This window comes from Synechococcus sp. PCC 6716 (assembly GCF_022570815.1).
Lineage (GTDB): Bacteria > Cyanobacteriota > Cyanobacteriia > Thermosynechococcales > Thermosynechococcaceae > Thermosynechococcus > Thermosynechococcus lividus.
Genome location: NZ_JAKLTU010000032.1, coordinates 1 through 57,671, shown reverse-complemented (window position 1 = coordinate 57,671; position 57,671 = coordinate 1). Strand labels below are relative to the sequence as shown.

General features: G+C 53.6%; 56 protein-coding genes (1 of these 56 running past the window's edge). 18 read left to right on the top strand and 38 right to left on the bottom strand.

The genetic code is table 11. The features are described from left to right. Positions 1-1,111: the 3' portion of a PQQ-binding-like beta-propeller repeat protein gene (locus L5220_RS11890; protein ID WP_499573795.1), read on the top strand. It extends 464 nt beyond the left edge of the window; 1,111 of the gene's 1,575 nt are visible here — the last part of the coding sequence; its start codon lies beyond the left edge, outside the window; the stop codon is at positions 1,109-1,111. Here L5220_RS11890 and ppc read toward each other — a convergent pair. The 20 genes from ppc to L5220_RS11790 all read right to left on the bottom strand — a co-directional run bounded on the left by ppc (position 1,108) and on the right by L5220_RS11790 (position 22,217). Beyond that, positions 1,108-4,143 (bottom strand): phosphoenolpyruvate carboxylase, encoded by a 3,036-nt coding sequence (gene ppc, locus L5220_RS11885; RefSeq protein WP_448527858.1) that lies wholly within the window; start codon positions 4,141-4,143, stop codon positions 1,108-1,110. The two genes, L5220_RS11890 and ppc, sit on opposite strands and share 4 nt — an antisense overlap. Positions 4,144-4,243: 100 nt before the next feature. Continuing rightward, the gene (locus L5220_RS11880) at positions 4,244-5,719 is read right to left on the bottom strand and encodes a DUF3352 domain-containing protein (RefSeq protein ID WP_499573792.1); all 1,476 of its coding nucleotides are present in this window, start codon (positions 5,717-5,719) and stop codon (positions 4,244-4,246) included. A gap of 46 nt (positions 5,720-5,765) precedes the next feature. Next, a complete protein-coding gene (locus L5220_RS11875) occupies positions 5,766-6,770 on the bottom strand; it encodes a phosphoribulokinase (protein ID WP_448515353.1) in 1,005 nt (334 codons plus the stop codon). Between the two features lie 155 nt (positions 6,771-6,925). Beyond that, entirely contained in the window at positions 6,926-7,171 is a 246-nt protein-coding gene (locus L5220_RS11870) for a type II toxin-antitoxin system HicB family antitoxin (RefSeq protein ID WP_448527860.1), read from the bottom strand. Continuing rightward, on the bottom strand, positions 7,158-8,588 hold the full coding sequence (gene hemG, locus L5220_RS11865) for a protoporphyrinogen oxidase (RefSeq protein ID WP_499573789.1): 1,431 nt from the start codon (positions 8,586-8,588) through the stop codon (positions 7,158-7,160). The genes L5220_RS11870 and hemG overlap by 14 nt, the downstream gene beginning before the upstream one ends. A gap of 36 nt (positions 8,589-8,624) precedes the next feature. Further along, entirely contained in the window at positions 8,625-8,828 is a 204-nt protein-coding gene (locus L5220_RS11860) for a DUF2811 domain-containing protein (RefSeq protein WP_499573787.1), read from the bottom strand. Positions 8,829-9,383: 555 nt separating this feature from the next. Beyond that, entirely contained in the window at positions 9,384-10,595 is a 1,212-nt protein-coding gene (locus L5220_RS11855) for an ABC transporter substrate-binding protein (protein ID WP_499573785.1), read from the bottom strand. After that, entirely contained in the window at positions 10,596-11,114 is a 519-nt protein-coding gene (gene ilvN, locus L5220_RS11850; RefSeq protein WP_099799812.1) for an acetolactate synthase small subunit, read from the bottom strand. Between the two features lie 96 nt (positions 11,115-11,210). Further along, positions 11,211-11,318, bottom strand: coding sequence for a hypothetical protein (locus tag L5220_RS11845; protein WP_499573828.1), 108 nt, complete (start codon positions 11,316-11,318; stop codon positions 11,211-11,213). Between the two features lie 137 nt (positions 11,319-11,455). Beyond that, positions 11,456-12,223 carry an SDR family NAD(P)-dependent oxidoreductase gene (locus tag L5220_RS11840; protein ID WP_499573783.1) on the bottom strand — a complete coding sequence of 256 codons (768 nt, stop codon included), beginning with the start codon at positions 12,221-12,223 and terminating at the stop codon, positions 11,456-11,458. A gap of 12 nt (positions 12,224-12,235) precedes the next feature. Continuing rightward, entirely contained in the window at positions 12,236-13,777 is a 1,542-nt protein-coding gene (locus tag L5220_RS11835) for a right-handed parallel beta-helix repeat-containing protein (protein ID WP_499573781.1), read from the bottom strand. Continuing rightward, on the bottom strand, positions 13,777-13,971 hold the full coding sequence (locus L5220_RS11830) for a DUF1049 domain-containing protein (RefSeq protein ID WP_448513755.1): 195 nt from the start codon (positions 13,969-13,971) through the stop codon (positions 13,777-13,779). The genes L5220_RS11835 and L5220_RS11830 overlap by 1 nt, the downstream gene beginning before the upstream one ends. A 3-nt stretch (positions 13,972-13,974) precedes the next feature. Then, positions 13,975-14,196, bottom strand: a complete 222-nt coding sequence (locus L5220_RS11825; RefSeq protein ID WP_499573779.1) for a hypothetical protein — start codon at positions 14,194-14,196, stop codon at positions 13,975-13,977. 259 nt (positions 14,197-14,455) lie between these two features. Further along, positions 14,456-15,538 carry a photosystem II q(b) protein gene (psbA, locus tag L5220_RS11820; protein WP_099798269.1) on the bottom strand — a complete coding sequence of 361 codons (1,083 nt, stop codon included), beginning with the start codon at positions 15,536-15,538 and terminating at the stop codon, positions 14,456-14,458. Between the two features lie 187 nt (positions 15,539-15,725). After that, the gene (locus L5220_RS11815; RefSeq protein ID WP_499573776.1) at positions 15,726-16,994 is read right to left on the bottom strand and encodes a chloride channel protein; all 1,269 of its coding nucleotides are present in this window, start codon (positions 16,992-16,994) and stop codon (positions 15,726-15,728) included. A gap of 12 nt (positions 16,995-17,006) precedes the next feature. Next, the gene (locus tag L5220_RS11810) at positions 17,007-18,548 is read right to left on the bottom strand and encodes a GldG family protein (RefSeq protein WP_499573774.1); all 1,542 of its coding nucleotides are present in this window, start codon (positions 18,546-18,548) and stop codon (positions 17,007-17,009) included. A 12-nt stretch (positions 18,549-18,560) separates the two neighbouring features. Next, a complete protein-coding gene (locus tag L5220_RS11805) occupies positions 18,561-19,388 on the bottom strand; it encodes an ABC transporter permease (protein ID WP_499573772.1) in 828 nt (275 codons plus the stop codon). Next, entirely contained in the window at positions 19,381-20,373 is a 993-nt protein-coding gene (locus L5220_RS11800) for an ABC transporter ATP-binding protein (RefSeq protein WP_499573770.1), read from the bottom strand. The genes L5220_RS11805 and L5220_RS11800 overlap by 8 nt, the downstream gene beginning before the upstream one ends. A gap of 93 nt (positions 20,374-20,466) precedes the next feature. Continuing rightward, positions 20,467-21,711 carry a site-2 protease family protein gene (locus L5220_RS11795; RefSeq protein WP_499573768.1) on the bottom strand — a complete coding sequence of 415 codons (1,245 nt, stop codon included), beginning with the start codon at positions 21,709-21,711 and terminating at the stop codon, positions 20,467-20,469. Between the two features lie 14 nt (positions 21,712-21,725). Further along, positions 21,726-22,217: a universal stress protein gene (locus L5220_RS11790; RefSeq protein WP_448513763.1), complete on the bottom strand. Its 492-nt coding sequence runs from the start codon at positions 22,215-22,217 to the stop codon at positions 21,726-21,728. A gap of 231 nt (positions 22,218-22,448) precedes the next feature. On the opposite strand from L5220_RS11790, the gene L5220_RS11785 reads away from it, so the two are divergent. Together L5220_RS11785 and L5220_RS11780 are read left to right on the top strand one after the other, a co-directional pair. Continuing rightward, the gene (locus L5220_RS11785; protein ID WP_099798275.1) at positions 22,449-22,850 is read left to right on the top strand and encodes a DUF3110 domain-containing protein; all 402 of its coding nucleotides are present in this window, start codon (positions 22,449-22,451) and stop codon (positions 22,848-22,850) included. A 6-nt stretch (positions 22,851-22,856) separates the two neighbouring features. After that, on the top strand, positions 22,857-23,933 hold the full coding sequence (locus tag L5220_RS11780) for a glycosyltransferase family 2 protein (RefSeq protein WP_499573766.1): 1,077 nt from the start codon (positions 22,857-22,859) through the stop codon (positions 23,931-23,933). Between the two features lie 4 nt (positions 23,934-23,937). Here L5220_RS11780 and L5220_RS11775 read toward each other — a convergent pair whose 3' ends face one another. The 3 genes from L5220_RS11775 to folD all read right to left on the bottom strand — a co-directional run bounded on the left by L5220_RS11775 (position 23,938) and on the right by folD (position 26,336). Next, positions 23,938-24,384, bottom strand: a complete 447-nt coding sequence (locus L5220_RS11775; protein ID WP_198406217.1) for a divergent PAP2 family protein — start codon at positions 24,382-24,384, stop codon at positions 23,938-23,940. Positions 24,385-24,475: 91 nt separating this feature from the next. Next, entirely contained in the window at positions 24,476-25,402 is a 927-nt protein-coding gene (gene crtE, locus L5220_RS11770; protein ID WP_448513765.1) for a geranylgeranyl diphosphate synthase CrtE, read from the bottom strand. 10 nt (positions 25,403-25,412) lie between these two features. Further along, positions 25,413-26,336: a bifunctional methylenetetrahydrofolate dehydrogenase/methenyltetrahydrofolate cyclohydrolase FolD gene (gene folD, locus L5220_RS11765; protein ID WP_499498387.1), complete on the bottom strand. Its 924-nt coding sequence runs from the start codon at positions 26,334-26,336 to the stop codon at positions 25,413-25,415. Positions 26,337-26,565: 229 nt separating this feature from the next. On the opposite strand from folD, the gene L5220_RS11760 reads away from it, so the two are divergent. The 4 genes from L5220_RS11760 to L5220_RS11745 are packed head-to-tail and all read left to right on the top strand — an operon-like array spanning position 26,566 to position 31,325. After that, entirely contained in the window at positions 26,566-26,964 is a 399-nt protein-coding gene (locus L5220_RS11760) for a DUF3119 family protein (protein ID WP_448527238.1), read from the top strand. Beyond that, positions 26,957-27,928: a DUF3086 domain-containing protein gene (locus L5220_RS11755; RefSeq protein ID WP_499573765.1), complete on the top strand. Its 972-nt coding sequence runs from the start codon at positions 26,957-26,959 to the stop codon at positions 27,926-27,928. The genes L5220_RS11760 and L5220_RS11755 overlap by 8 nt, the downstream gene beginning before the upstream one ends. Positions 27,929-27,937: 9 nt before the next feature. After that, positions 27,938-28,594: a glycerol-3-phosphate 1-O-acyltransferase PlsY gene (plsY, locus tag L5220_RS11750; protein WP_099798280.1), complete on the top strand. Its 657-nt coding sequence runs from the start codon at positions 27,938-27,940 to the stop codon at positions 28,592-28,594. Next, on the top strand, positions 28,566-31,325 hold the full coding sequence (locus L5220_RS11745; protein WP_499573764.1) for an AAA family ATPase: 2,760 nt from the start codon (positions 28,566-28,568) through the stop codon (positions 31,323-31,325). The genes plsY and L5220_RS11745 overlap by 29 nt, the downstream gene beginning before the upstream one ends. On the opposite strand, the gene L5220_RS11740 is transcribed toward L5220_RS11745, so the two are convergent. Then, the gene (locus L5220_RS11740) at positions 31,322-31,459 is read right to left on the bottom strand and encodes a hypothetical protein (protein WP_198406142.1); all 138 of its coding nucleotides are present in this window, start codon (positions 31,457-31,459) and stop codon (positions 31,322-31,324) included. The genes L5220_RS11745 and L5220_RS11740 overlap by 4 nt on opposite strands. 378 nt (positions 31,460-31,837) lie before the next feature. Between L5220_RS11740 and L5220_RS11735 the strand changes: the two genes are divergently transcribed. Next, the gene (locus tag L5220_RS11735) at positions 31,838-32,587 is read left to right on the top strand and encodes an FHA domain-containing protein (protein WP_499573761.1); all 750 of its coding nucleotides are present in this window, start codon (positions 31,838-31,840) and stop codon (positions 32,585-32,587) included. 26 nt (positions 32,588-32,613) lie between these two features. Here the strand turns inward: L5220_RS11735 and L5220_RS11730 are convergent, their stop codons facing one another. From L5220_RS11730 to L5220_RS11700, 7 genes are all read right to left on the bottom strand, one after another. Further along, positions 32,614-33,306 (bottom strand): ABC transporter ATP-binding protein, encoded by a 693-nt coding sequence (locus L5220_RS11730; RefSeq protein WP_499498393.1) that lies wholly within the window; start codon positions 33,304-33,306, stop codon positions 32,614-32,616. Between the two features lie 36 nt (positions 33,307-33,342). Beyond that, positions 33,343-34,533, bottom strand: a complete 1,191-nt coding sequence (locus L5220_RS11725; protein ID WP_099798282.1) for a TRC40/GET3/ArsA family transport-energizing ATPase — start codon at positions 34,531-34,533, stop codon at positions 33,343-33,345. Between the two features lie 75 nt (positions 34,534-34,608). Continuing rightward, positions 34,609-35,190, bottom strand: a complete 582-nt coding sequence (rsmD, locus tag L5220_RS11720; protein ID WP_499573758.1) for a 16S rRNA (guanine(966)-N(2))-methyltransferase RsmD — start codon at positions 35,188-35,190, stop codon at positions 34,609-34,611. A gap of 172 nt (positions 35,191-35,362) precedes the next feature. Further along, a complete protein-coding gene (gene ftnA / locus L5220_RS11715; protein WP_499573754.1) occupies positions 35,363-35,881 on the bottom strand; it encodes a non-heme ferritin in 519 nt (172 codons plus the stop codon). Next, positions 35,838-36,095, bottom strand: a complete 258-nt coding sequence (locus tag L5220_RS11710; RefSeq protein WP_448513772.1) for a FeoC-like transcriptional regulator — start codon at positions 36,093-36,095, stop codon at positions 35,838-35,840. The genes ftnA and L5220_RS11710 overlap by 44 nt, the downstream gene beginning before the upstream one ends. A gap of 22 nt (positions 36,096-36,117) precedes the next feature. Further along, the gene (feoB, locus tag L5220_RS11705; RefSeq protein WP_499573753.1) at positions 36,118-38,424 is read right to left on the bottom strand and encodes a Fe(2+) transporter permease subunit FeoB; all 2,307 of its coding nucleotides are present in this window, start codon (positions 38,422-38,424) and stop codon (positions 36,118-36,120) included. A gap of 15 nt (positions 38,425-38,439) precedes the next feature. Beyond that, on the bottom strand, positions 38,440-38,910 hold the full coding sequence (locus L5220_RS11700; RefSeq protein ID WP_448513774.1) for a FeoA family protein: 471 nt from the start codon (positions 38,908-38,910) through the stop codon (positions 38,440-38,442). A 221-nt stretch (positions 38,911-39,131) separates the two neighbouring features. On the opposite strand from L5220_RS11700, the gene cofG reads away from it, so the two are divergent. After that, positions 39,132-40,109, top strand: coding sequence for a 7,8-didemethyl-8-hydroxy-5-deazariboflavin synthase subunit CofG (cofG, locus tag L5220_RS11695; protein ID WP_499573750.1), 978 nt, complete (start codon positions 39,132-39,134; stop codon positions 40,107-40,109). Here the strand turns inward: cofG and L5220_RS11690 are convergent. Continuing rightward, complete coding sequence (locus L5220_RS11690; protein WP_499573748.1) at positions 40,093-41,769, bottom strand: mechanosensitive ion channel family protein; 1,677 nt, start codon at positions 41,767-41,769, stop codon at positions 40,093-40,095. The two genes, cofG and L5220_RS11690, sit on opposite strands and share 17 nt — an antisense overlap. 99 nt (positions 41,770-41,868) lie before the next feature. Here L5220_RS11690 and ahcY point away from each other — a divergent pair, with 99 nt between their 5' ends. The 4 genes from ahcY (at position 41,869) to L5220_RS11670 (ending at position 45,622) form a co-directional block, all read left to right on the top strand. Beyond that, the gene (ahcY, locus tag L5220_RS11685) at positions 41,869-43,158 is read left to right on the top strand and encodes an adenosylhomocysteinase (RefSeq protein WP_499573746.1); all 1,290 of its coding nucleotides are present in this window, start codon (positions 41,869-41,871) and stop codon (positions 43,156-43,158) included. A 117-nt stretch (positions 43,159-43,275) separates the two neighbouring features. Next, positions 43,276-43,836 (top strand): glutathione S-transferase family protein, encoded by a 561-nt coding sequence (locus L5220_RS11680; RefSeq protein ID WP_499573745.1) that lies wholly within the window; start codon positions 43,276-43,278, stop codon positions 43,834-43,836. Then, positions 43,833-44,291, top strand: coding sequence for a DUF3531 family protein (locus L5220_RS11675; RefSeq protein ID WP_099798290.1), 459 nt, complete (start codon positions 43,833-43,835; stop codon positions 44,289-44,291). The genes L5220_RS11680 and L5220_RS11675 overlap by 4 nt, the downstream gene beginning before the upstream one ends. Continuing rightward, on the top strand, positions 44,282-45,622 hold the full coding sequence (locus L5220_RS11670) for a 16S rRNA (cytosine(967)-C(5))-methyltransferase (protein ID WP_499573744.1): 1,341 nt from the start codon (positions 44,282-44,284) through the stop codon (positions 45,620-45,622). Before L5220_RS11675 ends, L5220_RS11670 begins: the two co-directional genes overlap by 10 nt. Here L5220_RS11670 and L5220_RS11665 read toward each other — a convergent pair. The 3 genes from L5220_RS11665 to lysS all read right to left on the bottom strand — a co-directional run bounded on the left by L5220_RS11665 (position 45,582) and on the right by lysS (position 48,263). Beyond that, on the bottom strand, positions 45,582-46,418 hold the full coding sequence (locus L5220_RS11665) for a CPBP family intramembrane glutamic endopeptidase (RefSeq protein WP_499573742.1): 837 nt from the start codon (positions 46,416-46,418) through the stop codon (positions 45,582-45,584). The two genes, L5220_RS11670 and L5220_RS11665, sit on opposite strands and share 41 nt — an antisense overlap. Then, positions 46,402-46,683 (bottom strand): ATP-dependent Clp protease adapter ClpS, encoded by a 282-nt coding sequence (gene clpS, locus L5220_RS11660; RefSeq protein ID WP_099798293.1) that lies wholly within the window; start codon positions 46,681-46,683, stop codon positions 46,402-46,404. Before clpS ends, L5220_RS11665 begins: the two co-directional genes overlap by 17 nt. A gap of 77 nt (positions 46,684-46,760) precedes the next feature. Continuing rightward, positions 46,761-48,263, bottom strand: coding sequence for a lysine--tRNA ligase (gene lysS / locus L5220_RS11655; protein WP_499573740.1), 1,503 nt, complete (start codon positions 48,261-48,263; stop codon positions 46,761-46,763). A 133-nt stretch (positions 48,264-48,396) separates the two neighbouring features. Here lysS and ppk1 point away from each other — a divergent pair, with 133 nt between their 5' ends. Beyond that, a complete protein-coding gene (ppk1, locus tag L5220_RS11650) occupies positions 48,397-50,607 on the top strand; it encodes a polyphosphate kinase 1 (RefSeq protein WP_499573737.1) in 2,211 nt (736 codons plus the stop codon). On the opposite strand, the gene L5220_RS11645 is transcribed toward ppk1, so the two are convergent. Further along, complete coding sequence (locus L5220_RS11645; RefSeq protein ID WP_499573735.1) at positions 50,604-52,430, bottom strand: ABC transporter ATP-binding protein; 1,827 nt, start codon at positions 52,428-52,430, stop codon at positions 50,604-50,606. The genes ppk1 and L5220_RS11645 overlap by 4 nt on opposite strands. Before the next feature lie 124 nt (positions 52,431-52,554). On the opposite strand from L5220_RS11645, the gene L5220_RS11640 reads away from it, so the two are divergent. Both L5220_RS11640 and L5220_RS11635 read left to right on the top strand, forming a co-directional pair. Further along, on the top strand, positions 52,555-54,087 hold the full coding sequence (locus L5220_RS11640) for a peptide ligase PGM1-related protein (RefSeq protein WP_499573731.1): 1,533 nt from the start codon (positions 52,555-52,557) through the stop codon (positions 54,085-54,087). Beyond that, positions 54,084-54,476 (top strand): ssr2422 family thylakoid membrane protein, encoded by a 393-nt coding sequence (locus L5220_RS11635; RefSeq protein WP_448514318.1) that lies wholly within the window; start codon positions 54,084-54,086, stop codon positions 54,474-54,476. Before L5220_RS11640 ends, L5220_RS11635 begins: the two co-directional genes overlap by 4 nt. A 42-nt stretch (positions 54,477-54,518) precedes the next feature. Here the strand turns inward: L5220_RS11635 and rlmD are convergent, their stop codons facing one another. Continuing rightward, the gene (gene rlmD, locus L5220_RS11630) at positions 54,519-55,868 is read right to left on the bottom strand and encodes a 23S rRNA (uracil(1939)-C(5))-methyltransferase RlmD (RefSeq protein WP_499573729.1); all 1,350 of its coding nucleotides are present in this window, start codon (positions 55,866-55,868) and stop codon (positions 54,519-54,521) included. Positions 55,869-56,067: 199 nt separating this feature from the next. Between rlmD and L5220_RS11625 the strand changes: the two genes are divergently transcribed. Both L5220_RS11625 and L5220_RS11620 read left to right on the top strand, forming a co-directional pair. After that, complete coding sequence (locus L5220_RS11625) at positions 56,068-56,592, top strand: alpha/beta hydrolase (protein WP_499573727.1); 525 nt, start codon at positions 56,068-56,070, stop codon at positions 56,590-56,592. A gap of 306 nt (positions 56,593-56,898) precedes the next feature. After that, the gene (locus tag L5220_RS11620; protein WP_499573725.1) at positions 56,899-57,093 is read left to right on the top strand and encodes a hypothetical protein; all 195 of its coding nucleotides are present in this window, start codon (positions 56,899-56,901) and stop codon (positions 57,091-57,093) included. Here L5220_RS11620 and L5220_RS11615 read toward each other — a convergent pair. Beyond that, positions 57,090-57,671, bottom strand: a 582-nt coding sequence (locus L5220_RS11615) for an ISL3 family transposase (RefSeq protein ID WP_499573723.1), incomplete at its 5' end; no start/stop codon positions are given. The genes L5220_RS11620 and L5220_RS11615 overlap by 4 nt on opposite strands.

The window sequence follows — 57,671 nt, the reverse complement described above, 5'->3', positions numbered from 1 at the left end:
CGCCCCCCCGGAGGATCAAATTGTGATTTTGCAGGGCAGTCGGTTGGGGGTTCACCGCAGCCCCACCAGTCCGGTTGTACCGAGTCTGCGGGCGATTTCCTTTCGGACGGGCAAGTCCCTGTGGCAGATGAATATTCCCCTCACCGCTAGTTACAGCCGCGATCACGATGGTACCCCTCTTTATTTGGGGGATCGCCACGCGGTGTTTACCGCTGCTGAGAATGGTATGGGCTATGTTCTGGATGGACGGGTGGCGGCAACGCGGCAGGTGCAGGGGCTAACCCAGCCCACCATTCTGGCTCAGGTGCAACTGTACCAGCGCGACGATGTGGCTCGCCAAGGGGGAAACTTAGTCACCGAGTCCTCAGCAGCCCGCTGGCAGGATCACGTTTACGTGACCGCTGGGTCGGGTCGCGTCTATGGCATTGACCTAAAGACGCGGCAAATTGATTGGGAGTATTTCGTCGGCACCGACATGGATGGCTCCCCCGTCATTGATCGGCAGGGAAACCTCTACTGCACTGTAGAAAAGGAATATAATGCTGGTTTTGGTGGTGTGCTTAAACTGCGTCCCCATCAACCGCAGCCTGTGGTGTGGTTTTTACCGACCGCGAATGCTCGCGTTGCGTCGTGGTTGGGGGGCATCATTGGCTCGGTGGCACTCAATGATGCCTATAATCCAGGAGGCGATCGCCCCCGCCTGTTTGCTACCTTGGCGTTGGATGGCTATCTGTACATTGGTTCCCAAACTCAGATAGTCGCTAACAAAACCGTGGCTGGCTCGCGCCTAGAGGCTCAGTACCCCACCCCATTGGTMCCCATCCGCCATAAACTGGTACCGTCCATTTCAACCCCTATTTTCACCGAGGGCGATCGCCTGATTGCAGCAGGCTATGGGGGGATTTACCTCTTTCAGTTGCATTTCCGTCCCCAGTCTGCGGCCACCTCCACTAGCCTTCTCAACGATCACGGAGAGCCGTTTCAGTTGGAATTAGAGCAACTAGCAGTGTTTGGTCGCCACATCTCCTTTGAGGCCACTCCCATTGTGTGGGAGGGCAAGGTGTATATTGCTGCTCGCGATGGCTACCTGTATTGCTTGGCAGGGGCTTAGCCGGTATTGCGCATCCCAGCGGCCACACCATTGATGGTCAGCAATGCCCCCCGCAGCAGTTCCCCCCGACCGTAGCGGGAGCGCAAAATTGCCCCGGAGGTGGTTTGGCTGTTGTGCTGGCGCAGGCGTTTTAGTAACGACACCTGCAAGAACCCCAACGGCACAATGGTGCGATTGCGTAACTGCACAGAGCGCTGCAAGGCTGGGTCGCCATCTAGTAATCGCTCGTGCCCAGTAATTGTCAAAATCAGTTCACTAGTGAGTCGGTACTCCTCAGCAATTTGATCGTAAAGGCGGAAGAACGACTGGCGATTTTGGGGGGCACTCAGTTCTTGGACGTAGTAGCGGCCAATTTCTAGATCGACTTTGGCAAGGGTCATCTCCACCTTCGAGATCACCATCCGGAAAAAAGGCCACTTGTAGTAGAAATAGCGCAGCAACGAGAGGTGCTCAGCAGGTTTCTCGTCTAAAAACTCCTTGAGGGCAGTGCCAACCCCATACCAAGCAGGCAGCAAGAAGCGCGTTTGCGTCCAGCTAAATACCCACGGAATAGCCCGCAGACTCTCTAGGGTTTTTTTGCCCCCTCGGCGAGTTGGTCGCGAGCTAATTTGCAGTTGGCTAATTTCTTGGATCGGGGTCACTTCGTTAAAAAACTCAATGAACTCTGGCTGCTCGTAGATGAGATGGCGATAGCACTGGCGCGATCGCATGGCCAACTCCTCCATGATTTCATGCCATGGCTGAATTTCGTCAATGCTACTGCGGAGTAAGCTGGCTTGAATAACCGCTGTTGCGACCGTTTCTAGGTTAAAGAGCGCCAATTCCGGCAGGGAATACTTCGAGGCCAGCACTTCTCCCTGCTCGGTAATTTTAATGCGGCCATTAATCGTTTGTTCGGGTTGCGCCAAAATCGCTGCGTAGGCAGGTCCGCCGCCCCGTCCGACGGAGCCACCCCGTCCGTGGAAAATCCGCAGTTGAAATCCAAAGGCTTCGGCAATTTTTTGCAACCGCTGCTGTGCTTTATAAATTTCCCAATTACTACTTAAAAAGCCCGAATCCTTATTGCTGTCGGAATAGCCCAGCATGACTTCCTGTAGGAAGGGGGTGGTGTGGCTGGCCAAATAATTGTGGCAGAAGGGCAAGGAAAACAACTGCGTCAAGACCGCTGGGGCGCGTCTTAAGTCCTCTACGGTTTCAAAGAGGGGAATCGCTTGTACCGTACTGGCACCCGTCACCGGATCAAACAGCCCTGCTTCCTTAGCAAAGAGCAGCACCTCTAGCAGATCGCTGACATCGTGGCTCATACTAATAATGTAGGTGTGGCACAAATCAGTACCAAATTCCTGTTGCAGTTGCCGCACCATACGAAAGGTTTCAATGATTTCATTGGTGCGATCGCTAAAGGGGAGTTCGCCCGGGATGAGGGGGCGGCGGGTAGATAGCTCACTCAGGAGCCAGCGGGTTCGCTCAGTTTCCGATAGCTCATTGTAGGGACAGGGCAGCACACCTAAGTAGGCGGTGATTTCGTTGAGGGCATCGGCATGGCACGTGCTTTCCTGACGAATGTCTAAGGCTGCCAAATTAAACCCAAACACCTCTACTTGGCAGATAAGGTCGTCCAGTTCCCGACAGGTCAGTCCCGTTTCTTTGAGGTTGCGTTGAATCAGGGTTAGCTCTGCTAAAAATTCATGGCCGTGGGCATAGTACTGACCACTGTTGAGGGACTCGGCATCTGGGCGGCGAATGCAGTAGGTTTGGAGGTTACGGTTGCGATCGCGCGTGTTTTGCAGCCGTTTGAGGACGTAGGTGAGTTTGAGACGGTAGGGTTCTTGGCGATAGCGCACCGCATACTGATCGTAAACACTGGGGAGTTGCCGTTGATCTTGTTCAAGGGAGTCTAGCAAGTCCGGTAGTACATCACACCAGTGCAGTGACAGGCTAAGCAGGTTAATCAGCCGCTCAACAGATTTTAGGTACTCTTCCAGAACTAAGTTGCGCTGATAGCAAGCGGTTTGCCATGTGACTTCCGGTTTAACGGAGGGGTTACCGTCGCGATCGCCCCCGACCCACGAACCAAAACGGCAGAAGTTGTAGCGGGGGGGAGTGAGATAGGGAAAGCTCTCTTTGAGGGATTGCTGGAGGCGGCGATACAACTGGGGAATCGCTGCAAAAATCACCTCTTTGAAATAGTGAAGCGTATATTCCACTTCATCAAGCACTTCCGGCTTGAACTGGTGCAGCTCATCGGTGCGCCACCACAGGCGGATTTCCTCCATCAGTTGGGCGCGTAGGGTGTGAGCCGTCCAATCGGTGAGGTGGGGCGAGGCTCCCTCAACGGTATCCATTTGCTCCAGCAGCCGTGCCACCCGCCGCTGCTTATCACGGATGGTCTGGCGCACAATTTCCGTTGGATGCGCCGTAAAAACAAGCTTAATGTCAAGCTGATCCAGTAGTTTTTGAATATACTTAGGGGGCACATTCAGGGTGCGCAGGCGAGGAAACAGCCACGAAAAGGAGCCGTGCTGCTGCGTGGCGGGGGTAGCTTCGTACAAACTATGCTCTAGGCGCTCGCTTGGCCCGCTGCGAATATCCGTCGCATTGGCCGCATTATGGGCTAAGGGAAAGCCCTCGCCACTCACGCCGGAGATGGGTTCACTCATGACGCTGCGCCGCCGCAACCCCTCTTGCAGCACTCGCTCACGGTTGTACTGCTGTTCGTAATGCTGCTCAAGAATATTGATGATTTGAAAGTAAAGGTTAAAGGCACGCGCTGCACGGATGGATTGGCTCAGTTCCAATGACTCAATCACTTTGAGTAATTCGCCTTCCGGTGGATGCAGAGCATGGCCTTCCGGCGATGACAAGGCACCCAAGCGCCGCAACAGATCCACAAGCTCTTGCCCCGATTCGGCAGCAAGGACATCCACCAAGACCTCTTCAACTAGCCGCAAGCGATCGCGTAACGTTTGTGCTGCTAAACTTTCACTTTCTACGGAGCGATCGCGATTGGTTACATCGAGGACTGATGCCATAATTACCCCAGTCAGCAAACATAATACTCCCTACTTTAACCAATACTGGGGGCAAGGGGCTACAGCAACTAGCCTCCCCAGACTTAACGTTTCGTTAATATCAATTGGTGGTAACAATTATTTCACTGCGCTGGAGGCGATCGCTAGCACCATAGTTCACCCATGTAATGCTTTGCAGCCGCCCTAGCCAACCAGCCGTTAGACCATTCAGGTAGGCCAACAGGGGCACCCGCTCCGCTAGGTAAGGGTAGAGATCTGACCATTGGGCATAGGCTAGGCCAACAATAGCACGCCGTTGGCGGGTCAGTTCGTCGTTCAGCCATGGTGCCCGTTGCTTGGCAGGCATCAGGTAGGGGAGTGCCGAAGCAAGGGTTAGGGTGTCGTTGTCTTGCTGATAGACCGCTGCTACCTCTGCGGCTAAACCTTCGCTGGTGTCGGCAGCAAGGGCAAGCTTGACCCATGCAGTCACTGCTTGCTTATCCAGCACTAGGCGATTCACGTCATAGCCAGCGGAGCGCGCTTGCTCATCCAGTTTTTTCAATAGTGCAGCGGTTTCAGGGGTTTGGCGGGTTTGCCACCACCATTGCCAACCCGCTGGTTGCCGCCACAGTGCAAGGGTGTAGCGATCTGTGGCCAAGGGGAAAATTATCTCTTCTAGATCTACCCCCAGCGTGAAATCCCGCAGCAGTTCAGGGACAATAGGGGTACCCTTAGGGGTCGTGGCCACACTGAATGTCTCTAGGTTGGCCAGCAGGTCACGGTAGGTGGTGGGCAACTGCCGTCCGGCTAAGACCAATGTGGGGCGATCGCCAAGGGTGCGCAGGTCATCCAAGGACAATGGTACGGAAGCTACCGCCGGTGCAGCAGTGGCATGGAGAGCAATTTCTAGGTGAATCTCATTATTGTGGCTACGAACCCCCACTAGGAGGCGATCGTAGGCTGGGGCAAACTGGTTCTCTGGGGTGAAGGGGTGCAGGTTGGCATAGAAAAGGAGGCTGTCTTGATCATTAAATTGCGCCAGTGCCTCTTGATAGAAGGCTACCCCCCCAAGGTTGGCATCCTTCGCCCTACGGCTGCCCAAGCTAGCGAGGATCGCGGCGGGATCAGTGGCCACTAACAGGCGATCGCCCAAGGTTGCTGTGGCGACCCGCTCGCCCACCTGCACCGGAACCCCTTGGTAGGTCTGGGTATCAAACGCATGATCTTGCCAATACTGGTTCAAGAAGGCAGTGGCAGCGTCTGGTCGCTTCAAGTGCCAAATCCATAGCAACCGTGGCGCATCACACTGAGTTGCACAGGGCAACTGTACCAGTACTCCCTCGTCCTGTACCCACGTTGCCATATCAGACCACTGCCAGCCCCACGTAGCCAATTGGGGCGTGAGTGCCGTGTCCCACAGCCTGCGCAGTGGCTCGACGGTCGGACGCTTATGGAACCTGAGGGCGCTCAGGGCGTAGCGCGGCACAAGTACCATATCATCCACAACTGCCGCCTGGGCTGGCTCACAAACAAGCATGAACCAGCACAGACTAACGAGCAAAACAATGAACCAGTTGGATCGATGGCGCGATTGCATGGGTGCTCCTCGTGATGACCCCAAGGGGCGATCGCCAGCAGATGGGCTAACGATTACTTACCGTGGCCACCGTTCGGGAGGTCAGTCGTTCGTAAGTGGCGCGCATTTTTAACCCCGTCAACACTTGGAACAAGCCAGAGCCATTATCAGAGCCTGGGTAGTCACGGTGCTTCAGCAGTAGCTCTGTCATTTCACCATAGTACTTTGTCGATGTATTGCTGAGGTGGCTTTCGATGTAGATCACCTCATCCAGCTTTTCAAAGCGGCCATCCACTTCAAGCACCGAAACCGAGTGACCATAGTATTCGTCAGGACCATAGCTGAGGCGAATGCCGGGGTAGGAACAGGTAAGCTTACGACCGCAGGGCACCCAAGAAATAGTTGAGCCTTCGTCAAAGAGGTAAACCGGATCAAAGCCCGGAACGCCATCCCGCTGCAACATCCGCACCCGTAGAATATTCCCTACTTTTTCTTCTTTCACTAGCTGCGTTGGCAGAATTTGTAGCACCACATCGGCGTACTGCTTTTGGGGGTCAATGTAGGCCATAAAGTCAGGGCGACGGGCATTGATGGAGGCAATCACATCATCGTAAGTGTGCCCCCGCTCCGCCATATCCCGTTTGATTTTCCAAGCGATTTTGACATCATCGCTAATATCGAGATAGACGCTAAAGTCAATCAGGGAGCGTACCCGCTCATCATAAAGGGGGTGTAACCCCTCAATCACAACGACATGGTTAGGATCAATTCTTTCTGGCGGATCAATGGTGCCCGTTTCATGGTTGTAGATGGGCTTCATAATCGACTCGCCACTTTTGAGCGCCTTAATCTGCTCGTACATCAAATCAAAATTATTGGCGCGGGGGTCAAGAGCCGTAATCCCCGTTTCTTTTCGCTGCTTGCGATCCAGACTGTGATAATCATCTAGGCAAATCACAGTCAAAAATTCTTCGCCAAACAGATCGGCCAGTCGGCGCAAGAATGTTGATTTACCACAGCCGGAGTCTCCAGCAACGCCGATGAGAACCACACGGTCTGGCTTACTGCTCATAGCTGACGATTCCCTTTGCTCGTAGAAGTGGACATTCCCTTACGGGGCGGTTCAGTTCAGTATTCTTTTACTGATATTACAGGGGTGAGGTCCCCCTGCGATACCTTTTTAAGGGAAAAAAGCGAGGCCACCCATTCCGCCGTTACCCATCTCCCCTAAAATACGTCCCGAATCGGGATTTCAATCCCATCAATGATTGGTACAGGGATGCCGCGGGAGGCATGGAAATATATCCAATCTTCCAGTAATTCCGACAGGTGCTCGCGGCAGTCAATGAGGGTTTTCCCCTTGGCGCTGACGCCATCAAAGCCGGGAATTTCACCGTAGATCAAGCCATCTTCGGGGTCGATACGATAGACAGCTCGATCCAGTGCTGCATTCATATAGTTAGACAGAGCCATACGTCCCTCCTAAGTAGGCATCCACCGCAGCAGCGATGTTATACCCATGTTCGACGCGATCGCCTAGGGCAACGCCAGCCGCGTAATTACTACACAGGAATAGGCCGGGCAGGTGCTTCAGGGCGTGGGTGATCTGCTGCCACTGCTGCGGATAGCCAAGGGTGTATTGGGGAATGGCTCGCCGCCACAGTTTCATCCCCAATAAGCGGGCTTTGGCTGGGGGTAAGGCAAGCATGTGCTCTAAATCCTGCTGCACCTGCTGGACAATGGCCTCGGGTTCAAGCGTCGCCAATTCAGGATCCGTTGCCCCACCAATAAAGCTGGTAAACACTTGCCAGCCAGACGGCGTGCGCTCGGGAAACAAGCAAGATGACCAAATTGTGCCAAGGGTGCGTAATCCTTGAGTGCGGGGAATCAGTACACCAAAGCCCGGGCGAGCGATTACCCCCATCCCCGTGGGATAGGCCAACACCACACAGGCTACCGCTGGGTAGGGAATGCCCTCTAGACCGGCAGCAATTGTAGGTTGCCATGGCCGCAGGAGGTCTGCGGTGACATAGGCGGGGGKGGCCAGCACCACACTACGGGCACGCCATGAGTGCTCGCCATCAGGGGTGGTAGCGCTTAGGGTATAGCCACCGCTGAGTTCGGGGGTAAGCTGATGCAGTGCCGTTTGTAAGTGAATGGGTGCTGCTAAGTGGTGGGCGATCGCCCGCGGGAGGGCACTTAATCCCGCCTGAAACGACCCCAATTCCCCTGGACGCATCTCAAGTCCTTTGGGGGGCTTGGGTTTGGGGGGCTGCTGCCGCCGTAGCCGTAGGGCACCCGGTATGAGAGCGCCGCCGAGCTGTTCCAGTTGGACAATGCGCCGAAAGGCCGCCGCTGCACTCAGTTGTTGTGGATCGCCAGCATAAACCCCAGACACAAAGGGCGCAACCAATCGCTCGGCTACCTCTTTCCCTAAGTGGCGCTGAAAAAACGAGCTAACGGACTCATCGGTATCCCCGAAGTAGGGCGGGACAAAGCCAAAGGCACCTAAGGCCGCTCGCAGTTTTCCCCAAGGGCTAAGTAACCCGCTCGTGGCGAGGGCGAGGGGGCGGGTAGGCTCTAAAGGGTGGAGCTTGCCGCGCCAATAAATGTAACGGGGCAGGCGGCGATCGCCCCGCAGCAGTTGATCCTGAAGCCCCACCTCGGCAATAAGGTGCAGCAGGGCAGGGGTGGGCGCAAAACTATTGGGGCCCAATTCCCACACAAAGCCGTCCCGCGCTTCGGTCGTGATGTTCCCGCCTAGGCGATCGCTGGCCTCCAGCACCACAACCTTGTACTGCGGTGCCACCTGTTGCAACCGCCATGCAACACTCAGGCCGCTTAACCCCGCACCAACAACAGCAACATCTACGACAATAGGTTCACTCACCTAGCTTGATTCCTACCAATCACCGGTCTGCAATGCCTAAAACCGCTTAAATAACGAGTCTAAATAAACCCGCGCGGTACGGCGATCGCAGTCTCCATTTTGCAGCAAAAAGAGGGACAGCGCGGCAACAAACACCCGATCCTGATCCCAGTCAGGATGCCGCTCCAGATAACGTTTCAACGATTCGTGCAGCTCCTCAGGAATCTCGGCCAGAATACTAATAGTGGCTTGAGCGTTCATACAGTGAGTTACCTCGGTAAAACCAAAACATCATTGCAGGCCAATCCTACTCGCCCTGTGGAAACCTGTGGAAAACATTCCAAGCAGCACCGCTCCAAATCCCCATAACCTAGCTATCAAGGGGGTTTGGCACGGGATGGTTAAGGTTTTTGGCAAGCAAATATCTATCTGTGGAACTCCATTGTCTGGGTTGGCTCTGAGTCTGTCAATCCTCTCTTAGGCCTATTCTGAGACGGGCAATCCACGGCAGAATGCGGCTTTGCGGAAACAGCGCCATCCTCAGCGGCACTCCAAGGAGTTATCCCCAGAAACCGCCTAAACACTTGCCAGACGGTTCTCCCCTGTGGAAAACCCCTAGGAAGCCTGTGGAAAACCTCGCAAAACTTGGGGAATTCTTGGGGAAAGTTAGGGGAAAATTAAGAACCTATTAAGATTGCAAATGAGCTGCTAGAACTTCATCAAAGTTATCAATCCATGACATACTCCCAACACTGCCCCAAAGGGACAGTGCGGTGCTTTCCGCCGATGACGCTAACGTACCGATCCTTGGCCTGATCACGGCTGACGCTCTACTTGACGCACAAGACGGAACTGACCCGTTTGGCCATCCTCACTCATCTCGATTTGCCCCACGTAAAAGTACCGTTGCACTACTTCCCCCTCTGGGGTAAAGCGCAGTTCGCCCAAGGGAGTGTCATAGGTATCTTGCAGGAGCTGTTGATTCAAGGCTTGGCGTAGCTCTGCCAAGGATAACTGCCCTAACTCTTGCTGCTGCGAGAGTTTGCTGAGGGATTGCGCAAAGACCTGCACAGCGGTAAAGGCTTGGGCACTAAATTGGGAGGGCAGTTGGCGATACTGCGCCTCAAAAGCGTCACGAAACTTAAGGTTCATAGGGGCTGGATTTTCAGGGTTGTAGGCTTGAGCCACCAGTACCCCATTGCAGAGGCGGCGACAGACAGGAAAGACATTCACCGTGTTGACACCATTGCCCCCTAAAATTACCCCTTGATAGCCCAGTTCGCGCAACTGGCGAATGAGGTTTCCCCCATCGGCAGCAAGGCCAGAGATTACGATCAAGTCTGGGTTGAGGCTGAGGGTGGCGTTAATCTGAGCTTGAAAATTAGTATCGGTCGTCTGGGTTTGTTGAACGGTGATCAATTCAAGGTTGGGCTTGCTGCGGATAGCCTGCTGAAAAATGTCTGTTTCCGAGCGGCTAAAGGCATCATCCTGAGCGAAAAAGACGGCGACGCGACGGATGTTCGGATTGATGGCCAAGGCGGCGTCAATGGCTGTTGGTGCAACCACTTCAACCCCAGCGGAAACACGGCTAATGAAGGCGCCCAATTGGGGAATCCCCCGCGCGGTATTCGAGGCGGCCACCACTGGTACCCCTGCCTGTTCAGCAATGGGATCCGCACTAAAGGCTTGCTGAGATAGCGTTGGCCCAATAATGCCAACAACGCGATCGCGGTTGATCAGGGTTTGAAAGGCATTGACTGCCCCTGCTTCATCACTACCGGTATCCTGTAGCACAAGGCGGAGGGTATAATCCTTAAGCTCACCTTGGGCGTTAAAAAAGGCCACCGCGACCTGCGCTCCCTGAGCTGACTCCTGACCGTAGAGGGACGCATTCCCCGTCTGGGCAAAGGCAGCCCCTAAAGGAATCGTATTGTCACTTAAGGTGGGGGGTTCCGCAGTTGTACAACTACTTAACCCAAGGGCGATCGCCCCGATGCTCCACCCTAGCCACCGTTGCCTCCAGCGCAATTAAACCCGTGCCTCCAGCGATTTCAGATACTCTGTATTCACCCCTGACTCGCGCACAAGGGCAATCTTACCCGTGCGGGCAATTTCACGAATGCCGAACTTATTGAGCATTTGGACAATGGCCACCATCTTACCGGGGTCACCAGAGACTTCAATGGTCAATGACTCATCGGCCACATCCACCACCTTGGCACGGAAAATTTGCACCAGTTCTAAAATTTCCGAGCGAGTACTGGCCGTTGCATTGACTTTGAGCAGCATTAGTTCGCGCTCAACGCAGGGAGTAGTTGTGATGTCCTGTACTTTAAGGACGTTAATGAGTTTATAAAGCTGCTTAGTCAGCTGCTCAATGATGGCATCATCGCCGGGCACTACCATCGTGATCCGAGAGATCCCCAACTGCTCTGCAGGTCCAACGGCAAGACTCTCGATATTGAAGCCGCGCCGTGCAAATAGGCCAGCAATGCGGGTCAGCACTCCCGCTTCATCTTCTACTAGTACCGACAGTGTATGTTTCATTTTATGTTGCTTGCATTCTGGGGAGGGATTAAGCACAATCACCCTATAGTGCATACTTAGTGCCGCTAGGGTGGGCGCAGCCTTTGTTTTTTAAGTCTAGCGGACAACACGACACTCTGCGAAGAGGCGCTCGGCAATGCGAAAGAGTTCCTGACCAGTGTGCCGATAGCGATCGTCGTAGCTATGGCTAAACTGCTTAAACAGTTAAGTGAGCAGCAACGTTGGCAACGACCGCTGGTTTTGGCTGTGGAAGGCATAATGAGCACGGGCTAGGACACAACGGCAGTCCTGTAGGTAGTTAAAATTATTGGTTCAATGCCTACTTCCTTAGGCGAGAGTCCTTATTCTGAGTTGCGCCGGTAAACCATGGTGGTGCTAGCTTGATCCACGGGCATCAGGACAATCTGGTTCAGGTTGACGTGGGCAGGTCGGGTTGCTGCAAAAAGGATGACTTCCGCAACATCGTGGGCACTTAGGGGTGTCATGCCGCGATAGACGGCGGCAGCACGCTGGCGATCGCCATGGAAGCGAACCTCACTAAATTCGGTGGCCACCATCCCGGGGTCAATTTCAGTGACACGAATGGGGGTGCCGAGGAGATCCAGCCGCAGCCCTTGGCTCAGCGCCTGTACCCCTGCTTTGGTGGCGCAATAGACATGGCCACCGGCATAGACTTGGTGCCCGGCAATGGAGCCAACGTTAATAATATGCCCCTGCTGTCGAGCAATCATGTCGGGTAAAATGGCGCGGGTCACGTAGAGCAGCCCCTTCAAGTTGGTGTCAATCATTTCCTCCCAGTCGCTGATCTGCGCTTCGGCAAAGGGTTCAAGGCCGCGGCTGAGGCCAGCATTGTTAATCAGAATTTGAATGTTGGCCATGTCCGGGGGCAGAGACGCTAGGGCTGCCAAGACTTGAGGGCGATCGCGCACATCCACGGCTTGGGTTAAGACGGTGCACTCCTGTGGCAGGCGCTTTGCTAGGGTATCTAGGCGCTCCTGCCGCCGCGCCCACAGAATAAGGCGTGCGCCTGCTGCGGCAAACACTTCGGCACAGGCCGCACCAATGCCACTGCTGGCACCCGTAATCAAAACGACCTGCTCCTGAGTCATGGACAGCCCTCCTCACTCACTGCTGCGAAAGCGATCGCTGGCGCTACCGTACTGCTGCTGCCATGCCTGCCAGCTTAAGGGGGTGCCCTCAAGGTGAAATGGTTGGGGGCGATCGCTCCACCACTGATTGTGCCCTAGGGTGAGGGTCTCGAGAAAGGGGTGCCCCCGTAGGGTGGTTAATAGGAGCTGCTGCTGGGCACCGATGTAGTTGTTCTCTAGCCGCCAATCCTTGGACGTAATGGTGACTGACTCGCCTGTGTCCGGCAGGGTGATCCTGCGGGGGTAGGGATCGCGCACGCCAATTTGTGCCCCTTCATTTTCTATAATCCAGTTGTTGCGTAGGGTCACGGCCTGTGCCGCCCAGCCAAAGACGCCCGGCGTTTGCAAATAGTTGGGAGCAACCGCATAGTTGTAGGCAATCACAGAGTTTTCAACCGTCACTGGCCCAGTTCCCGCCTCGATGAACAGACCAACAACGGCATTGCCGATGAGCTGCGAGCGCCGAATTGCTACCGCCTGATTATCGGTATCCAGCCATAACCCCGCTGCTTGGTTGGCGATCGCCCGGTAGCGATCAAAGGTCGCCCGCCGCAGATGAAAATACTTTTCACCAGCATCCCAGTCGTAAAAGCCAGCCCATCCCCCCCGCCAGTTATTGCCACTGACCAGTACATCGTGCACCGCCAGATCGCGAATGCCGCCTGCGGCCATCCCCCGCCAGCCATTCTCTAAAAAACGGCTCTGCCGAATGTGGATGCGATCGCTATTGTGCATCTCAAGACCGCCCCAGTTATTGCCCCAAAACGTACAGTTGTGCACCTCAATGTCTTGGCTGCCCTCAATTCGCAATGCTTGGCTAAAGGCACCACCATAATGCTCAAAGCGCAGCCCCACCAAAGCAATATGGGCACTGTTGAGTAACCGCAGCGCCTCACGGTGAATCGCCACCTCTAACACCGCAGGGTCAACCCCCTCTGGCAATGCCACGTACACAACGCCCTGTGCTTCATCCACGTAAAAATCATGACCCATTAGCTCTGCCAAGGCCAGTCGCTGCCGTAGTGGTGCCCCTGCTAACCACACCATCTCCCCCCGCTGAGCCAAGGCCGGCAGCTGAATGTTGTAGGCCGTCCACGGATTACCGGCAGCCCCCCACCGCTGCTGCCATGGATGGCGATACACTTGGATGGCTCCATTTGTACTCACCCATTGCCAGTCTGGCCATTGCATACTTCCCCGCAGACGGACGCGATCGGGGGTCTGAGCCACTAGACGCAGGGGGGTACGATGGTTCTCTAGGGTGCCAAGGGCTTCACGGTAGGTGCCGTTGTGAATGTAAATCTCTACGGGGCGATCGCCATGGTTGTGCGCCCATACCAGAGCCGCCGTAATCGTCCCAAAGGGCTGAGCGGCGGTATGCAAGGAACCATCATTGGCCGTAGGATGCCTAGGATTGACCTCCAATCGCAGTGGTGTATTAGCGACGCTCACCAAGGGAAAGAGTGTCGCCACTAGCCCCAAAAGAAGTGCCCAGCAGGTAGGGTGCCACCGCATTACCGGCCGGCACTAGCGATGTAGGGAATCCACAGCGCCAGAAGAGCCACCAGAACCAATAGCACCCCTAAGGGTAACTGAATCGATTGCCACGCCAAAAACCGTAGGGATACAGCGGTTGCATTTTGCACCGAAAACACGGCGATCGCCCCAGTCGTCACCATAAACAGCAAAAAAAGCAGCAGACGGCGCATCCTTTACTTTCCTTCAGCTCTTTCAGCCTCACGAATCATTTGCTCGGTTTTATGGTAGCGGTTATAGGTAGAAAAGCCCGTAAACAGCTCCTTAAAGAGGGTATCAAGTTGCTCGCGACTGGAAGCACTGGCCGTACTCAGCGGTGCTGGCAAAAAGCGATCGCCAAAGCCAACAAACACCAACCCAACAAGAATAACCGGAAGGATGAAATCTTTGATTCGCATCGAACCGCCCTCCACTGAATCGTTGATATACATAGCTTGCCCCCTTGCAGCCGCAATGATGACCTCACGGTTGGTGCTCAGCTTACTGCCGCAAACATYCCCTGCCACTCTGGCTGGAGTATGCCGAAGGGACTTGATAGCTAGTATTCCCTCGATCATAACGATAGTTGTCAGAAATCAGAGATAGGCCAAATTGCMAAAAAAAAACCGCCCCTCCAGAGAGAGACGGTTTGCTAGCTAACTAGGCAAATGTTGTGAATTAGCCGTTGATGCTCGGGGCAATCATGGCCACAGGAGCAGACTCAGCACTGGCCAAGTCAAGGGGGAAGTTGTGAGCATTGCGCTCGTGCATCACTTCCATCCCCAAGTTGGCACGGTTGATCACGTCAGCCCAAGTGTTGATCACATTCCCTTGAGCATCCACCACAGAGTGGTTGAAGTTGAACCCGTTCAGGTTGAAGGCCATGGTGCTGATCCCCAGAGCGGTGAACCAGATACCGATAACCGGCCAAGCAGCTAAGAAGAAGTGCAGTGCACGGCTGTTGTTAAAGCTGGCGTATTGGAAGATCAAGCGACCAAAGTAACCGTGGGCAGCCACAATGTTGTAGGTCTCTTCTTCTTGACCAAATTTGTAACCGTAGTTTTGCGACTCGGTTTCGGTGGTTTCACGAATCAGGCTGGAGGTCACCAAGGACCCGTGCATGGCGGAGAACAGAGCGCCACCAAAGACACCGGCCACACCCAACTGGTGGAAGGGGTGCATCAGGATGTTGTGCTCAGCTTGGAACACCAACATGAAGTTGAAGGTACCGGAAATGCCGAGGGGCATGCCATCGGAAAAGCTGCCTTGACCAATGGGGTAGATCAAGAACACAGCGGTAGCAGCAGCTACAGGCGCAGAGTAGGCAACACAAATCCAAGGACGCATCCCCAGACGGTAGCTGAGTTCCCACTCACGACCCATGTAGCAGAAGACGCCAATCAAGAAGTGGAAGATGATTAGCTGGTAAGGGCCACCGTTGTAAAGCCACTCATCAAGAGAGGCGGCTTCCCAGATGGGGTAGAAGTGCAAGCCAATGGCGTTGCTGGAGGGCACCACAGCACCCGTGATGATGTTGTTGCCGTAGATCAACGATCCAGCAACGGGTTCACGGATGCCATCGATGTCCACCGGCGGAGCAGCGATAAAGGCAATCACAAAGCAAGCAGTAGCAGCGAGCAGAGTGGGGATCATCAACACGCCGAACCAACCCACGTAGAGGCGGTTGTTGGTGCTGGTGACCCAGCTGCAGAATTGCTCCCACAGGTTCAGTTGCTCGCGACGTTGTAAAACAGTCGTCATAATGATAAGTCCTGTTGAACAAAATGAATGAATGTTACAAGTCCGTCTCAGGACTAAAATGCGCACTAAGAGAGGGTCTCAGGGCTGCATCTCAGCTTTATGAGCCGGAATGTAACTTTATATTAATCAGATCCTGACCAGATTGTAAAGGGTTGTATCTGAATTTTGTATTTTATTAATGTTTCTCTCAGGGATCGTTTAAGGGAGCATCGCTGCGGGACTGCTGACTGGCGATCCAGGCGATCGGGAGGGTACACAGATAGCTCGTCAGGGTTGCGGTGGTGATCAGGGGCAGCATGGCGGTGTGAGAAATCACCGAGAGAATCACGGCTAAGCTTAGAGGGGTTTTCGTCACCGCGACGGTCACTGCCGCCATGGTGTCAACTAGAGCCACACTGACAGGGATCGCCGGAAATACTTGATGGATGGCCATACCAACACAGGAGCCAACAAAGAGTAAGGGAAAGACGACACCGCCACGGAACCCACCATGGAGACACAGACTTAGTGCCACAATTTTGAAAAAGGCAGCCCCTAAGAGAGTTTGGGCACTATAGCGCGTCCCCATTTGTAGAATTTGCTCAATTTGCCGCTCGCCATAAAACAGAGTAATGGGGTAGAGCAGAGCAATCAGGCCAATGAGGCCCCCAACCACCACAATTAAGATCAAAGGGTAGCGTTGGTAAGGGGTGATCCACCGCCCCAAGAGCTGATGGATCAGGATAAAGAGTACCCCCACGGCTGCGCCGATGATGCCAAGGGAGATCGATGTGCCAATATCCTGAGGGCGTAAGGCATCGTAAGGAGGAAAGCGATAAATACTACCGATGGTGGTGCCAGTGATCACCCGAAACAGGGTAAAACCACAAAAGGCGGAAATGAGTGCGGGAATAATCGCCTCATAAAACTCTAAACTACGCCGATGGGGTACCTCCAGAACAAAAAGGGTTGCCCCTAGAGGAGTGTTAAAAAACACCCCCATTCCAGCCGCCATTCCACAGAGGGTGAGGATGCGCCCCACAGCTGCTGACACCTGTAAGCGAGTTGCTAACCAACTGCCAAGACCCCCATTAATATCAATGATTGGACTTTCAGGCCCAGCACTACTGCCAAACAGTAAGGAGAGCCATGAGGCTAAGGCCATCCCCGGAATGTAGCGATAGCTGAGCTTGCCATCCCGATGTAACTCAGCAACAGCATCGGTGAGACCCCCCGTGGCTCCGAAAAATTTGACAGACAACCCCACCAAGAGGCCGCCCGTGGCAGTAATCAGGGGAATGTAGGGGTAGAGATGCTCCCAGGTTCTAATGCTGACTAGGTTTGGTGCGGTGTCCCATAGGAGGGCAAACCCCCCTGTCAGAACCTGATAAAAGGCGGTGGAGACTAGGCCACCAAGGATCCCCACCAGTAGTGCATAGAGCAGCAGGCGTGCATAGGAGAAGGAGGTTCTTGCCATAAAAATTCACGGTTAGCGTCGTCGCCACCACAGGAACACCGCTAGGCCAAACCCCAGCAGCGGTAATAACAAGACAGCACTAATTTCGATCCAGCGGCTGGTAGCCACGTTGAGTTGCAGGCGACGATTGGTGGTTTGCCGGGGGCGCAAAGACAGTGCCTGCTGGTCGCGATCGCCCAACCAAAGCACGGAATTAACGAATAGGTCGCTGTTAATCCCTTGGTAGGCAATCACGCCATCGGTGGCAAATTCGGAATCCCCAAAGACAACCAAACGTGCCTGTTTGGCTGGCTCTTCACTGAGGGTGCGAGTAATGGCCACGGCCAACGGCAGCGGTCCGAGGGTATCCACCCCTTCTGTAAATTCGAGATTTCCAGACTGCCAGTCGGTTTCCGCCCAGGTTTGCGAGCCGGAGAGGGCAAGCTCAACAATATCGTCATCCTTGACTGGCTCAATGCGAATGGCCTGAGCCCGAGGAAAGACGCTAGGGCCTTGGGCAAATCGTTGGGTAATCGGGTGATTGCCATAGGTGGTAACAATAATCGTGTCAGGCCCTAGGCCGACCTGCTGACCAACTCCAGAGCCATCAATAACCCAGCGGTTATCGAGGGTTAGCCCCCAGTCCTTAAGCAGGTCTGCCAGTCCCACATTGATATCTACATCCAGCATCAGCAGCAGGCTGCCGCCGCGATTCAAATAGTTCTTGAGCAGGTCTTCCTCAAGGCGCAAAAAGGGCTGCCGTGGGCCTGCCACCACAATTACGTTGGCATCCTCAGGAACCTTGCCTTTTTCCAAAAGATTGAGGGGTAGAAGTTCAACATCCCGCTGCTCAAGGAGCTTAGCGACTTCTGATAGACTGGCGGAGCCACCCGTGAGGGGGAGTTCATTGTGCCCGGTTGTAAAGTAGGCGGTAACGGTGCGATCGCTCGTGACGCGAATCAGTGCCGGAGTGAGGTTACTTTCGGAGAGGTCTTCGTCAATGCGCTGGGTTTTTGTGCCAGCTTTAACAATCACCTGCCCCACCTGAGTGACGTTGTACTCGCGCGCAAGGCTGGGTTGAGCTTGGGGGTCAACGAATTCAAAGGAAAACTGGTTGTTGGCGTGGCGACGGTATTGCTCTAGCAAGAGGCGATCGCGACTGGCGGCATTGGTATCAAAAACCAAGACCTGTACGGGCTCTTTGAGGTTTTGCAAGACATCGCGGGTTTCAACCGCAAGGGTAAAGGATTGGTTTTCAGTGAGATCAATGTCAACACTATAGCGATTACCGAGAACATTCACGACCCCCAACAGGGCGATGACGGCCACCACGGTGAGGATGGCGTTGGTACTCATCTGGGTAGAGCGCCGTCCCCAAAACCCTCCTGAGACACGGCTTTGCAAAATGAGCCACAACAGTAGTGCGCCCGCCCCTACACTTAATAGGGTGAGGGGCACCCAGTCCCAGCGATCGCTGACGATTCCCGCTGTTGCTCCCGCGATAAGACATAGGGGTGCCACCCACAGAAGGGCAGTGGACACTGCTGCTGAGGAACCAAGGGCAAAGCGCTTCATAAGATTGACCCCCTAATTCCGTTGGTAGCGAAATGCATCAATGGACTGTGCCGTTAGGAAGATCCCTAAAAAGATATAGCTGCCAAAGACTACTAGGCTGCTGGTGCGAAAAACCCCGCGGGTTAGGGTTGAGAAATGTTCGATGGGGGAGAGGTAGGTAAGCACCTCACTGAGGGTGCCGCCGGTATTCTTCGCCAAAATATCTAGAGTCCAGAGGATCAGTAACACAGCAAAGCCAAGAATAGCGGCCAAAATGGTGCTGTCGGTGAGGGAGGATAAAAACATTCCCAAGGCTAAAATGGCCGCTGCCAACAGGAGCAAGCCACCATTCCCGGCAAAAATTAGCCACGGCGAGAGGGGGGGAGTACTACTTTGCAGGGTCACAAACTGATAGACCACAAGGGGAAGCAACAGGGTGGCATAAAAGGTCAATACCGCCAAGAGCTTGCCCGTGGCTACACTCCAGTTGGTAATGGGGGACGTAGCCAATAGCTCAAGGGTGCCGCGCTTACGCTCTTCGGTGTAAAGTCCCATCGAGAGCATCGGCAAAATCACTTGGGAAATGGAGCCAAGTAGCCCTAAAAAACTTTCTAGAATTAATTTTGGTACATCCACTGCTTGGGAGGGTGAGCCAAATTGTTGTTGCAGTAAGTCCTGCTGCGCCACTTGGTCAATGATGGTAGTCATTACCACAATGAAAAAGAGGCCGCTGAGCAGCCAGAAGACTCCAGCAATCACATAGTAAAAGGGAGCGGTGAAGTAGCTTTGCAACTCACGGCGATAGATGGCCAAAATGTTGGCGATGATCATACGGCCACGGTGGAGTAAGTGGCTAGGCATCGGCATCCTCCACAATGGGTTGCTCAGTTGGGGTAAGGGCTGCGGCAGCAGGAGTAATATCGTCGGTCGTGAGTTTGAGGAATACGTCTTCAAGGTTGGCGTGGGAGCGGCGCATCTCGTAGAGTTGAATACCATTTTGGACGAGGAGGGTGGCCAAATCGGCTCCAATTTCCTCAGGACTGCTGATGTGGAGTTGCTGCCGCGGCTGGTCTGGAGTGCCAAGCCAGTTGACGTTTTGCAGCTGGGGCATCTGAGTTAGCAGGGTTTGGATGTGCTGGCGATCGCCCACGAGTTCGAGATCGTAGGTGTAGCTGCTGCTGAGCTGCTGCATTAACTCATCCAGTTTGCCGATGCCGGCTACCTCGCCTTTGTTGATAATGACGGCGCGATCGCAGGTCATACTCACCTCTGCCAAAATATGGGTCGAGAGAATGACCGTATGCTGTCCGGCAAGGGTTTGGATAAGATGGCGCACTTCAATAATTTGTCGGGGATCGAGTCCTACGGTGGGTTCATCCAGAATAATGGCCGGAGGATCGTGAACAATGGCTTGGGCAATCCCTACCCGCTGCCGATATCCTTTTGAGAGCTTGCGAATAATCGTATGTTGGCAATCAAGAAGGCCACAGCTTTTGAGGGCGAAGTTGACCCGCTGGGGGCGATCGCCGGCACTGACCCCCTTAATACGAGCGACAAAATGCAAATATCCGGCAACCGTCATTTCGGTGTAAAGGGGCGGATGTTCCGGCAGATAGCCAATGCGCTGCCGCACGGCCATCGGGTCAGTGTGAACCTCATGCCCAGCAATGGCTGCAGTGCCACTGGTTGCGGGCAAATACCCTGCCAAAATGCGCATCGTCGTGGTTTTACCAGCACCGTTGGGGCCGAGAAGTCCCAAAATTTCCCCCGTGGCTGCCGTAAAGCTGACATCGCGCAAGGCAACCGTTGTTCCGTACACTTTGGTCAGGTGCTCAACCTGAATCATGGCGTCGCCTCAACTAACCGTGTTCGTCGCTACGGGAAGCACTGGAACACGATCATACCGCCTTTTTTGATGAACTACCCCGCTGGTCGGGTTTCAATCGGCAGGGGGCAGCGGATCACTACTTTGCATACTTTGCAATTGTAGGGCGGTGCGCGCCACTTCGAGGAGCTGTAGCTCTGGTGGATAGTGGGTTTGCTTCCTCAGGAGTTGTAGTTCCTGTTTGCTGAGCTGCCAGCCCAGCTGACTGGCCAGTGCCGCCATCACATCGGCACGATCAATCACTCCCGCCACCGCTGCTGCTGGGGAGAGCACCGTTAAAAATTGCTGCTCTTTCTCTTCAAGGGTACAGACTACGGTGGCCAAGGAGTCAGATTCCCGCACGGTGGCGATCGCTGCCAAGGGTACGGCTAATTGTTCGATGGGGGTTTGCTCCCACATACTGCGCTCAATGTGGTTCAGGGCTTGGGGAGCCAACAGCCCACGGTAGCGGCCATCAGTGGCCACAAAATAGGCGGTCGGTTGGCGATCCGCTAACAGGAGGTAGCGATCGGCAAATTCCCGCAGGGACAGGGTGCCATCCACAACCCGATAGTCCCGAGACATGGCCGCCGCCGCCGTTAGCTTCAGCAAGCCTTCTTGGAGGCGACTGAGACGATGGTAAATCGTAGCATTTTGCAGCGCAAACCACCCCAATAGACCAATCCACAAACCGTTGCCACTGCCTAAGAGCMCCCCCGCCAGCCCCAGACTCATGGCGAGCCAGCCCAGCACCTGACCGGAGCGCGCCGCCCAGCGAATCCCCTGAAAGCGGCTGCCGGTGAGTTTCCAAACCCCCGCCTTGAGAATTTGCCCCCCATCAAGGGGGAGCCCGGGCAAGAGGTTAAACAGCGCCAACACAAAATTAATTCTGGCAAGGTACAGCAGTAGTTCCTGAAGGGGACTCCCCGCAGGCAATGGCACTGCTGCGAGCCGCAGCACCACGAACAGCCCAAAACTCACCAGTGGGCCAGCGATCGCCACCTGAAATGCTTGGGCAGGCGTTGCCGATTCTCGCTCAATCGCAGCCATCCCCCCAAACAAAAAGAGGGTAATTGAACGAACAGTAATGCCTTGCGAGCGAGCCGCCAAACTGTGCCCCAACTCGTGTAGCAGCACCGAGCCAAACAATAGCAGTGAAATGAGGAACCCCATACCCCACGCCAAGGCTCCCCACTCAGGGTAGGTGGCCTGCCAGTCACTTCCATTGAGAAACGCAAATAAAAGGATGACAATAAACCACGAGCGATCAATGCGCAGTGGAATTCCGAAGACGTTGCCAACTTGCCAGCTTTGTCCCATGCTGAGTAACCTGCTTAGGGATTCGGACGTTGAATCGCGAGCACTGAGCAGTGGGCATTGTGCAAAACGTAGTTACTGACGCTCCCCAAGAAGAACTCACTCAGCCCTTTGAGTCCCCGTCGTCCCACAACAATGAGATCGCTTTGCCAGTCTTTAGCCAAATCACAAATGGCGCGGCCAGCATCCCCCAAGGCTTGCGTGAATTCAGTGGCAACCCCTTTGTCTGTGGCCACTTGGGTCAAATGCCGCAGCATATCTAACCCTTTTTGCTCAAAGCTCTCCCACTGTTCGGCGTAGGCACGCATCACTTCCTCATGCAGCCCCACATAAACCCCCGACGCCAGCGGCGTTGTGAAAATTGGATCCGGATAGGACTCGCTGGTGGGGGACAAAACATGAATGAGCATCATTTGGGCTTGATAGTGTAAAGCCAAATCTAAAGCCGTTTGAAAGACTGATTCTCCTAATTCAGTGTCGTCCACCGCAACCAAAATTTTTTTGTACATGATGGATCACGCTCCTTTGGCGTTAGCGATCGCCCCCTACCTCTAGCTTAGTTGATGTTAGGGGGGGATTCTATGGCCAACAGCGATGGGCTTTTGTGGATATTATTTGCAAGACGTTACAACCTGTTAAGCTAACATCGGCGATTAACCATTCAGAACTTAGTGGATGAAACTGATGTAAGGGAGCCAAAATCGGTATAATCGCTGTTGAGATTTCAGGGGCGAATCGTTATGCAAGTTTATGTCTTGCTCTACAATCCCGGTACCGCAAATGAGGGTATTCATTCGCTGCAACTGGGCGATCGCAACCTAATTCTCATGTTTGAGTGCGCCGATGATGCTGAGCGCTATGGGTTGCTCTTAGAAGCACAGGATTTTCAACGTCCCAGTGTGGTTGGAATTGATGCCAAGGAAGTGGAAGAGTTTTGTCAAGCCTCAGGTTACGAATGCCATTTAGTGCCTAGGGGGTTTGTGCCAACGAACGATGCTGAGCGGTTATTCTTGACTCCACCGGAGCGCAATGTGGCTGAAACCGACTGGGAGGTTGAAAACCGAGTACCGCCCGCCGCGGAGAGTGAATTTTCGGAAAAAGAGCTAAACCGTCTGCGTCAACAACTTGAAAAGTTACTGTAGGTGGCCATGCCGCAGGTCTCCGCCTGTTTGATCGTCAAAAATGAAGCCACAAATCTTCAGCGGTGCTTGGCGAGTGTGCAGCCTGTTGTGGATGAAATCGTGGTGGTGGATACCGGCTCAACGGATGATACGGTGGCGATCGCCCGTCAGTTTACAGAGAAGCTCTACACCCTACCGTGGCGCGATGATTTTGCAGCGGCGCGTAACTATTCCCTAGACCAAGCCAGCGGTGAGTGGATTCTGGTACTGGATGCCGACGAAGTCCTTGTGTGCCTCAGTGATACCTCCTTGAGGGAGCAGTTAGCCGCAGCGCCCAGCGTACAGGCGTACCAACTGTTGCGCCGTGAAGTTGGCACAGGGGAGCAGTTTTCAGATTTTGCCATTGTGCGCCTCTTTCGCAACCTGCCCACCCTCCGCTATCAGGGGCGTTTTCATGAGCAATTGGTCTCTTCAGGATCTGCCCCCATCACTATCGGAACCCTCACAACTTTCAGAATTGATCACTACGGCTATCAGCCGGCTCAGATTCAGGCAAAGATGCGCGATCGCAATATCCCCATTTTGGAGCGCATCCGTGCCAGCGAAGGGCTGAGCCTGAGCCTACTGTTTGCCTTGGCGGACATGTACAACGCCGTCAATAACCCTAGTGCTGCGGAAGATTGCTTTAATGAACTCTTTGAGCGCCTATTTCCCCACCTCCTGAGTGGCCAACTCCCGCCAGAGGTGCCCGGCTCCCTGCCAGAAATTCTCCATCAACTGGGGCGACGCTTACTGGCGGCGGAAGAACACGAGGCGCTGCAATTGCTCTGTCAGCAAAGCCTGATCTGGTTCCCTACCTATCCTCCCCTCAACCACTTAGCAGGGTGCTGGCTAATGGCCTTAGGCTTTCCCCTTGGTGCCACTGCCTATTTTGAGTACTGCCTCGAGATGGGGCGCACCAATCGCTATAGCAAGCAGATGCCTTTTCCCTTGGACTACGTGGGCGAACGTGCTGCCCAGCAGTTGGCGCTGGCTTACCAAGCCTTGCAGGAGACTGAGCGCTCACGATACTACACTGAGCTAGCCCAAAGCCTGAAGAGTTGAGCCTCTAGGTTGCCACCCAGGCGATCGCCACCCCCAGCGCAGAGCCAGCAATCACTTGAATGGGGGTATGGCCAAGAAGTTCCTTGAGTCGGGCTTCTGCTAATTCGTGCCCTTCTTGGAAAAATTCTTCGACAATCTGGTTGAGGATGCGCGCTTGCTTGCCGGCGGCTTGGCGCACACCGGCTGCATCGTACATCACAATAAAGGCAAAGACCAGGGCAATGGCAAATTCAACACTACTCCAGCCTCGCTGCAACCCTACGCTCGTGGCTAAGGCCGTCACTAAGGCAGAGTGAGAACTGGGCATGCCGCCAGTTTCCACCAACACCCGGAAGTTCAGCTTACGATGCTTGGCAATATCCAACAGCAGCTTGAGGGTTTGGGCGATCGCACTAGCCGCCAAGGCCACCCAGAGAACATGGTTAGACAACAGCTCGCGGAGAGTATCCATCATCGTTGCGGACAAAGGTCTGCGCCCATCCTACCGTGTTGTGCCTCTATGAACTACCCCACCCTACGGATTGGGTGTTCTGTGACACCCGTTAATGGCTACGGGCAGTAATATAGTCGGCGATCGCCTGCAAGGGCACCGCAGCCTCACCGTAAAGTGCCAACTCTGCCTTCGCCTCCGCCACCAAGCGCTCAGCTTCTTGGCGGGATTTGTCTAGCCCCCATAGCCGAGGATAGGTCATTTTCTGCGCCGTCACATCCTTGCCAGCGGTTTTACCCAGCACATCCCGGGTCGAGGTAATGTCGAGAATATCGTCAATGATTTGAAAGGCCAGACCAATGTTGGCGGCATAGCGAGACAGCCGCTTGAGCGTTGCTTCATCCGCCCCAGTCAAGAGTGCGCCTGAGAGCACCGCAGCCTCTAGCAGTGCCCCCGTTTTATGGGAGTGGATAAAGTGCAGGGTCTCAACACCAATATTTGTTTTCCCTTCACACTCTAGATCGACAACTTGCCCACCCACTAACCCCGTCGCTGCCACCGCGTGACCCAAGCGGGCAACAATTTTTAGCAAATATTCCGCAGGCACATTTTTGGTCTGCTCAACCACATACTCAAAGGCGTAAGCAAGCAGCCCATCCCCAGCCAAAATCGCAATGTCTTCGCCGTACACCTTATGGTTCGTGAGTTTGCCCCGCCGATAGTCATCATTGTCCATTGCTGGCAGATCATCATGGATGAGGGACATGGTGTGAATCATCTCCAAGGCACAGGCCGTGGGCATGGCCATGGCGATCGTCCCCCCCAGTAACTCACAGGTTGCCAAGCAGAGGATGGGGCGCAAGCGCTTGCCACCCGCCATGAGGGAATAGCGCATGGCATTGTATATTTTTTCGGGGTACGTCACAGGCAGGGAAGACTCCAACGCCGCTTCCACTAGGGCTTGCCGTTCTTTCAGGTAGGCCTTAAGGTCAAAGTTGCTAGCAGCGTTGCGAACGTGGGGGGGGTCGGCGGAAATCATTGGGGTCTCCTCATCGTGCAGGCTGGTCTGTAGGGGACAACTGGAGTAACTGCGCTGGCTGATTGTGCCGGCGACAATAGCTCCATACTGTATTGTGCAACAACATGGCCACGGTCATCGGACCAACCCCGCCGGGAACAGGGGTAATGTAACTAGCCACTTGACAGGCAGCATCATAGTCCACATCGCCCCACAGGCTAAATTTACCATCTGGGCGTTGAATACGATTAATGCCAACATCAATAACAATGGCACCGTGGCGAATCATGTCTGCGGTAATGCAGCGGGGACGACCGATCGCCGTCACTAAAATTTCGGCACTGCGAGTTACCTCAGCTAGGTTACGGGTGCGCGAGTGGGCGATCGCCACTGTTGCATCGGCATTTAAGAGCATTAGGGCAAGAGGCTTGCCCACCAAAATACTGCGCCCCACCACCACCGCTTGCCGACCCGCCACCTCAATCCCGTAGGCCGCTAGCAATTGCATCACCCCAGCAGGGGTACAACTGCGCAACCCCGGCTCATCGCGCACAAGACGACCTAAATTGTCAGGGTGGAGGCCATCGACATCCTTATCGGGGTGAATGGCGTAGAGCAGAGGGCGCGCATCCAAGTGAGGCGGCAGCGGCAATTGTAGCAAAATACCATCTACCCGCTCATCATGGTTGAGATCGGTGATCTTAGCCAAGAGGTCAGCTTCGGATGTCCGGGCGGGCAAGTGAGCACCAAAGGAGCGAATCCCAACCCGTTCACAGGCCTGCTCCTTGGCGCGAACGTAAACAGCACTAGCGGGGTCATCGCCAACCCTGAGAACCGCTAACCCCGGTGCCCGCCCCAACTGTGGCTTTAGGGTTTGTACGTGTGCCGCCAGCTTCGCCTCAATAGACTGGGCTAAGGTTTTACCGTTGAGGCAGGTGGGGATATGCTCAGCCAAGGTGAATCCCATCCAAAGAATGACATCAAAGTGCAGCGATCAGCTCAGCAGTGGTACGGCACCGTAACCAGACCACGGACATCACCGTAGTTTACACTACCAACTGTTGCCCTTTCTAGCCTTGGGGCTGTGCCGTTCGTGTCCAATACCGTAGGTGCTGGCAGGCGTTGGTTTGCCAATGCTTGACAATGTAAGTAAGTATGACCCAACAGAAGGGAGGACATCCCCAATGCAAGCAACAACCACGACAGTTCGTTTGGCTCCGACCTTTGCTGTACCGGTGGGCGTACTGCTGCTGAGTGTGCCCCTTTGGTACCTGAAGTGGTGGTTAGGGTTGCCGGTATCGCTGTTCAGTCTGTTTTTGGCCGTGCAAGCGGCTACCCTACGGCTGGACTTTACAGCGACAGCCCTTGAAGTGTATCGCGGCAGCCAGCAAATTCGGCAGTTTCCCTACCAGCAGTGGCAGCACTGGGAGGTTTTTTGGCCACGGCTGCCCATCCTGTTTTATTTCCGTGAGGTCAAGAGTATCCACTTCTTGCCGATTCTGTTTGATGCCAAAACTTTAGTACAATGCCTGCAAGAACGCTGCCCACGTACGGCCTTTATTCCCCCTGCTCGCAATGACTGATGAACCCACCTTGACCCCAGACCTAACTGAGTCCGCTGCTGAGGCACAGGAGGCGGAACTGGCTACGCTTGCGGCACGGCGGGATGCACTCAAAGAGGAAATTCAAGCGCTTGAAGCAGCATTCCATCGTCTTGCTCACCGTTGTTGCCAGGATCTTGAAGAGAAGCAACAAGCCCTGCAACTCACTATCGAACAGTTGGAGCGACGCAAGGAGCGTATTGAGCAGGAACTGCGCCAAAATTTTGTTGGTGCATCTCAGGAAATGGCTATCCGGGTGCAAGGGTTTAAGGAGTTCCTCGTGAACAGTATGCAGGATTTAGCTGCAACGGTGGAGGAACTACAACTGCTGCCAGCCCCTGCCCCAGCAGCAGAGCATGAAACACCGCCCGCTGCAACTTCCCCCCCGAAATTGGTGTTGGATGAGGGGTTTCAGGAGGAAACTAGCCGCATTAAGCACCTCCTAGAGCAGTACCAAACGAACCCCAATTACTATGGCCCGCCTTGGCAGCTACGGCGCACCTTTGAGCCGTTACACGCGCAGCGAGTGGAAAGTTGGTTTTTTGATTTAGGGGGACGGGGTGCCCTGCGATCGCTCCCAAGTCGGCTGCAAAATATCCTTGTGGCCTCGGCAATTATCTCGATTTTGCGGGATTTTTACGGTGACATGCTGCGGGTGCTGGTCTTGGCAGACTCTCCCGAGCGTTTGGGAGACTGGCGGCGGGGGCTGCAAGACTGTTTAGGCATCAATCGCCAGGACTTTGGCCCTGAGCGGGGGGTGGCGCTATTTGAGTCTGCGGATGCATTGGCCTTCCGCGCCGATCGCCTTGAACAGGAGGACTATCTCCCCCTGATTTTAATTGACGACTCCCAAGAGAAGGTGAGTTTATCGCTGCTTCAGTATCCACTCCTGTTGGGGTTTGCTCCCGAACCCCAGTTGCGTCGCACGAATGAGTTGTTTGAATAGGAGGCACAGGTGAGCACCGCAGTCATCCTTGGGGTTATGGTGCTGACAAGCTATCTACTCGGCTCAATTCCGACGGGCTATTGGGTGGCCAAGCACCTACGCGGTATTGACATTCGCGATCATGGCTCTGGCTCCACAGGCGCCACCAATGTCCTGCGGGTGGTGGGCAAAGGCGCGGGGCTGTTCACCTTTGTTGTTGATGTGCTCAAGGGAACGGTTGCCGTTGTTGCGGCTCGCTGGAGCCTCGCTCAACCCTGGAGTACGGTGCCGCCAGCGTGGGGAGACTACTGCCTGTTGGCGATCGCCCTAGTGGCGGTGGTGGGGCACAGTAAACCTATTTGGCTGGGATGGCGGGGCGGCAAATCCGTTGCCACCAGCTTGGGGGTGCTCTTGGCGCTGAACTGGCCGACAGGATTGGTCACCTTTGGTGTCTTCCTTGTGGTACTTGCCCTGAGTCGCATTGTCTCTCTTGGCTCGATTCTAGCGGCGCTGTCTCTACCCCTTTGGTTTTGGTGGTTTACAGGATCGCTGCCCTTTGTTGGTTTTAGTATTTTAGCTAGTGCCTTTGTTATTTGGCGGCACCAGAGTAATATCCAGCGCCTCATTGCCGGTACCGAGCCACGCCTAGGAGGCCGGAGTGGAAATTCAGCGGCTGACCTTAACTAATTTCAAAACCCATCGCGATCGCACTGTTAACTTTTGCCGCGGGGTGAATGTTATCTGTGGCGAAAATGGGGCGGGCAAAACAAGCCTTTTAGAAGCCATTGCTTGGGTTCTATTTGATGCCACCTCCGGTTATGGGTCTGGCTTTAACAAAGCAATTATTCGCAAGGGCGCAACCCATGCTGAGGCAACGGTTCAGTTTATTTCGGCGGCGGATGGTCGCTCCTACGTGGTTAAACGCAGTACCCGTAGCGGCTATAGCATTTTTGACCCCCAGTTACAGGCGCTGGTGTTGTCGCGGCGGGACGAGGTACAGCAATGGCTCAAGGAACATTTGGGGATCAACAGTGCCTTGCCCCTTAAAGACCTCTTTGAGCAGGTGATCGGCATTCCCCAAGGGATGATGACCGCCGACTTTTTCGGTACAGCCGCTCAGCGCCGCGCAATTTTTGAGCCTATCTTGCAGGTGGATGACTATCGCCGCGCCTACGATGCCGCCTTGGCGCTAGAAAAACACTCCGAAACCCGCCTGCAGCACCTCCGGGAAACTATTGCCCGCCATGAGCAGGCGCTAGCCAGCCGCGACGACTATACCACCAAGGCGCAAGCTCTAGCCGCAGAATTGGCGCAGGACTACCAACAGCGCGATCGCCTCGCTCAGGTGTGTCACGCCTTGGCCCAGGAACGGGCGCAGCTTGAGGCAGAAGTGGCAGCTCTTGAGCACTTAGCGCAGCAACAGCAGCGGCTGCAACACCAACTTGAACAGCAGGAGCAGCTTTGCCGCGATCGCCACCAACAGCTAGCCGCCGCGCAATTGAGTCAAGCGCGCTGCCAAGACTCTCAGGCAACCTACGATCGCTATTGCGAACTGCAACAAACACTGCGGAGCCTCGAGCGGCAGTTAAAGGAGCAGGGTACCCTTGAGCAGCAGATTGCTGAGCGCGAGCAGCGACAGCAGCGAGCCGCAACCAAACTGGCACGCCTTGAAGCCCAACGCCAAGCGATCGCTACGATTGAGTCCCAACTGGCTGCCCTTGCCCCCCAGATTGCGGCGGCGGATGCCCTTGAGCAGGAATTAGCCCTAGTCCACGCCCAACTGCGAGCGGCGGAGCAGGCAGCTCAAGAGGCCACCCATCTTGAGGAGCAAATTCAACGCGCCCAACTCCGCCTTGTTGAACTGGAGCAGCAATTGGCTGCCCTTGATGCTCAACGCCCCCTTGCTGCCACCCTAAACCAGAAACAGCAGGAGCGCGATCGCCTCGCAGCCCAGATAAGCCACCTCAGCGCCGCCCAAGCCTTTGCCGCCACCCTTGCCCCCATCGTTGCAAGCGCCACAACCCAAGCCGCCGCCATCGCTCCTCTAACTCGCCAAGCCATGCACGAACTGACCGCCGCCCAAGACTTTGCCTTGCTCACCCCAGCTGTGACCTTAGGCCTGCAAGCGCTGCAACACCTGCAAGCCAACCATCAGCAGTTGCTCAACGACCTTGAAGCACTCCTCAAGCGCCTTGATCCCTCTGAGCAAGACCTGCTGACCCCTCTCCTCGCGCAACTCGACGCGGACATTGCTGCCGCTGCCGCTGCCGAACGCTCACTCCTGCAATGGCACCCCCTTGCCGCTGAAAAAGCGCGATTACACGAACACCTGAGTGCCCTTGGCGATCGCCAACGGCAGTTGATCCCCCGCTACAGCCAACTCGCCCAGTTGCAGCGTCAGCACGCCAAGCTGAGCACAGAGCTAGAGGCACTGGGGCAACCCCGCGCCCAACAACAGGTTCTCCTAGAGCAACAGCAGTCAGCACCGGACATTGAAACAGCAGTCCAAGAGCTAGTACAACACCAAGCGCAATTGAACAGCGAGCTTGCGCCCCTATACCGTCAACGCCAGTACTATCAAGCCTTAGAGCAGAAGCGCCAAGCCCTCACAGAGGAATTGGCGACCCTAGAGCACGCCTACCAAACCTATCTCCAGCACCAACACCAAGCTAGCCAAGTGGCCGCCTACCAAGCGGCGCTTGCAGAGGCACAAGCCACCTATGCCGCCCTCCAAAACACCTGTGTCACCCTAGCGCAGGACTACCAGACCCAAGCCCAGCGCATAGATGTGGATCGCTTAAGGGAGGTCACAGCTCGCCATGAGCAACTCAGCCGCGAGTATCAAACCCTCCTAGGGGCAATTCCCGAAAAGGAGAGACAATATCAGCATTATGCAGACGCCCTCCAGCATCTTGAGGCGGTGGCGCAACAGCTTGCCCGTAGCCGCCAAACCCTCGCTGAGTACCAACAGCGACACCATTTTATCGTGACGGCGCGGGAAATTTACCGAACCAGTGGCCCCCGCGTTAGCGAGGCGTACCTGCACAGCATTTCGCACGAAGCCGACCGTCTCTTTCGCGAGTTACTCAACCGTCCTGACGTTGCCCTTCGGTGGCTGTCGGACTACGACATTCACGTGAACGAGGGCGGGCACTGGCGTAGTTTTAGGAGCCTTTCTGGGGGTGAGCAGATGTGCGCTGCCCTTGCGGTACGCCTTGCCCTGCTGCGAATTTTAGCCGCCACAGACGTGGCCTTCTTTGATGAACCCACGACCAATATGGATCACGAGCGCCGTCAGCAGCTAGCAGAAAACCTAGCTAATCTGAGAAGTTTTAGACAGCTATTTGTCATTAGCCATGATGAAACCTTTGCTGCCCTGACCGAACATATTATCCATCTGGAGCGACAAGCTCCCTAAGCGTAAGCCGTATGCAGCGCCCACCAAATCAACACAGCAATAAAGCCAAGAATCAGTACCGCTGAAGCTGCGATCATCACAGGGCTATCTGCCCCTTCAAACTTCATAATGCCGCGATTAAAATCTGTGGCCATAGGAAGACACTCCAAGCACGGTTTAATCTACATCAATTCTAGGCAGCTTTTGGGGTCTTCAGTGGTAGCAGGGGTGACTTGTTACGATTCGTTATGCGTGGCTGTGTTAACACAGAATCTGTGCCAAATCTGGCCAAGTCTTATCTAGCCAAACCTTAAGATTTGACAATTCTTGACATGTTTGTGATCAGCATCACAGCAGTTCTCCGTCAGATCACGCAAAGGTAAAAGTAGATTGACAGCCTAGGCCACTTTTGCAAGCGTCATCAATATTTGCAGCGGTGCGTGACTGAGCGCCTCAGAACGCTCAGGATGACCTCTTCTCATCATCCTGCCATTGGCCGTGGTTGTTTATGGACTCACGGGGGATAGATTAAAATGAACAGCTTGGCACAAGAGCGTCATGTTTTGATTTTGAATATGGTGGGTGGGCGACGCGCGATCGCCCTTGAGGCGGCTGCTTACTCCTTAGGGCGCGACGAAAGCAACGCGATTGTCTTAGACTTTGAGACCGTATCACGACAGCACGCGATTCTGTTGCGGGTGCCTGTGCCGGGTACCACGAACTATCGTTACCGCTTGGTGGATGGCAATGCCAATGGCAAGCCCAGCACGAACGGTACGTTTGTCAATGGCAAACGGATTTCCAGCCATGAACTTCACCATGGGGACGTGATTCTCTTTGGCCGCAAAGCCAAGGCTTCTTACATGATGGTGTCAATGGCGGAGACGGAGTTTAGCCAATACCTCCAGTCCATCGCCTTTCAAAGTATTAAGTCGGATTTGCGCGGTGCCAAGGAAACGTTGGTGGGAATGGAGTTCAGTGGGGAGTTGCGCCGTCCACCCAGCCGTGAATTGGTGGGGGCGGCCAAAACGGCTCTCAGTATTGAAACGGAACCGGTCAAGCCCGCTGCCAAGGATACCTTGGCCAGTGAGGGTGGTGACACCTCTTCCCAAGCGAATAAAGCCACGGTGCACGAACCCCAGTCCCATCATGGGCTGAGGTGGATGATTGGCCTAGGGGCGATCGCCACCGTGGTCGCAGCTATTTTTGTGGGAGCCTACCTGCGCTCACCCGCACCTCAGCAACCTGCTCCAACCCAATCCCCGTCGGTTGCACAGCCATAATCAAGGGTGATTCAGGCTGAGTGACCCTAATCGGTCTGAATACGACCATCTTCAATTTTGGTAATGCGATCGGCAATGGGGATGATTCGCGGATCGTGGGTGACAATCATTACCGTACATCCCTTTTGCTTTGCTAGCTTGTAGAGAATTTTAATGACTTGCTGGCCACTTTGGGAGTCAAGAGACGCAGTCGGTTCATCGGCAAAAATAATTTTTGGATCGCCGGCCAGTGCCCGGGCGATCGCAACTCGCTGCTTTTGCCCGCCTGAGAGGTTTTGCGGTAAGAAGTTGAGGCGATCGCCTAAGCCCACTTCGTCTAAAAGCTTGGCAGCACGCACCTTCGCATCCTTCGTGGCAACCCCCTTCAGGTTGAAGGCAATCTCTACATTTTCTAAAGCGGTTAAGGCTGGAAAAAGATTAAAACTCTGGAAGACAAACCCAATGTTGTTGAGGCGAAACCTCGCTAATTCGTTCTTTTTCATCTGGGTAATGTCTTGCCCTAGAACAAATACTTTGCCGCTAGTGGGGGTCAAAATTCCGGCTAAAATCGAGAGCAGCGTTGTTTTACCGGAGCCGGAAGGCCCCATCAGCAAATGGATATGGCCTGTCTGAATACTGAGATTAATGCCGTGTAACACTGGGGTCAATTGATGCCCCGACTGGTACACCATCGTTAAATCAGTCGTGGCGATCGCCAACGAAGGCACAGAGGAGGTCACAAGTGTAATCTCAGCACATCTCAAAACAGCAGTAGATTATCCACTGACCGCCGCAGTAGCAAAGCGAATTTTCAAGTAGTCTGCCTCCATTTTGGCGCCAACTGGCTGCATGGCGGCTAATCCCTGCGGTAGCACCATATTACGCCGATGGTTACCAATGCGAATACTTAACTCGTCAGCAGTTTTATTCAGTTCGATTTTTTCCTTAGGGATCCCGGGTAAATAGAGTTCGAGGCTGTACTGGCCATCACTGGGCACCACCCGAATTGTTTGCTCTTGGTAATAGACTTGGGCAGGGTCTTCATCGGCGTAGAGCGTTTCCTTAAGACGCTTCAGGGCAGCCAGACCACAGAGTTCCTCGGCAAACAGGGGCACTTCTTTGACCGGTAGGGGTCGGAAATTGTCGTGAATTTCTTGGCGGTACTGCTGCTGCGTCTCTTTCCAGCGGCTAAAAAAGGGATCGCTGACTGTTTCTGGTAAGATGCGGTTAGCGACCACCAAATCTGTGGCCACATTGTACAAGCTCAAGTAAGCATGAGCGCGTAGGGACTCCTTAAGAACCATTTTTTCAGGATTTGTGACCAGCCGTACCGAGGTTTGGGTGTTGTCGGTGAGGACTTTTTCGAGGGCTTCAATTTGTTCATAGAACTCGTAAGGTGCATCCATCACCGCCTGATCCGGTAGCGAAAAGCCCACCAAGGGCTTGAAAATTGGCTCCACAATGGGGCGCAAGGCCACCGACATCCGCTGCAAGGGTTTATAAAAGCGGCGCATATACCAGCCGCTCACCTCAGGCAAACTCAACAGCCGCAGTGCCGTTCCCGTGGGTGCCGAATCAATAATCAGGACATCGTACTGACCCTCGTCATAGTGCCGCTTCATCCGTACGAGGGCAAAAATTTCATCCATCCCCGGCAAGATGGCGAGTTCTTCGGCCTGTATCCCCTCTAGCCCCCGTGCCTGCAACACTTGGGTAATGTAGCGCTTCACCGCTCCCCAGTTATCCTCCAGCTCCATCAAGGCATCTAACTCTGCTCCCCAGAGGTTCTCGGCCACAGGAGCAGGCACATGCCCCAACTCTAGGTCAAAGCTATCGGCTAGGGAGTGAGCCGGATCCGTACTGAGAACAAGGGTTTTGTACCCCAACTCAGCACAGCGTAACCCCGTCGCTGCTGCGACTGAGGTCTTACCAACGCCACCTTTACCCGTCATTAAAATTACGCGCATGAAAAGGCTCTCACCGTGACATACTCCCGAACTCATGCTAGCGCATAGAGAGCGGGGCTTCTCGGCGGTTTGTAGCTAATGGCGCTGTGGACAGGACTGTTGAGGGTTGCCTGCCTGCAGTAAGATCAGCATCGTGCTGCCGTAGGTTTTCAGTCGGTGCTGCTGCCAGCCAATCTGGGCGATCGCCCCCAAATCTGGTGGGTCTTTGGTGCGGCATTCTACCGCTATTTCGCCCCCCACAGCTAAGCGCTGTTGCTGCCAAAGGAGCTCCAGCACTGGTAAATAGAGGTTGCTGTTGTAGGGAGGGTCAAAGTAAATGAAGTCAAACTCGGGGAGGGGGAGGTGCTGAAGTTTTTGGCGAACATCCCCACGCAGAATCAAGGTTTGTTGTTCTGGCTGCGCAACGGCGCTCCAATTCTGGCGGATCACTTGGCACGCTGCGGCTGACTGTTCAATGGCCACTACCCACTGTGCACCGCGAATTAGTGCCTCTGCCCCCATCGCTCCGGTTCCGGCACACAAATCTAGCCACCGACAACGTTGAATGCGCCCCTGCCAAATATTAAAAACCGCTTGGCGTACCTTAGCACTGGTGGGGCGAGTGGTGTGACCGGTAATCGTTTTGAGCGATCGCTGACCGGAGATACGTAGGGGCATAAAACCAACGGCAAGCATTCAACGGCAAAATAAAAAGTCTCGGGAGTCTTGCCGTGTTTCGACCCCGAGACTTTTGTTTGCGAATCACTCCTCACTAAGTAAAGACTAACCCACACTTTTGTAGAGGGATAAGCAGCACATGACACTTTTGCAAGCGGCACGTTGCTTTGCCTCACGGTTGGGCTGAGGAAGCGATTTTTGATTGAGAGAGTTGGCTAATTTCTTTATCAATGAAGAATAACCCTTGGCCTTCGGTGCCGATCAGCTCAATTTTGTCGAGAATACTCTTAAAGAGGAACTCTTCCTGATGTTGCTCCGCTACATACCACTGCAAAAATTGCAAAGTGGCATAGTCAGGTTCTGTGTTTGCAAGATGAACTAGCTCATTGATTTTATGGGTCACAAATTGTTCGTGCGCATAAACCTTTGTGAACATTTCCTTAAGCGAATTGAATTCGTGTGGTGGGGCTTCCATGCCGCCCAAAATGGCAAGGGCACCCGTTTCATGCATGTAGTTGAGCAACCGCCGCATATGTGCCATTTCTTCGTCAGCATGGGCACTTAAAAAGGTAGCGCAGCCCTCAAGGCTTTTGTAAGCGCACCAGGAACTCATTTGCAGGTATAGATGTGCCGAAGCAATTTCTAGGTTAATTTGCTCGTTCAGGCGATTGATCATTGCAGTTGATAGCATTGGTACTTCTCCACTGGTATAGGTCAAGGTCTGTAGAGTGGCACTGGTGACAGCCACCACAACGGGGAGCCGCTAGTTTTTCCAGCCGTCCTTTGCGAATTAACTGAACCAGGAGAGGCTCTAGGACAGCGGGAGACTTGTCAAAGTGGGTGGCCAACTGCGCCATGGAAACCACGTGATGCTCTTTGATGTAGGACTGTACTTGCAACAACACAATTAAGCCTCCGCTGAAGTAGTCAAACCTCTGTTGAGGGCTGTCGCCGCCAAGGCTGGGCATCGCCCTTGCGTTTGAGCATCCAGAGCACCCCCGTCATCACCAGTGCCAGCCCCACCAGCCATGACACAGAAAAATATGGATGCTTAGACAATGTCATCAGCTGGTAGTAGGCGGTGGCCACCCAGTAGGCTAAGCCGGTTGTCCAACCAGCAACAAAGACAGTCCAGCCCAAGTTGGTTTCGCGATAAACCGCCGCAGTTGCAGAAACGCAGGGGAAGTAGAGCAATACAAACAAGAGGAAGGCAATGGCAGCGGTGGGGCTGTCAAAGCGCTTTGCCATTTGACCAAAGACGGTGTAGTTTACGCCTTGGACGTCTGCGGCAGCTTCTGGGTTGTCTGCCTCTTCTAAGACATTGAATTGCAAGGGGTCAAAAATTTGCCCCGGTAGCTCTGCTAGGTTTTTGGGGATGCTGGCAACCGCTTCTTTGAGGCCACCTAACAGGGAAAAGGGTGGCTCTGGCTCTAGTTCAGTGGCATTAACTATGGCCTCTTGCCGGGCTAGATCGGTGTAGAGGGCATCCATGGTGCCTACCATCACTTCTTTGGCAAAAACACCGGTAAAGAGTCCTACCGTTGCTGGCCAGTTCTCTTGTTGGATGCCCATGGGGCTAAAAACTGGCGTAATTTGCCGACTAAAGGCACTCAGAATCGAATTGCTGCTATCTTGCTGACCAAAACTGCCATCGATGCCCACGGAGTTGAGCAGCCCCAAAATTACAACTAGCGCCACAATCATCTTGCCCGCCCGAGTAAGAAAGGCTTTCAGGCGATCCCACGCCCGCAGTAGTACACCTTTGAGGGTCGGCAAGTGGTAAGGGGGTAGCTCCATCACAAACGGGGCAATGTCTCCTTGGAAAAGGGTGTGCTTCATAACAAAGCCAGTAAAGATGGCGGCAGCAATACCAAGCACGTAAAGTAGAAAGACGAGATTCTGGCCGTTACGGGGAAAGAAAGCAGCCACAAAAAGGGCATAAACTGGCAAGCGCGCCCCACAGGACATAAACGGATTCATCACAATGGTCATGAGGCGATCGCGTCGGTTTTCTAGGGTACGGGTGGCCATAATCCCAGGGATATTGCAGCCAAAGGAGACCATCATGGGTACAAAGGACTTCCCTGGCAACCCCAAAATGCGCATCAGCCGATCCATCACAAAAGCAGCCCGCGCGAGATAGCCGGAGTCTTCCAAAAAGGTGAGGAAAATAAACAGCAAGCCAATTTGGGGAATAAAGGTAGAAGTTGTCTGAATGCCGCCACCAATCCCATCGGCAATTAGCCCAATGAGCCACCCAGGGGCACGTAGATCTTGCAGGATTTGGGCTGGCCAGCCGACAACTAAGGTGCCGACAGCAGTATCAAAAAAGTCAATGAATGCACCGCCGACATTGATCGCTACCAGAAAGACGAGATACATCACAACCAAAAAGATGGGAATTCCCAGCCAGCGATTGAGCACAATTTGATCGATGCGATCGGAAACGCTGGTGTAAGAGCGCTTGCTTTTTGTGTAAACGCTCGTTAGCAGCTGTTCAATCCATCTGTAGCGACTGTCGGCAATGAGTAAATCAATATCTTCCCCAAGGGTTTGGTGGATGTTACGCCGCCACTCCCGTAAGCGTGGTACCTGATCTTCAGGAACTGCCTCCGTGTATTGGAGCCACGCTAAGGCTTGGCCACGATGGCTAATTCCCTGTGCCAATAAATCGGCGATCGCCTCCTCAATGACCGCAGGGTGAGGTGGATAGGCCTGTGGCCTAGGAGGCTGACAGGCTGCTGAGCGAATGGCTGTGCGCAATGTGGCAAACTGGCGTTTCTCCTTGGCACAAAACGGCAAAACAGGCACCCCCAAGCGCTCTGCAAGAGCAGCAGGATCAATAATTCCCCCCTGCGCCGTCGCCACATCCATCATATTGAGCACCAAAATCAGGGGTACCCCCATATCCAGAAGTTGGCTAGTGAGGTACAAATTCCGCTCTAAGTTGCTTGCATCTAAGATATTCACCACCAAGGTGTAGTGATCCTGAAGCAGGAAATCCCGTGCCACCCGCTCGTCGAGACTACTGCCGCCCTCAGAGGCATCTAGGGTATAGATCCCCGGCAAGTCAACCACCGCAACGATCAAATCCCCATCGCAATATTGCCCATCTTTACGCTCTACCGTCACCCCTGGCCAGTTCCCCACCCGTTGGTTTGCGCCCGTCAGGCCGTTAAAAACCGTTGTCTTGCCGCAGTTAGGGTTACCGATCAGAGCAATGGTGATTTTCATAGCACTGTCTCTATCCTAAATCTCACACACTTGGAGTGCATCGGCTTCCTCTTTACGGAGGCTCAGATGAAATTGCCGCACCCGAATATCGGTTGGGTCTCCCAAAGGTGCATGGCGAACAATCTCAAGCTCAGTGCCCGGCGTTAAGCCCATTGAGAGTAATTTGCGTTTGTAAAATGTGGCGGTTGGGGCATAGCCCACCACCCGCAGGCGTGCACCCACAGGGGCAGTGCGTAAACTGATGTGCCCCGATTCACCCCGAAGCGGTGAAACAACGACAGATTGAGCCAGTTCGCAGTTCAAGCAGAACCGCTGCTGATCTAAAGAAATGATTGCTGAGCCTTGGGGTGTTCGCTGTACAACAGAGACGATAGCTCCCGGTGTTAAGCCCATACCAAAAAGTTGCTGCGGATTGTCACAGGTCAATTCGACAATGCGGTAGCGATCGCCCACCTGTGCGTCTGCCAGCGTCATCTTGCTAGCCATTAGTCTTCTTTTGCAGGGCGCATCGCCGATGTAGATAAAAGGTTGCCAATTTGATGCTGACATCTTGCATTTGTGAGATGTGTGCGAGGAACTTATTGATTATTTTTCTCAGTATATTGATCACCTTGCTCAACGACAACCCGTTTAACGAAGATTTCATTATCGTGGAGATTACTCTACTCGTTAAGCTACAGTCACGTCCAAACCAGTGAACTGGTGCTATGCCCTACTCCTGGATTACCTATAGTCCTGCGTTTACCCTTGTGCCTACCTATGAATGTTTTAATCGTTGCACCTACTGCAACTTTCGCCATGATATTGGTACGAGCGGCTCGTTGAGTCTGGCGGCAGCGGCGGATCAGTTGGCGCGCTTGAGTCCGCATCACGTCTGTGAAATCCTCATTCTCAGTGGCGAAGTTGCCCCCAATAGTCCACAGCGCAGCAAGTGGGTGCAGCATCTTTACGATTTAGCTGCGCTGGCCCTAGACTATGGCTTTTTGCCCCATACCAATGCCGGGCCTTTAACTCGTGCGGAAATGGGCTATCTAAAGCAAGTGAATGTCTCCATGGGGTTAATGTTGGAGCAACTCACCCCCAAACTGCTACAAACGGTGCATCGCCACGCTCCTAGTAAGGTTCCTGAATTGCGCTACGCCCAACTAGAGCAGGCGGGGGAGCTTGGCATTCCCTTTACAACAGGCGTACTGCTGGGCATTGGTGAAGATCCTGAGGATTGGCAGGACTCCCTTGCTGCGATTGCTAAGTGTCATCAGCGCTGGGGTCACATTCAAGAGGTGATTTTGCAACCCCATCGCCCTGGCCAGCAGCAGCAGGAGGCCTTGCCCTCCTTTGATGTCGCTCAACTACCGCAGGTGGTTCAATGGGCGCGATCGCTCCTGCCTGAGGACATCACCCTGCAAATTCCTGCCAACTTAGTCACCCATCCTGATGTGTTGCGAGCCTGTTTAGCATTTGGCGCACGGGATTTAGGGGGGATTGTCCCCCTTGATCATGTGAATCCAGACTATCCCCACAGGGATTTAGGGGCGCTCAAAGCACAGCTTCGGGGATGGGGCTGGCAGCTAGTTCCGCGCTTACCGATTTACCCCCAATATATTCCTTGGCTTTCACCCGATCTCCAAGCACGGGTGAGAGAGGCACAAGAGCGATTCGACCTCTCACCTACTTTGGCAGGGTGACCCGAAAGCCCGGGGGCTGGTAGTCATCCCCAAGGTAATTGCTGGGCATGGTACTGGTGTTGCCATCCCGTAGGGCTAAATAGCTGGGGGACATAATCTCGATTCCCGCTTCGTTACAGGCATCTTGCAAGTGTTCGTGGAGTTCTGAGAGGATCCACGGCACCCGCGGCCAATCTTGGGTATAGACATTGAGTTGATAGCTGATGTGAAAGTCGTTGAGGGCGGTTTGCCAGACAAAGGGAGCCGGATCAGCCAAAATACCAGTGGTGCGCCGCCCCGCCTCAATCATCGCCGCATAGACATCGCGCCAGGGAACATCATAGCCAAGGGTAATAGTGGTTTGCAAAATCAAGGGGCGGTCTAGCTCGCGAATGGCTACGGATAGGTTGGTGACGTTGCTATTGAGCAGCGAGGAGTTGGGAATCGTAACAACTTGGTTGTTGGGGCGACAGACACGGGTCACGAGCAAGGTTTTTTGGATAACAATTCCTTGAACATCGCCAATTTGAATCAGGTCTCCCTGCTGGAAAGCGCGAGTGTAAATGAGGATCACGCCCCCGACCACGTTGGCGATCGCCGAGGTGGAACCCAACGAAAATAGAATCCCTAAGAAGACAGAAATGCCCCGAAATGCCGGAGAGTCGAACCCCGGCAAGTAGGGGAACACCACCACCGCCGCCATGGCCACAATTAAAATCAGCAGCAGGTTATAGGTAGGTTTCGCCCAGTCGGTATAAAACCCAGGAATGACCAAGCGGTCTGTTTCAATGGCGTAGAAAATGGCGCGAACGCCCTTGAGGATGTAATAGGTAATGGTAATAATGACGGCGATCGCTACCAAATTTGGCAAATAGTTACCAATCCCGGTGAATACCAGTTCCAGAGAAAACAGAAAATGATTGAGAAAATTTTGGCCAAAGGCACGGGTCCACGGAAATAAGTTAAAAACAAACGTTAGGTAAAGGTAGAGAATAAACAATAACAAAAAAAGCCGTGCAAATTGGAGAGCGCGCAGCAGCCATGTTTGAATAGCTTCTGTAGAAATAATTTCAAAATTTTGCAGCCGCAGGGTCGGGATGCGCTGCGCCCCCCAGCGAGTGATGGGCTGAAATATCTTTGCCGATACGCGAATAATCACTGAGCACACAATCAGTGTGAGAAGGGTTGAGAGCACGGCATACACGATGTTTTGCAGCAGGCGTTGCGGCGCTCGATCCTGACGGTACTGCCCAATGACCTTCCGGATGCGCTGGGCCAGCTCTGCCGCCGCCGCCTCTTGGCTAATTAAGCGCTCGCCAGCATCGTCAGCCGTTACCGTTAACAGCGGGCGATCGCCTTGGACAACGGCCACCTCGCGGCGATCGCCAATTTTTTTAATCGTGATGCTCTCTAGGGGAATCTCATCCTGCTCTGCCACCTGCAAAATTCGCCTGCGGATTGCTTCTGCCCGCTCTTGGGCACTAAAAGACCCCAGACCATGGCGAACCTCAACAATGACCTCGCCATCAATCGTCACCGGATAGCCTTCCGCCTCAGGAGATGGTGCCGTGGTCGTTGCAGTGGGTTGGGCAATACTTGGTAACTGTGCCTGAGCGACCACTAGGACAAGGGCAAGACACAGACACAGCAAAAAATTCAGGGACAGCAGACGCTTAGCCATAGACATTCTAGGTTGAGGCTCGGTTGAGGGACTATCCACCTATGATGCACAACTGTTGCGTATAATGAGTAGCCGTAACCTGTCTTAAGGCATTGCAGCATGGTCTCTTCCGCGGTCAATCCTGACACTACCGTTCGTCACGACGTTAAAGATTTGAGCTTAGCCCCCTTGGGGCAACAACGGATTGAGTGGGCTGGACGGGAGATGCCAGTGCTGCGGCAAATTCGCGATCGCTTTGCCCAAGAGCAGCCCCTCGCTGGCATTCGCTTGGCCGCTTGTTGCCACGTCACCACAGAAACCGCTAACTTGGCGATCGCCCTCAAAGCCGGTGGTGCCGACGCAGTCCTGATTGCCAGCAACCCCCTGTCCACCCAGGATGATGTCGCTGCTAGTTTAGTGACTCACTACGGCATTCCCGTATTTGCCAAAAAGGGGGAAGACACAGACACCTACCGACGCCACGTCAACATTGCCTTGGATCACAAACCCAACATCATTATTGATGATGGCTGTGATGTGGTCGCAACCCTTGTCAAAGAACGGCAGTCGCAGCTAGCGGATATTATTGGCACCACCGAAGAAACCACCACTGGTATTGTCCGCCTCAAAGCCATGTTTCGCGATGGGGTACTGACCTTTCCCGCCATTAACGTCAACGATGCCGACACCAAGCACTTCTTTGACAACCGCTATGGCACCGGCCAGTCCACCCTCGATGGCATTATTCGGGCAACCAATATTCTGCTGGCTGGCAAAACCATCGTCGTCGCCGGTTACGGCTGGKGTGGCAAGGGAACTGCACTGCGGGCACGGGGGATGGGTGCCAATGTGATCGTGACCGAAATTGATCCGGTTCGTGCCATTGAAGCGGTCATGGATGGATTCCGGGTGATGCCCATGCTGGAAGCCGCTTCCCAAGGGGATATTTTCATCACCGTGACGGGGAATAAACATGTGATCCGCGCTGAGCACTTTGCGGTAATGAAGGATGGGGCGATGGTGGCCAACTCCGGTCACTTCGATATTGAAATTGATCTGGCAACCCTCAAAACCTTGGCTAAAGAGGTGCGGGTTGTCCGCAATTTTACCGAAGAGTACGTGCTCCCCAGTGGCAAATCCATCATTGTTTTGGGGGAAGGGCGGCTTATTAACCTAGCGGCGGCAGAAGGCCMCCCCGCCAGTGTCATGGATATGAGCTTTGCCAACCAAGCCCTTGGCTGTGAGTACTTAGTAAAACATAAAGGGCAGCTTGCGGCTGGGATTCACGCCATTCCTACGGAAGTGGATCAAGAAATTGCCCGCCTTAAACTGCAGGCCATGGGAATTACGATGGATACGCTGACCCCTGAGCAGATTGAGTATATGAACTCTTGGACCACTGGTACCTAGAGGTTAGCTGCAGACCCAATAGTTCGCTGAGTCCTTCGCGCTCTCATCAATAGGGATGCAGATCGCCGATAATAGCAATCAGCTGCTTCCGTTGCAATGAGTTCACACCAATCGCCTATGCTAAAGCTCTATGGTGGTGCTAAGTCCCGCGCTTCAATTGTGCGCTGGTATCTAGAAGAAATTGGCCTCCCCTATGAATTTGTGCTGCTGGATCTGCAAGCAGGGGAGCATCGCCAGCCTGAATTCCTGAAACTAAACCCAATGGGTAAAGTGCCCGTCATTGTGGATGGGGATCTGGTGCTGTGGGAATCGGGAGCTATTTTGCTATACCTCGCCCAAACCCACGGTCAACTGCCGTCGGATGCCGCAACGGCGGCTAAGGTCTATCAGTGGGTTCTGTTTGCCAACTCTACCCTCTCTCAGGCCATGTTTCCGCCGGAAAATCGCGATCGCCAACTCCCTGGCCTACTGGCTGGGTTAGAGGCAGCATTGCAGGGGAACCCTTATATTTTGGGAGCTGACTTTTCCGTTGCCGATGTTGCCCTAGGATCCGTCTTGGCCTACTTACAAATGCTCTTTCAGGTTGATTTGAGTCCTTATCCTGCGGTTGAGGGCTACACAGAGCGCTTACGCAGCCGCCCTGCGTTTCAGAAAGGCCTCTTGGGGGCAAATGCATGAATGTGATCTTTCGGGAAATTGATCCCTTTGATCTGTGGATCTGGGTCGAGTTTGTTGACCCTCCCACCACCATTGAGCAGCAATACCTTGAAGAAGTCTTTAATTCATGGTTTTTTTTAGGAAAGTTGGGCGGCTTCAATGCCGAGAACCTGCAAGTCCAGGAAACAGGGTTAGACCTCAGCTACCTTGAGTACAATCCTCTGCAAGCGGATAGCTCTCTCATGGCGGTAATGCACAATATGGGAGAGTTTGAGTACAATGGGCGTTGGGCGCGCTGCTGGTTTGATCTGGGCACCAGTGATGCCCTAGCCCTAGATATTCTCATTAATGCCCTGAGCCAGTTTAGTGAGGACTATGTGGCCATTGCCAATTTAGTGATTGGTGGTGATCATCCAGAATGGCCGATCGCCAGTAGTGAACAGCGAGAGGCGATCCAACAGTCGGCGTGGAACTAATTGCCCGTCATCTTGCCTTCAACGCACTCGATGCCATTGCCAAGGGAGCCTATGCCGATGTGGCCTTAGACAGGGTATTGCATACCTGCGATCTGCAGGCCAGCGATCGCGCCCTTGTCACCGAGTTAGTCTATGGAACGGTACGGCGGCAGCGCACCTTAGATACCCTCATTGCGGGCTTTTGTCGTCAAGCGCCTCCCCTGCGCCTGCAATTAATTCTGCGCCTAGGCCTCTATCAACTGCGCTACCTCGATCACATTCCAGCCCACGCAGCGGTGGATACCAGTGTGCGTCTGGCAAAGGCGGTGGGCTTGGGCGGGTTGGCCGCGCTGGTGAATGGGGTGCTGCGCCGCTATCTGCGTGCTGAGGGTGATCCGCTCACGTCGATGATTGCAGGGTTGCCCCACGTCTCACAACTGGGCTGTTACTATAGTTTCCCCGATGAGCTGATTGAAGGCTGGTTAGACCTAGTGGGACTTGAGGAGTGCCAAGCGCTCTGCGACTGGTTTAACCGCGCGCCCCGCCTCGATTTACGGCTCAATCCCCTACGGGGCGATCGCCAGCATTTAATCCAGTTATTTGCTGAGGCGGGCTATGACCTGAGGGCTATTCCCACGCTACCCCAAGGGCTGACGCTGAACCACTGTGGCGCACCCATGGCGACATTGCCCTACTTTGAGGCGGGGTATTGGTCGGTTCAAGATCGCGCAGCGCAGTGGGTGGCACATTTGTTGGATCCCCAGCCTGGGGAGGTTGTCATTGATGCCTGTGCTGCTCCGGGGGGTAAAACAACCCATATCGCTGAGCTAATGCGCAATCAAGGCCGGGTGATTGCCTGCGATCGCACCCCCAGCCGCCTGCGCAGACTGCGTCAAAATCGCGATCGCCTTGGTTTAAGCTGTATTGAGATTCACACCGTCGATAGTGCCACGGCTCCAGACTTCAGGGGCGTAGGCGATCGCGTGCTGCTGGACGTTCCCTGCTCTGGCACCGGAACGCTGCACCGCCATGCCGATGCCCGCTGGCACCCCTTAGGCCAACGATTAGCCAGCCTTGTTCCCCTGCAAGCCCAACTCCTCAGCAATGTCTGCCAGTGGGTCAAACCGAACGGTGTGCTGGTGTATGCCACCTGTAGCTTAGAGCCGGCGGAAAATGAAGCCCAGATTCAGCACTTCCTGCGCCTGCACCCCCAGTGGCGCATCGATCCTCCCTTTGCCCCCCTAGATCAATGGGCGGCTCCCCAAGGGTGGATCACCGTCTGGCCGCAGCGTCAAGACATGGATGGTTTTTTTATGGTGCGGTTGCGGCGCGATAACCAAGGAGAAGTGTGACAATCCCTAATAGGCTCACCCCCATAACACCGGCGATCGGATTACCACCAATACCCGTCAGCCACTCTGGCGCAACCCCAGTATAGGTGACCAACTCCCCCACCTTGACCCCAAAATAGGCCCAGACCAACCCGCCGTGGAACCCCATGGGAAAGCCCAAGCGGCGGCCAAAGACCCATTTCCCCAAACCTAAACTTAAGCCCAATATCACTAAACCAAAAAAGCGTGGCCAAGTGGCGCGAATCACCTCCGGTGGGTGAAGATAGTGCAGCACCGCAAACATCAAACCATTGAGGCCGAGGGCAAACCAGGGCTGATACTCTAGCTCTAGCTCCTGTAAGAGCCACCCTCGAAACAGCAACTCTTCGGCAAAACCCACACCAATTCCGGTAGCCAAGCCCTCCACTAGCAATAGCCCAAAGCGATCCGGCGTGCCGTGCCACTGCACCCAGCCCAACTGCCCTTCAACGAAGAACAACAGCACTACCAACCCCACAGCCAACAGCCATCCTACAAGGGCATCGCGGCCAAATAGCCAACCCCCCTGCAACCCATAGAACCCTAGGGGCGATCGCTGCTGGTGAACTCGCTGCCCCCAAACCCGCAGCAAAGCGATAAAAATGAGGTACAGCAGCCCCATATTGACAAAGCTAGCAGTGCCACCGTCCCCCCACAGAAAAAAAATGCTCAGGCCAATGGGTAGCCAAAGCAAAACCAGCGTTACGGCAAAACTCAACAGACGAACCCAGAGCGGGCGGCGGATCATCTGCCGCCAAGCATTATTCAGTCGGTTCAATGGTGCTCGTCAATCCTGCCATTTTCAGGCCTTCACAATAGAATTCAGCGTGCTCAAGGGCACAGGTAATGACCAAAGCAACCCCAGTCATGTGAGCCTCCATCATAATGTCCACCGCCTGTGGTTGTGTCAAACTGGGCACCGTTTTCAGCAACACCTCGACAACGTACTCCATCGAGTTCACATCATCATTGTGCAGCAGCACACGATAGCGGGGTGCCAACTTACGAACGGTTGCTGGTTTTTCAATGGTTTGCACTGACATTGTTCGCCATGCCTCCATTCTGGGTGGGCATCAATCGGTAAATATGCTTAAGATTTTAGCAAATCTTGCCCAGCCGTCTATTCAGGGCGCAATAACGGAAAGGCAATCACATCGCGGATACTGGGGGAGTCGGTTAGCAGCATCACCAATCGATCAATGCCAATCCCTAACCCACCGGTGGGTGGCATACCGTGCTCTAAAGCCGTTAAAAAGTCGTCATCCACGCTGTGGGCTTCGAGATCCCCTGCCGCTTTCCGTGCCGCTTGCGCCTCCAGCCGTTGCCGTTGCTCTAGCGGATCCGTCAGCTCAGAAAAGCTGTTGGCGTGCTCACGTCCCACAATAAACAGTTCAAACCGCTCCACTAGCCCCGGTTTATGGCGATGGGGTTTGGCTAAGGGGGAAATTTCCACGGGATAGTCAAGGACAAAGGTGGGCTGAATTAAGGTGGGTTCAACAGCTTGCTCAAACACTTCGTTCAGCACACGGCCAATGGTATCGCACCTGTCAAGATCGCTGACTCCCACCTGCTGGGCGGCGGCTTTGGCCTGCTCCAGTTCGCCAAACTGCTGAAAATCTACCCCTGTAACCTTTGCCACGATCTCGTGCATCGTCACCCGCTGCCAAGGAGGGGTCAGGTCAATGGTCTCCCCTTGATAGTTTAGGATGAGGGTGCCAAGAACCTGCTGAGCCGCAGTAGTAATAATGGCTTCAGTTAAGGCCATCATGTCGGTGTAGTCGGCGTAGGCTTGATATACCTCAATCGAGGTAAATTCAGGATTATGCTTTGTGGAAATCCCTTCATTGCGAAAGATGCGCCCTAGTTCAAAGACCTTTTCAAACCCTCCCACGATCAACCGCTTAAGATGAAGCTCTGTGGCAATCCGCAGGTACAGCGGCATCTCTAAGGTGTTGTGATAGGTGATGAAAGGGCGGGCTTCGGCCCCTCCTGCCTCTGCTTGGAGGACAGGGGTTTCAATTTCAATAAACCCTTGCTCGTTCAGATACTGGCGGATGGCAGCCGTGATCAGGGCGCGTTTGCGAAAGGTGTCTCGCACATGGGGATTGACAATTAAATCGACATAGCGCTGCCGATAGCGTTTCTCAACATCCGTGAGGCCATGCCATTTGTCAGGCAGGGGCAACAATGCTTTGGTCAGGAGGCTGTAGTCCTCAACCACCACCGATAGCTCCCCTTTTTCTGTGCGTTTGAGGGTGCCCACCGCACCGAGAATGTCGCCAACGTCGGTGAGCTGTTTAAGATCTGAGAAGGCGGTCTCTCCCATAGCAGTACTGATGGTCTGCTTGTCGAGGTAAAGCTGAATGGTGCCACTCTCATCTTGGAGGGTAAAAAACGCCAGCTTACCAAACMCCCGCCGTGCCATGATGCGGCCTGCCACACTGACGCGATCGCCCACGGCATCCCCTGCGGTGAGATTGGCGTATTTTTTTTGGAGCATAGCTGCCGTATGGGTGCGCTCCCAGCGATAGGCGTAGGGGTTCATCCCCCGCTGCTGGAGTGTGGCAGCTTTTTCAATTCGCGTTGCCCGAATTTCTGCCCCCGTTGCCCCTACCTCAGCCATACCTTTAACGATTCTCCACGATTAGCAAACCTTAACCTTATCATTGTACGCTCTGAGAAAAATCAGAACCGGTCAGCACAGGGGATCGAGTACAGTGGATGCTAGTGCAACAGAAGAACTGGAACAGACTATTATGACCTCGGCTAAGTCCAGTCGCCGCAAAGCTTCGGAACCCATTGATCTAAATGACCCACAGTACTATTTCAACCGTTCCCTCAGTTGGTTGGAGTTTAACAAGCGAGTGCTGCATGAGGCCTACGATCCGCGAACACCGCTCCTAGAGCGGCTGAAGTTCATGGCGATTTTTAGTACCAACCTCGATGAATTTTTTATGGTGCGGGTGGCCGGTCTGCAACAACAGGTAGAAAGTGGCATCCTCCAAGGTGGTGCCGATGGCATGCCGCCCGCAGAGCAGTTACAGGCTGTGCGGCAATATCTTATCCCCATTGTGACTGAGCAGCACCGCTATTTCGACCAAGAATTGCGATCGCTCCTTGCCAAGGAAGCAATTTTTCTCAATCGTTTTCAGGAGCTAGAGCCGGAGCAGCAAAGCTACCTCAACCATTACTTTCAGGCGCAAGTGTTTCCAGTGCTCACTCCCCTAGCCGTGGATCCGGCTCATCCGTTCCCCTATATTTCCAGCTTGAGCCTTAACTTGGCCGTCTTGATTCGAGACCCTGATTCTGGCCAAGAGCGATTAGCCCGGGTTAAGGTGCCCAACCGTTTTCCTCGCTTTATTCCCTTGCCGCAACACCTGCACAGCTCCGAAGCCACCCATTGGGTTGGGGTGCCCCTTGAAGACATCATTGCGCACAACCTGAATGCGCTATTTCCCGGCATGGACATTCAGTCGTACTTTGTCTTTCGCATTACCCGCAGTGCTGACCTTGAACTGGAAACAGATAAGGCCGATGATCTGCTGATTGCGATCGAGCAGGAAATTCGCAAACGCCGGTTTGGTTCTGTGGTTCGCCTTGAAGTCCAGCGGGGGATTCCGCCACTGCTAAAGCAAACCCTGATGGAGGAAATGGATCTCGAAGAGATTGATGTTTATGAATTAGATGGGCTGTTGTGCCTCAACGATCTGTTTGCCTTTATGGCACTGCCATTGCCGCAATGTAAGGATGTGGAGTGGCATCCTCAAGTGCCGCCTAGTTTTCAGCGGGTGGATGAGCGGGAGTCTTTATTTGACACCACCAGTGAAATTACGACCTTGGGCACCGATTATTGGGAAGCAACGGCAAATGAGTTATTTGGCTTAATCCGCGAGCGCGATTTGATGGTGCACCACCCCTACCACTCGTTTACGGCAACAGTGCAGCGGTTTATTACCCTAGCCGCTCACGACCCGCAAGTGTTAGCCATTAAGATGACCCTCTACCGCACGTCCGGCGATTCTCCCATTGTCAGTGCCCTGATTAAAGCGGCGGAAAATGGTAAACAGGTGGCGGTACTGGTGGAACTTAAAGCTCGCTTTGACGAGGAGAACAATATTCTCTGGGCGCGAAAGCTAGAAAAAGTGGGTGTGCATGTGGTGTATGGGGTACCCGGCCTAAAGACCCATACCAAGACGGTGTTGGTGGTGCGTCAAGAAGCAGGGCAAATTCGCCGTTACGTTCACATTGGTACGGGCAATTACAACCCCAAAACCGCTGGTCTTTATGAGGATTTAGGGTTATTTTCCTGTCGCCCAGAATTGGGCGCAGACCTCACGGAATTGTTTAACGTCTTGACGGGCTACTCGCGGCAGCGGCACTATCGGAAACTATTGGTGGCACCGGTGACCATGCGAGAACGGATGCTAGCACTCATCCACCGCGAAACGGAGCACTGCCGTAATGGCCGCCCAGGGCGGATTATTGCCAAAATGAATGCGATTACAGATACCCAACTCATCCGTGCGCTGTACGAAGCTTCGCAAGCGGGAGTAGAAATTGATTTGATTATTCGGGGGATGTGCTGCTTGCGCCCTAGGGTGCCGGGAGTGAGCGATCGCCTGCGGGTGATTAGTATTATTGGTCGCTTTCTCGAGCACTCGCGAATTTTCTATTTTGGCAACAACGGTCAGCCAGAGTACTTTATCGGCAGTGCTGACTGGCGATCGCGCAACTTAGATCGGCGAGTGGAGGCGATCGCACCGATTATAGAGCCACGTATTCAGCAGGAACTGCAAGAGCTACTGGAAATTATGCTTGCTGATAATCGCCAAGCTTGGGAGCTGCAACCCGATGGCAGCTACCGGCAACGCCGCCCCAAAGACGGGGAGCCAGAACGAGGCACGCACGCCGTGTTGATGGCGCGTACCTTAAAGGAACTGCAAGCGAATGATTGCCATCGGCCTTAAGCAGACGGGGGCGTTTCATACCCTTTTGCCATAGCGCGGAACTCAGGACTATGCTCTATTAATTCTGTGTAGGTTCCTGTGGCTGCTACTTTGCCATTTGCCATCAAGTAGAGGCGATCGCAATTCATTACCGTACTGAGGCGGTGGGCAATCATAATAATCGTTTTTTCACCACTGAGGGCTTGAATCGCATCCATCACCCCCGCTTCGGTTTGGTTATCCAGCGCTGCGGTTGCTTCATCCATAATCAACACGCCTGGATTGTGATACAGTGCCCGCGCAATGCCAATGCGCTGGCGTTGCCCCCCTGAAAGCCGCACCCCGCGCTCCCCAACAATCGTATCCAACCCCTCTGGCAAACCCGCGACAAAGGTCGATAGCTGTGCGGCGTGAACCGCTGCTAGGAGCGCCTCCTCGTCAATCGCAGTATCCGGCAGACCAAAGGCAATATTGCGGCGTAGCGTATCATCCGAAAGGTAAATACTTTGGGGAATATAGCCAATCTGCCGCTGCCACTGACTAAGGTTGGTATAGATACTCACCCCATCAACGCGAATATCCCCGTGGGAGGGGGTTAGGAGTCCTAAAATAACATCAACAATCGTTGTCTTACCGGCACCAGAAGACCCCACAAAGCCAATCATCTCTCCCTGTTTAATCGTTAAGGAGACTCCCTCTAAAGCAGGTCGTTGAGTATTGGGGTAAGAATAGTAAATATCAAGAAGTTCGAGGCGATCGTGAAAAGGCTGAGGAGGACTATGACTAGACGCTAGAGCTGGTGTGCTAAACGTACGCGCCTCCAGAATATCGTCATAGACAACATCCACCGCAGCAGCGTAAAAAATAGCCGTGTTCAAGCTGTTCATCAGGCGAGTTGCCGAAGGCATCAGCCGAAATGCCGCCGCCGCAAAGAGAGAAATCAGCGGCAACACTTGAGCCATTGATCCGTGCTGCACCAAGGTCAAGACGATAATCAGAATAATAGTAATTACAGCGAGGGTTTCAAAGTAAGAACGAGGCAATTGGCTAATAAAGTTGAAGAAGAAATTAGCGTTGCGATCTTCAATGAGATTCTCTTCATAAACATCAAGAAATAATTTCTCTCGTCCAAGAATTTTCACTTCCTTAATGCCACCTAAGGCTTGGCTAATGGCTTGAACCACATGTTGTTCGTAGTGAACCCGTTTAGCTCCTATAGTCCTCAAAGTTTTTTGAAAGACCTTGAAAAATAGATAGGTTAACAGAGCCAAAGAAGCAATGACAATGATGGCAACAAAGGGATTTGCAAGTATGATTACGCTAAAGATTGCTAAAACGATTAATAATTCTGAGATAATAACTAAAAGAGGTAATAGATATTGGTTGAAGACATTGTTGATTTCTGTTTTTGCATTTTGGATGAGCTTCGCAGTATTATTTTGCAGATGAAAATTATAAGGCTTAAACAAATAACTCCGAAGTAGTAATACGGAAAACTTCCGCTGCTTTTCATTTAAGAACTTAAATTGAATGTAGTTACTGCCAGCAATAAATAAATTTTTGAAAATATATAGAGCACCAAAGGCCAAACTGAGGGTTAACAACCACTCATATTCTTCACCTTGGGTCAGAGGGGTGTTGTTTTGCCGCCAAAATAGAATCTCATTTAAGCGTTCCGGCTTTTCAATAATGGCAATAAAGGGCAGAACCAAGCCTACGCCTACTGCTTCCCAAATGCTGCCCATGAGCATTACAACGCCAATGCCCACCAGTTGCCAGCGATCGCCGCGATCGAGTAATCGCCAAATTTTACCTAGGGCGCGTAGTGCTGGATGTCTAAGCATTGAGCCGCTTGCAAAACAACGTACTGATTCTAAGATACTGCGTGCCTTAAAACCATCGACACTCTTAACGTGCTGAGCAGAGGACACTGCTACACTAGGGGACAAACCTTTGGGGGACTGGCAGATGTCCATTGCCCAGCAATTCCACCACCTACAAACCCGTCTGCAGGAGTGTTGGGAGGGTACAGAAACCTTTGTACCAGAACTGCCAAAGGGGCCAGGGGGAATTGAGCGGGATATTGTGGTTGTGCCTTCTCTGAGTTTTCCCCAACCGGAACTTGCCAAAATTACGGGCTACACCCACTATGAAGAGCGCCAACTCTATACACTGATTCAACTGCGCAACCCCCGCACGCGCATGATCTATATCACTTCACAGCCACTGCACCCCAGTATTATTGACTACTACCTTGACTTACTGCCGGGGGTACCCAGCTCCCATGCCCGCGATCGCCTCCTGCTGTTGGCCACCTACGATCGCTCCGATAAACCCTTGACCGCTAAAATCTTGGAGCGCCCCCGCTTGGTGGAACGTATCCGTCAAGCCCTACGGCCGAATCAGGCCTATATGGTCTGTTTTAACTCTACCCCCCTCGAACGGGAACTGGCCGTGACGTTGGGGATTCCTCTGTACTCAACGGATCCGGATTTACTCTATTGGGGAACTAAGGCAGGCAGCCGCGAACTCTTTGCAGCAGCAGGCATCCCCCACCCTGTCGGCAGCGGCTTTTTAGCCACAGTCTCTGAGTTAGTGCAGGCGATCGCCCACCTGCAAGCCAAATACCCCCACTTACACCGCTTAGTGGTGAAACTAAACGAAGCATTTTCTGGCGAAGGGAATGCCCTCCTTGACCTAACACAGGTGCGCCCCACCACCTCCCCCACAGATCCCGCCCATCTCCAACGGCTAGAGAATAGCCTTGCCGACATGAGGTTCCAAGCCCCTAATGAAGCATGGGACTCCTACCGGCAGCGATTTATAACCCTCGGAGGCATTGTTGAAGCCTTCATCGACGGCTCCCAGAAGCGATCGCCCAGTGTCCAAGGTCGCATCACCCCTGACGGTCGGGTGGAAATCATCTCCACCCACGAACAGCTCTTGAATGGACCGGAAGGGCAAATTTTCATTGGGTGTGAATTTCCTGCCCACGCGGACTATCGGCATCAATTGCAAGACCTCGGACGCACCGCTGGAACCTATCTGGCGCAACAGGGGGTCATTGGCTATTATGGGCTGGATTTTGTTGCCACGTTCGATGCCGATCAGCAAGCGTGGGAGCTAGCTGCCATTGAAATTAACCTCCGTAAGGGAGGAACCACCCATCCCTTTATGACGCTGCAATTCCTGACCGATGGTCATTATGAGTTGGAGTCCGGTCTTTTTTATAGTAAGCACCGCCGTCCCAAATTTTATATTGCCTCCGATAACCTCTGCCAACCGCAGTATCGCGGCCTCCTACCCAACGATCTCTTGGATATGATTGCCCGCTACCATCTCCACTTTGACTCCAGTACCGAAACAGGCACGGTCTTTCACTTGATGGGTGCCCTCTCCGAGTTTGGTAAACTAGGACTAGTGAGTATTGGTAATACTCCTGAAGAAGCTCAGGCCATTTATACCCAAACCATTGGCGTCCTTGATGCAGCCGCCCTATGAGCGAACAAGAATTTCAAACCCTTGTGATTACAGAGTTACGTGGTATTCGCGGCGATGTTGAGCTGCTGCGCCACGATGTCGAAGGGCTTAAGCAGGACGTTGAGGGTCTGAAGCATGATGTTGAAGGGCTTAAGCAGGATGTCGAAGGACTCAAACACGATGTTGAAGGCCTCAAACAGGATGTTGACGATCTGAAACAGGACGTTGAGGGGCTAAAGGGGGAGGTGGATAAGGTCAAAAACGGTATGGGAGCATTTGGCAATGAGCTAGCCATTCTTAACGTACGGGTGGATACGTACCAGAAAGCCTCGGGACAAGTTGTCAATCTTGCCTTTGGCTTGATTGTGACTGCGGTCATCACCATTATTGCCAATGCAATTCTGCGCTAGTCCTCACAATTTTTCCAAGACGACTGAGGGGCAACTCAGGGACTAGGTCGCGGTGAGTAATGCAATGGTTTCGACGTGGGCGGTTTGGGGAAACATGTCTAGGGGCTGTACTTTGGCCAATTGATAGGCACCCGCCTGACACAGATACCCTAAATCCCGCGCTAGGGTGGCTGGATGGCAACTGACATAGACAATTCGGGGTGGGCGCTGCCCCAAAATTGCATCGAGGACGGCGCGATCGCACCCTTTACGGGGCGGATCCAGCAGCAGGACATCAACAGTGTTGCACCAATGGGGGAGCCACTCTTCGGCAACCGCACAGATAAATTCCGTATTGGTCAACCCATTGTGACGAGCTGTGGCGATCGCTTGGGTAACCGAGTCTGGATGACACTCAACCCCAGTGACCCGAGCCGCTGAGCGCGCCAACGGTAAACTAAGGGTGCCAATGCCACAATATAGGTCTAGTAGATGCTCGGTTCCTGAGAGCGCCAACCAAGCCTCAAGGGTTTGGATAAGTTGCTCTGCTTGAGCCGTATTGACTTGGAAAAACGTTGTCGCGCCAACGTGGAACTCAATGCCAGCCAAAACCTCCCGTAGGTACAGCTGACCCGCTAGCACCCGGGTTTGAGAGCCAAAGATGCGATTCCCCCGCTGCGAATTAATGTTCACACAGACCCCCACAACCGCGGCAAACTGGTCGTACCATCGTTGCGCTTGCCCTTCGAGGTGAGGGGGGAGATCCCCTGCTAGCACTAGGGTGATCAATTGCTCGCCCGTACGCTGGCCAATGCGCAGCCCTAGGTGGCGAACCCCCGGAGATCCGGTTGACTCGTCATAGATAGGCCAAGGCTGTAGGTCGGCTTTAAGGGTGGCTAGCAGAGGATTGAGGCGCGGATCCTGCACTGGACATTGGTTCAGGTTGACAATGCGGTGCGAGCCTTTTTGATAATAGCCTGCAACCACCTGACCATGGCGGCGGGCAAGGGGGTAGGTGACCTTGTTGCGGTAGCCTAAAGGAGATGGAGCAGCCAATATAGGTAAAAAGGCTTGGGGCTGCAACTGCCCAATGCGGGCGATCGCCTCTTTCACCAGTTGTTCCTTAGCCGCTAACTGGGCATGATAATCGATGCACTGCCACTGACAGCCACCACACTTGTCAGCCACAATGCAAGCAGGCCGAACCCGCTGTGGCGATCGCTCAAGAACCTCGAGGAGCACGCCATTGGCATACTGCGGCTTAACGTGCTGAAGGCGCACCCGCAGGCGATCGCCCGGCACCGCATCGGGCACAAATACCACCCTGCCCTGCCACCGCGCCACACCGTCACCCCTATGATTAAGGGTATCAATCTTCAGGTCAAGCACTGCACCCGGTTGCCAAACACTCATACACCCATTAGAACGTTACACCTAGTTTAAGAAGCCAAGGCAACCTCTATCTTGCCTGCTATACTGCAAGCGGTGCAATCTACGGCTTGTTTTGCATCTGTCAACCTCTATGGGAAATGAGGATGTGGTGTCTTGATGTCCATGCAACAAAACAGGCTGTCAGTGCCCATTTTGCCTTAATTTTTGGAGTTGATCCGTCATGCTTAAGCGTCTTTCGCCTTGGTTAGTAGCTCTGGCACTGCCTGTTGGGGCAATGTTTGTGACTCCTGCCAAAGCGGCCAACTATGTTTCATTGACCTACGGTCCATTTCAGCGTTCATTCCCCATGTCGGAGCTAGAAGAGTACGTCTCCACCCAACAGGCAACGGGGGAACTGGGCTCTTTGATGCGATTAGTCCCCAAAGATGACCAAGCAAAACTCTTGGAATTTTTGGGCATGAAACTCCCCTTCAATGTTGTGCAAGTCAATGGCATTCTCAATAGCCCCATTGGCAAGGATGTTCTCAAACAGTTCTCTCAGGTAACCATCCGTCGCGATAAGGCGGGGGAAGTGGCACTGCGCGGAGCCATGCTAACAGCGGCAGCCTCTCCCGAAGGTCTGAGTATAATGTCCTTTCTGAAGAACTACCCCGCCGAAACCATTAGTCTTGACCTCAAGAAGCTGAACCGGATGCTCAAACAGCAAGATGGCTTAATGGGAATGCTGGGGAACTTGCGCCCATAGGTCACTGTCGTTGACACAGAGCAATGGGTGGACAATGGGGGTGTAGCGGTGTTGCACCCCTGTTTTTATAGAAACCGGAGGGTTCGGGAACCGGATAAAACCTCGCTCGTTCCCGACGGGGATACAGAACGGTTCCCGCGCCTACGGCAGTAGGCAGAATCAGTCTTGACATTCTTCTCCAGACAAAGTGATGTCCTGACTGATACGTGCAATGACGAGTCGATTTTAGCTGTATGCCATCTTCTCTCATACGGTTGCTATTCCCGTAAATCGGCATCTATAATAACTGCATACCATCTTAACCCAATGATGTTTTTAGCCGTCCAAAAAGATGTTTTTCAACCTGACAAGCAGCTTGCTCAGTTGCTTACTGAGTTAGCGCGTCTTGCCAACAATCTCTACAACCAAGGCGTGTATGAGTCTCGGCAATACTTCTTTGAGCAAGGACGGAAACCGTTCAAGGTTCTGAAGTATGGGCTCTATCGTCCGAGTTATGCTTAATCAATAGCTAAATGCCAGCAAATTAAGCAACGTAACTGAAAATTGTCAAAGTTCCTGAACCCATAACCTGACCGCTTGATCAGCTTCAATTTATTGTTAATACCTTCAACAACACCACTATTTGTGTGATTATCAAAATAGGCGGTGACTTCACCAAACCACCGACAAATTGTTCTTACGCTCTCTTGAAAAGAATCCTGAGCTTGAGCTAACCAATCGAGCAATTGAAAGGTTCCATCTTTCCAATCTTTTGCTGGCTCAAAGATGGCTCTAAACGATTCCTTCTCCTGATGCATTCGAGCCAGACTTGGCACTATTTCTCGAATTTCTTCTAGTTTTGCTTTTTGCTTCTGAGTTAGATTTTCCTCCGGCTTGAGTAACGCATATTTACTTTGTTTGAGCGCAGCTGCAATCTGGGCTTTCTGGACTTCATTTACCGTCTGCTGATTCGCTTTACAAATACTTTGTCGAGCCTTATCCAATTCCTGATTCACAATTTTTATAACATGAAATCGGTCGGCAACCACCGTAGCATTAGGTAGAAGTTTATGAACCAAACTTTTATAAGATCGGAAGAG

Excerpts from the sequence above, each read along its gene's own strand:
- ppc (WP_448527858.1), bottom strand. The coding sequence starts at position 4,143 with ATGGCATCAGTCCTCGATGTAACCAATCGCGATCGCTCCGTAGAAAGT.
- L5220_RS11880 (WP_499573792.1), bottom strand. The coding sequence starts at position 5,719 with ATGCAATCGCGCCATCGATCCAACTGGTTCATTGTTTTGCTCGTTAGT.
- L5220_RS11875 (WP_448515353.1), bottom strand. The coding sequence starts at position 6,770 with ATGAGCAGTAAGCCAGACCGTGTGGTTCTCATCGGCGTTGCTGGAGAC.
- L5220_RS11870 (WP_448527860.1), bottom strand. The coding sequence starts at position 7,171 with ATGGCTCTGTCTAACTATATGAATGCAGCACTGGATCGAGCTGTCTAT.
- L5220_RS11860 (WP_499573787.1), bottom strand. The coding sequence starts at position 8,828 with ATGAACGCTCAAGCCACTATTAGTATTCTGGCCGAGATTCCTGAGGAG.
- ilvN (WP_099799812.1), bottom strand. The coding sequence starts at position 11,114 with ATGAAACATACACTGTCGGTACTAGTAGAAGATGAAGCGGGAGTGCTG.
- L5220_RS11840 (WP_499573783.1), bottom strand. The coding sequence starts at position 12,223 with ATGACTCAGGAGCAGGTCGTTTTGATTACGGGTGCCAGCAGTGGCATT.
- L5220_RS11835 (WP_499573781.1), bottom strand. The coding sequence starts at position 13,777 with ATGCGGTGGCACCCTACCTGCTGGGCACTTCTTTTGGGGCTAGTGGCG.
- L5220_RS11830 (WP_448513755.1), bottom strand. The coding sequence starts at position 13,971 with ATGCGCCGTCTGCTGCTTTTTTTGCTGTTTATGGTGACGACTGGGGCG.
- L5220_RS11825 (WP_499573779.1), bottom strand. The coding sequence starts at position 14,196 with ATGCGAATCAAAGATTTCATCCTTCCGGTTATTCTTGTTGGGTTGGTG.
- psbA (WP_099798269.1), bottom strand. The coding sequence starts at position 15,538 with ATGACGACTGTTTTACAACGTCGCGAGCAACTGAACCTGTGGGAGCAA.
- L5220_RS11815 (WP_499573776.1), bottom strand. The coding sequence starts at position 16,994 with ATGGCAAGAACCTCCTTCTCCTATGCACGCCTGCTGCTCTATGCACTA.
- L5220_RS11810 (WP_499573774.1), bottom strand. The coding sequence starts at position 18,548 with ATGAAGCGCTTTGCCCTTGGTTCCTCAGCAGCAGTGTCCACTGCCCTT.
- L5220_RS11805 (WP_499573772.1), bottom strand. The coding sequence starts at position 19,388 with ATGCCTAGCCACTTACTCCACCGTGGCCGTATGATCATCGCCAACATT.
- L5220_RS11800 (WP_499573770.1), bottom strand. The coding sequence starts at position 20,373 with ATGATTCAGGTTGAGCACCTGACCAAAGTGTACGGAACAACGGTTGCC.
- L5220_RS11790 (WP_448513763.1), bottom strand. The coding sequence starts at position 22,217 with ATGTACAAAAAAATTTTGGTTGCGGTGGACGACACTGAATTAGGAGAA.
- L5220_RS11785 (WP_099798275.1), top strand. The coding sequence starts at position 22,449 with ATGCAAGTTTATGTCTTGCTCTACAATCCCGGTACCGCAAATGAGGGT.
- L5220_RS11780 (WP_499573766.1), top strand. The coding sequence starts at position 22,857 with ATGCCGCAGGTCTCCGCCTGTTTGATCGTCAAAAATGAAGCCACAAAT.
- L5220_RS11775 (WP_198406217.1), bottom strand. The coding sequence starts at position 24,384 with ATGGATACTCTCCGCGAGCTGTTGTCTAACCATGTTCTCTGGGTGGCC.
- crtE (WP_448513765.1), bottom strand. The coding sequence starts at position 25,402 with ATGATTTCCGCCGACCCCCCCCACGTTCGCAACGCTGCTAGCAACTTT.
- L5220_RS11760 (WP_448527238.1), top strand. The coding sequence starts at position 26,566 with ATGCAAGCAACAACCACGACAGTTCGTTTGGCTCCGACCTTTGCTGTA.
- L5220_RS11755 (WP_499573765.1), top strand. The coding sequence starts at position 26,957 with ATGACTGATGAACCCACCTTGACCCCAGACCTAACTGAGTCCGCTGCT.
- L5220_RS11740 (WP_198406142.1), bottom strand. The coding sequence starts at position 31,459 with ATGGCCACAGATTTTAATCGCGGCATTATGAAGTTTGAAGGGGCAGAT.
- L5220_RS11735 (WP_499573761.1), top strand. The coding sequence starts at position 31,838 with ATGAACAGCTTGGCACAAGAGCGTCATGTTTTGATTTTGAATATGGTG.
- L5220_RS11725 (WP_099798282.1), bottom strand. The coding sequence starts at position 34,533 with ATGCGCGTAATTTTAATGACGGGTAAAGGTGGCGTTGGTAAGACCTCA.
- rsmD (WP_499573758.1), bottom strand. The coding sequence starts at position 35,190 with ATGCCCCTACGTATCTCCGGTCAGCGATCGCTCAAAACGATTACCGGT.
- ftnA (WP_499573754.1), bottom strand. The coding sequence starts at position 35,881 with ATGCTATCAACTGCAATGATCAATCGCCTGAACGAGCAAATTAACCTA.
- feoB (WP_499573753.1), bottom strand. The coding sequence starts at position 38,424 with ATGAAAATCACCATTGCTCTGATCGGTAACCCTAACTGCGGCAAGACA.
- L5220_RS11700 (WP_448513774.1), bottom strand. The coding sequence starts at position 38,910 with ATGGCTAGCAAGATGACGCTGGCAGACGCACAGGTGGGCGATCGCTAC.
- cofG (WP_499573750.1), top strand. The coding sequence starts at position 39,132 with ATGCCCTACTCCTGGATTACCTATAGTCCTGCGTTTACCCTTGTGCCT.
- L5220_RS11690 (WP_499573748.1), bottom strand. The coding sequence starts at position 41,769 with ATGGCTAAGCGTCTGCTGTCCCTGAATTTTTTGCTGTGTCTGTGTCTT.
- L5220_RS11680 (WP_499573745.1), top strand. The coding sequence starts at position 43,276 with ATGCTAAAGCTCTATGGTGGTGCTAAGTCCCGCGCTTCAATTGTGCGC.
- L5220_RS11675 (WP_099798290.1), top strand. The coding sequence starts at position 43,833 with ATGAATGTGATCTTTCGGGAAATTGATCCCTTTGATCTGTGGATCTGG.
- clpS (WP_099798293.1), bottom strand. The coding sequence starts at position 46,683 with ATGTCAGTGCAAACCATTGAAAAACCAGCAACCGTTCGTAAGTTGGCA.
- ppk1 (WP_499573737.1), top strand. The coding sequence starts at position 48,397 with ATGACCTCGGCTAAGTCCAGTCGCCGCAAAGCTTCGGAACCCATTGAT.
- L5220_RS11645 (WP_499573735.1), bottom strand. The coding sequence starts at position 52,430 with ATGCTTAGACATCCAGCACTACGCGCCCTAGGTAAAATTTGGCGATTA.
- L5220_RS11640 (WP_499573731.1), top strand. The coding sequence starts at position 52,555 with ATGTCCATTGCCCAGCAATTCCACCACCTACAAACCCGTCTGCAGGAG.
- L5220_RS11635 (WP_448514318.1), top strand. The coding sequence starts at position 54,084 with ATGAGCGAACAAGAATTTCAAACCCTTGTGATTACAGAGTTACGTGGT.
- rlmD (WP_499573729.1), bottom strand. The coding sequence starts at position 55,868 with ATGAGTGTTTGGCAACCGGGTGCAGTGCTTGACCTGAAGATTGATACC.
- L5220_RS11625 (WP_499573727.1), top strand. The coding sequence starts at position 56,068 with ATGCTTAAGCGTCTTTCGCCTTGGTTAGTAGCTCTGGCACTGCCTGTT.
- L5220_RS11620 (WP_499573725.1), top strand. The coding sequence starts at position 56,899 with ATGATGTTTTTAGCCGTCCAAAAAGATGTTTTTCAACCTGACAAGCAG.